41 protein-coding genes and 7 pseudogenes (1 of these 48 only partly in view) are annotated in these 51227 nt (G+C 59.4%); 23 read left to right on the top strand and 25 right to left on the bottom strand.

Going from position 1 to position 51227, the window contains the following annotated elements:
- Positions 1-110: 110 nt before the first annotated feature.
- From XI08_RS20825 to XI08_RS20810, 4 genes are read right to left on the bottom strand one after another with little or no spacing between them, the layout of a single operon-like run.
- On the bottom strand, positions 111-923 hold the full coding sequence (locus tag XI08_RS20825; protein WP_271575766.1) for a methyltransferase domain-containing protein: 813 nt from the start codon (positions 921-923) through the stop codon (positions 111-113).
- Between the two features lie 18 nt (positions 924-941).
- Positions 942-1754, bottom strand: coding sequence for an ABC transporter ATP-binding protein (locus XI08_RS20820; RefSeq protein ID WP_271575765.1), 813 nt, complete (start codon positions 1752-1754; stop codon positions 942-944).
- On the bottom strand, positions 1748-2722 hold the full coding sequence (locus XI08_RS20815) for an ABC transporter permease (protein ID WP_442869849.1): 975 nt from the start codon (positions 2720-2722) through the stop codon (positions 1748-1750). Before XI08_RS20815 ends, XI08_RS20820 begins: the two co-directional genes overlap by 7 nt.
- Before the next feature lie 58 nt (positions 2723-2780).
- On the bottom strand, positions 2781-3896 hold the full coding sequence (locus tag XI08_RS20810) for an ABC transporter substrate-binding protein (RefSeq protein WP_271575764.1): 1116 nt from the start codon (positions 3894-3896) through the stop codon (positions 2781-2783).
- A 200-nt stretch (positions 3897-4096) separates the two neighbouring features.
- On the opposite strand from XI08_RS20810, the gene XI08_RS20805 reads away from it, so the two are divergent.
- Positions 4097-5086 (top strand): LysR family transcriptional regulator, encoded by a 990-nt coding sequence (locus tag XI08_RS20805; RefSeq protein ID WP_271575763.1) that lies wholly within the window; start codon positions 4097-4099, stop codon positions 5084-5086.
- Between the two features lie 144 nt (positions 5087-5230).
- On the opposite strand, the gene XI08_RS20800 is transcribed toward XI08_RS20805, so the two are convergent.
- From XI08_RS20800 to XI08_RS20790, 3 genes are all read right to left on the bottom strand, one after another.
- Complete coding sequence (locus tag XI08_RS20800) at positions 5231-5512, bottom strand: hypothetical protein (RefSeq protein ID WP_271575762.1); 282 nt, start codon at positions 5510-5512, stop codon at positions 5231-5233.
- Between the two features lie 433 nt (positions 5513-5945).
- Positions 5946-6557 carry a protocatechuate 3,4-dioxygenase gene (locus tag XI08_RS20795; RefSeq protein WP_271575761.1) on the bottom strand — a complete coding sequence of 204 codons (612 nt, stop codon included), beginning with the start codon at positions 6555-6557 and terminating at the stop codon, positions 5946-5948.
- Positions 6557-7537 carry a Bug family tripartite tricarboxylate transporter substrate binding protein gene (locus XI08_RS20790; RefSeq protein ID WP_271575760.1) on the bottom strand — a complete coding sequence of 327 codons (981 nt, stop codon included), beginning with the start codon at positions 7535-7537 and terminating at the stop codon, positions 6557-6559. The genes XI08_RS20795 and XI08_RS20790 overlap by 1 nt, the downstream gene beginning before the upstream one ends.
- Before the next feature lie 113 nt (positions 7538-7650).
- Here XI08_RS20790 and XI08_RS20785 point away from each other — a divergent pair, with 113 nt between their 5' ends.
- Positions 7651-8610: a LysR family transcriptional regulator gene (locus XI08_RS20785; protein ID WP_271575759.1), complete on the top strand. Its 960-nt coding sequence runs from the start codon at positions 7651-7653 to the stop codon at positions 8608-8610.
- Between the two features lie 161 nt (positions 8611-8771).
- On the opposite strand, the gene XI08_RS20780 is transcribed toward XI08_RS20785, so the two are convergent.
- The gene (locus XI08_RS20780; RefSeq protein WP_271575758.1) at positions 8772-9839 is read right to left on the bottom strand and encodes an IS3 family transposase; all 1068 of its coding nucleotides are present in this window, start codon (positions 9837-9839) and stop codon (positions 8772-8774) included.
- Positions 9806-9958 (bottom strand): annotated as a pseudogene (locus XI08_RS20775) (transposase); the annotation flags it as partial. The gene XI08_RS20780 and the pseudogene XI08_RS20775, both read right to left, overlap by 34 nt.
- Before the next feature lie 1172 nt (positions 9959-11130).
- Between XI08_RS20775 and XI08_RS20770 the strand changes: the two are divergent.
- Both XI08_RS20770 and XI08_RS20765 read left to right on the top strand, forming a co-directional pair.
- A pseudogene (locus XI08_RS20770) lies at positions 11131-14139 on the top strand (tetratricopeptide repeat protein).
- A gap of 21 nt (positions 14140-14160) precedes the next feature.
- On the top strand, positions 14161-14841 hold the full coding sequence (locus XI08_RS20765; RefSeq protein WP_271575757.1) for a redoxin domain-containing protein: 681 nt from the start codon (positions 14161-14163) through the stop codon (positions 14839-14841).
- Between the two features lie 81 nt (positions 14842-14922).
- On the opposite strand, the pseudogene XI08_RS20760 reads toward XI08_RS20765, so the two are convergent.
- Both XI08_RS20760 and XI08_RS20755 read right to left on the bottom strand, forming a co-directional pair.
- Positions 14923-16150, bottom strand: a pseudogene (locus tag XI08_RS20760) (ISL3 family transposase); the annotation flags it as partial.
- Between the two features lie 138 nt (positions 16151-16288).
- Positions 16289-16768 (bottom strand): annotated as a pseudogene (locus XI08_RS20755) (IS110 family transposase); the annotation flags it as partial.
- 165 nt (positions 16769-16933) lie between these two features.
- On the opposite strand from XI08_RS20755, the gene XI08_RS20750 reads away from it, so the two are divergent.
- The 4 genes from XI08_RS20750 (at position 16934) to XI08_RS20735 (ending at position 22533) form a co-directional block, all read left to right on the top strand.
- Positions 16934-17854 (top strand): PAS domain S-box protein, encoded by a 921-nt coding sequence (locus tag XI08_RS20750; RefSeq protein WP_271575756.1) that lies wholly within the window; start codon positions 16934-16936, stop codon positions 17852-17854.
- Positions 17855-19096: 1242 nt separating this feature from the next.
- A complete protein-coding gene (locus XI08_RS20745; RefSeq protein ID WP_271575755.1) occupies positions 19097-20536 on the top strand; it encodes an FAD-binding oxidoreductase in 1440 nt (479 codons plus the stop codon).
- Positions 20537-20762: 226 nt separating this feature from the next.
- On the top strand, positions 20763-21995 hold the full coding sequence (locus XI08_RS20740) for an NAD(P)/FAD-dependent oxidoreductase (protein ID WP_271575754.1): 1233 nt from the start codon (positions 20763-20765) through the stop codon (positions 21993-21995).
- Positions 21996-22230: 235 nt separating this feature from the next.
- On the top strand, positions 22231-22533 hold the full coding sequence (locus XI08_RS20735; protein ID WP_271575753.1) for a plasmid stabilization protein: 303 nt from the start codon (positions 22231-22233) through the stop codon (positions 22531-22533).
- A gap of 1310 nt (positions 22534-23843) precedes the next feature.
- Here the strand turns inward: XI08_RS20735 and XI08_RS20730 are convergent.
- Positions 23844-24200: a GAF domain-containing protein gene (locus XI08_RS20730; RefSeq protein WP_271575752.1), complete on the bottom strand. Its 357-nt coding sequence runs from the start codon at positions 24198-24200 to the stop codon at positions 23844-23846.
- Between XI08_RS20730 and XI08_RS20725 the strand changes: the two genes are divergently transcribed.
- Positions 24159-24464, top strand: coding sequence for a DUF2254 family protein (locus tag XI08_RS20725; RefSeq protein WP_333927815.1), 306 nt, complete (start codon positions 24159-24161; stop codon positions 24462-24464). The genes XI08_RS20730 and XI08_RS20725 overlap by 42 nt on opposite strands.
- A gap of 395 nt (positions 24465-24859) precedes the next feature.
- Positions 24860-26953: a putative bifunctional diguanylate cyclase/phosphodiesterase gene (locus tag XI08_RS20720; RefSeq protein ID WP_271575750.1), complete on the top strand. Its 2094-nt coding sequence runs from the start codon at positions 24860-24862 to the stop codon at positions 26951-26953.
- A 340-nt stretch (positions 26954-27293) separates the two neighbouring features.
- Here XI08_RS20720 and XI08_RS20715 read toward each other — a convergent pair whose 3' ends face one another.
- A complete protein-coding gene (locus XI08_RS20715; protein ID WP_271575749.1) occupies positions 27294-27773 on the bottom strand; it encodes a YybH family protein in 480 nt (159 codons plus the stop codon).
- A gap of 96 nt (positions 27774-27869) precedes the next feature.
- Between XI08_RS20715 and XI08_RS20710 the strand changes: the two genes are divergently transcribed.
- Entirely contained in the window at positions 27870-28802 is a 933-nt protein-coding gene (locus XI08_RS20710) for a helix-turn-helix domain-containing protein (protein WP_271575748.1), read from the top strand.
- Between the two features lie 54 nt (positions 28803-28856).
- Here XI08_RS20710 and XI08_RS20705 read toward each other — a convergent pair whose 3' ends face one another.
- Positions 28857-29108 (bottom strand): hypothetical protein, encoded by a 252-nt coding sequence (locus tag XI08_RS20705; RefSeq protein ID WP_271575747.1) that lies wholly within the window; start codon positions 29106-29108, stop codon positions 28857-28859.
- Positions 29109-29125: 17 nt separating this feature from the next.
- Positions 29126-29668: a helix-turn-helix domain-containing protein gene (locus tag XI08_RS20700; protein ID WP_271575746.1), complete on the bottom strand. Its 543-nt coding sequence runs from the start codon at positions 29666-29668 to the stop codon at positions 29126-29128.
- A 151-nt stretch (positions 29669-29819) separates the two neighbouring features.
- On the opposite strand from XI08_RS20700, the gene XI08_RS20695 reads away from it, so the two are divergent.
- From XI08_RS20695 to XI08_RS20680, 4 genes are all read left to right on the top strand, one after another.
- The gene (locus tag XI08_RS20695; protein ID WP_271575745.1) at positions 29820-30809 is read left to right on the top strand and encodes a Bug family tripartite tricarboxylate transporter substrate binding protein; all 990 of its coding nucleotides are present in this window, start codon (positions 29820-29822) and stop codon (positions 30807-30809) included.
- Positions 30810-30811: 2 nt separating this feature from the next.
- Positions 30812-31702 (top strand): MBL fold metallo-hydrolase, encoded by an 891-nt coding sequence (locus XI08_RS20690; protein WP_333927811.1) that lies wholly within the window; start codon positions 30812-30814, stop codon positions 31700-31702.
- Between the two features lie 156 nt (positions 31703-31858).
- Entirely contained in the window at positions 31859-32623 is a 765-nt protein-coding gene (locus XI08_RS20685) for an IS5 family transposase (RefSeq protein WP_271575743.1), read from the top strand.
- A gap of 63 nt (positions 32624-32686) precedes the next feature.
- Positions 32687-33796, top strand: coding sequence for an IS630 family transposase (locus XI08_RS20680; RefSeq protein ID WP_271575742.1), 1110 nt, complete (start codon positions 32687-32689; stop codon positions 33794-33796).
- Between the two features lie 19 nt (positions 33797-33815).
- Here XI08_RS20680 and XI08_RS20675 read toward each other — a convergent pair.
- From XI08_RS20675 to XI08_RS20660, 4 genes and pseudogenes are all read right to left on the bottom strand, one after another.
- A pseudogene (locus tag XI08_RS20675) lies at positions 33816-34087 on the bottom strand (cation:proton antiporter domain-containing protein); the annotation flags it as partial.
- Positions 34088-34387: 300 nt separating this feature from the next.
- The gene (locus tag XI08_RS20670) at positions 34388-35200 is read right to left on the bottom strand and encodes a class I SAM-dependent methyltransferase (protein WP_271575741.1); all 813 of its coding nucleotides are present in this window, start codon (positions 35198-35200) and stop codon (positions 34388-34390) included.
- Between the two features lie 34 nt (positions 35201-35234).
- On the bottom strand, positions 35235-36872 hold the full coding sequence (locus XI08_RS20665; RefSeq protein WP_271575740.1) for a PAS domain-containing hybrid sensor histidine kinase/response regulator: 1638 nt from the start codon (positions 36870-36872) through the stop codon (positions 35235-35237).
- Between the two features lie 17 nt (positions 36873-36889).
- A complete protein-coding gene (locus tag XI08_RS20660; protein WP_271575739.1) occupies positions 36890-37693 on the bottom strand; it encodes an alpha/beta fold hydrolase in 804 nt (267 codons plus the stop codon).
- Between the two features lie 368 nt (positions 37694-38061).
- On the opposite strand from XI08_RS20660, the gene XI08_RS20655 reads away from it, so the two are divergent.
- The 7 genes from XI08_RS20655 to XI08_RS20625 all read left to right on the top strand — a co-directional run bounded on the left by XI08_RS20655 (position 38062) and on the right by XI08_RS20625 (position 45895).
- A complete protein-coding gene (locus XI08_RS20655) occupies positions 38062-40248 on the top strand; it encodes a PAS domain-containing sensor histidine kinase (RefSeq protein WP_271575738.1) in 2187 nt (728 codons plus the stop codon).
- Complete coding sequence (locus tag XI08_RS20650) at positions 40241-40624, top strand: response regulator (protein WP_271575737.1); 384 nt, start codon at positions 40241-40243, stop codon at positions 40622-40624. Before XI08_RS20655 ends, XI08_RS20650 begins: the two co-directional genes overlap by 8 nt.
- A gap of 46 nt (positions 40625-40670) precedes the next feature.
- A complete protein-coding gene (locus XI08_RS20645; RefSeq protein WP_271575736.1) occupies positions 40671-41072 on the top strand; it encodes a response regulator in 402 nt (133 codons plus the stop codon).
- Positions 41073-41121: 49 nt separating this feature from the next.
- Positions 41122-41775 (top strand): MEDS domain-containing protein, encoded by a 654-nt coding sequence (locus XI08_RS20640; RefSeq protein WP_271575735.1) that lies wholly within the window; start codon positions 41122-41124, stop codon positions 41773-41775.
- A 33-nt stretch (positions 41776-41808) separates the two neighbouring features.
- A complete protein-coding gene (locus XI08_RS20635; RefSeq protein WP_271575769.1) occupies positions 41809-45045 on the top strand; it encodes a GAF domain-containing protein in 3237 nt (1078 codons plus the stop codon).
- A gap of 240 nt (positions 45046-45285) precedes the next feature.
- Positions 45286-45444, top strand: a complete 159-nt coding sequence (locus XI08_RS20630; RefSeq protein WP_271575734.1) for a hypothetical protein — start codon at positions 45286-45288, stop codon at positions 45442-45444.
- Positions 45445-45694: 250 nt separating this feature from the next.
- Positions 45695-45895 (top strand): hypothetical protein, encoded by a 201-nt coding sequence (locus XI08_RS20625; RefSeq protein ID WP_271575733.1) that lies wholly within the window; start codon positions 45695-45697, stop codon positions 45893-45895.
- A gap of 174 nt (positions 45896-46069) precedes the next feature.
- Here the strand turns inward: XI08_RS20625 and XI08_RS46405 are convergent.
- From XI08_RS46405 to XI08_RS20610, 4 genes and pseudogenes are all read right to left on the bottom strand, one after another.
- A pseudogene (locus XI08_RS46405) lies at positions 46070-46354 on the bottom strand (PHB depolymerase family esterase); the annotation flags it as partial.
- Positions 46314-46682, bottom strand: a pseudogene (locus XI08_RS46400) (alpha/beta hydrolase family esterase); the annotation flags it as partial. The pseudogenes XI08_RS46400 and XI08_RS46405, both read right to left, overlap by 41 nt.
- An 82-nt stretch (positions 46683-46764) precedes the next feature.
- Positions 46765-47385: a general stress protein gene (locus XI08_RS20615; protein ID WP_271575732.1), complete on the bottom strand. Its 621-nt coding sequence runs from the start codon at positions 47383-47385 to the stop codon at positions 46765-46767.
- 12 nt (positions 47386-47397) lie between these two features.
- Complete coding sequence (locus XI08_RS20610; protein ID WP_271575731.1) at positions 47398-47715, bottom strand: hypothetical protein; 318 nt, start codon at positions 47713-47715, stop codon at positions 47398-47400.
- A gap of 303 nt (positions 47716-48018) precedes the next feature.
- Between XI08_RS20610 and XI08_RS20605 the strand changes: the two genes are divergently transcribed.
- Positions 48019-48525 (top strand): YciE/YciF ferroxidase family protein, encoded by a 507-nt coding sequence (locus tag XI08_RS20605; RefSeq protein WP_271575730.1) that lies wholly within the window; start codon positions 48019-48021, stop codon positions 48523-48525.
- A gap of 145 nt (positions 48526-48670) precedes the next feature.
- Here the strand turns inward: XI08_RS20605 and XI08_RS20600 are convergent, their stop codons facing one another.
- Positions 48671-49996, bottom strand: a complete 1326-nt coding sequence (locus XI08_RS20600; protein ID WP_271575729.1) for an MFS transporter — start codon at positions 49994-49996, stop codon at positions 48671-48673.
- A gap of 81 nt (positions 49997-50077) precedes the next feature.
- A protein-coding gene (locus XI08_RS20595) for a sensor histidine kinase (protein ID WP_271575728.1) crosses the window boundary here: on the bottom strand, positions 50078-51227 show its 3' portion. It continues 272 nt past the right edge of the window; only the last 1150 of its 1422 coding nucleotides appear in the window; the start codon falls outside the window, past its right edge; it ends in the stop codon at positions 50078-50080.

Genomic DNA, 51227 nt, shown 5'->3' with positions numbered 1-51227 from the left:
AGCTAACGACGGTGTCGACTTTTTTTGGTTGCTTGTTTCCCGAAATGGTCAGCTTTGGTCAAAAGCTGCGGTCGAATGCAACCGCGCAGCGACAATATCTGCTACAGGCGTCATGGAGCATCGTCAATCTTGCGCGCGGTGAGGCTTAGGAAGAGCATGGATCCGTAAAAGTTGCCGGTGGCAACGCGCCGCTGCGCTTCCCGGTCAAAGCCATCCACTAGTGCTTGCCCCATCTCGCCAGCCCGGGCGGCCGCGCTGGTTCCACGCGAAAGCAAAGTGAGCAGGTAGTCTGGGTGCGTCGTCTGGACGTAACCGTAGGGATCCAGCGATTCCACGCAGAAACCGGCGGCGGCGGCGAGAACAGGGAGCCGCCGCATAATGTAGGGTGCGTGCACCATATTGCGCAGCACCGCGCCCACTGCGGATTGCAACGGATCGCCATCGAACAGCGCGACGCCAAGCGTCGCGAAATCGCCGTCAAATATGACGAGTTGACCTCCTGGCTTAAGTACTCGCCAGGCTTCGGCTAAGGCACCCTTCGGGTCGAGTAGATGGGAATAGACGGTATGTGCGATGACAATATCGAAACCGGCGTCCGGCTGCCCAGTCGACGCAGCATCACCGCGCTGGAACGACACGCGTGGCTCGCCGTCGAATGCTTCGTTCGCCATCCTGATGAATGACGAGGATGGATCGATACCCAAAAGTCGTGTTGGGCGCAGGTGTTGCATGATGAGCTTCGTGACAGCACCGTTGCCGCAGCCGACCTCGAGCACGTGGGCGTCCGGTACACCGATTTTCCCCATATAGCATGCGCATATCGATTGCATGGCCGGTTCGGCTGCGCGGATGCACATCGATCTGGCGATGACATCCAGCACCTCGGGCGGCTGTTCTTCAATGCGCGTGAGTAGATCGGTCAAGCGGCGCTCCCTTGGCCCTCACCAGGTTTCGGCAAGCCCCAAATGGCCCATGATTTCACGCCGAAGCTCTGCCAGATGTGAATCGCCGCGATGACGAGGATAAGGCCGCGCATTCACGACCTCGGCCCTGATGCGTGCGGGGCGGTCACTCAGCACGATAACCCGAGTAGCAAGGAAGATGGCCTCTTCCACGTCGTGGGTGACCAGAAGCGCGGTGAAGCCCGCCCGCTGCCAGAGTGACACGAGCTCTTGCTGCATGGCGATGCGCGTCAGAGAATCGAGTTGGCCCAGCGGCTCATCGAGAATGAGAAGCTTTGGGTCGTTAACCAGTGCCCGCGCCAGAGCCGCGCGCTGCGCCATCCCGCCGGAAAGCTGGCGTGGATAAGCCGTGGGAAAACCAGCAAGGCCGACCAGTCGCAACGCCTCATCGACCCGTTCGCGATGGCTTCGAAGCAGCCCGCGCGCTTCCAGCCCAAGAGCAACGTTGCTCCAAACGGTGCGCCATGGATAGAGCGTTGGGTCCTGAAAAACGATGATGCGTGACGCATCAGGCCGGTCAATCGCCTGGCCATCCATGGATATTCTGCCAATCGTGGGAAAGTCGAGCCCTGCAACCAATCGCAACAAAGTCGACTTGCCGCAACCACTCGGACCCAAGATTGCGACGAACTCTCCGCGCTCGAGCCGCAAGCTGATACGCTCCAGCACCGGCAGCGGACGTCCCTCTAGCTCGAACCAATGGCTCACCCCGTGAATCGAAAGGGCGGCTCCCCGCTCCGATGGGATATCGACCTGAAGCGCAGGTTCTGATTCTGCCGTGTGGGCTACCATCGCACCAACCCCTTCTGCCATGCCAGAAGCCGATCACGCAGGCGGAATAGCAGGGTGATCAAACCGGAGAAGATGAACGCCATGATCAGCAGCGCGGCATACATGTTGGCATAAGCAGCCCACCCCTGCGCCCATTGAAGGTACCAACCAAGGCCGGCCTTGACGCCGAGCATCTCGGCGATAACGAGGACGGCAAACGAGTTGCCGAGGCCCATGAACAGTCCGACGAATACGTGCGGCATTGCCGCTGGAATGGTCACCTTGAGAATGAGGAAACTTTGGCTAGCGCCGAGCGTGCGCGCGATATCGTAGTAGGCCTTGCTCACGCCTGCGACGCCCGACCAGGTTAGGACGGTAACCGGAAATCCGGTCGCCAGCGCAATCAGAAACGTGCTCGCGCTGTGACTTGACGGGAAGACAAAGAACGCAAGCGGCAGCCAGGCCGTCGCGGGCAGCGGGCCGACGAGCCGCAAGACCGGTTGGATCCAATAGCCGATGGCGCTCGACCAGCCAATGGCGACGCCCGTGACGAAGCCGAGCACCGCGCCAAGAAAATAGCCACCTGCCAGCAGGCGTAACGAGGCGAGAACACCTTCCGCGAGGCGGACGCGATCATCAATCATAACTTCCAACAGAGCTTGAGGTGGTGGGAAGAATGGCATGGGAAGGAGGCCTAGCTTCGCCGTAACCGTCTCCCAAGCACCGAGAAGCATTGCGAGCGCAAGCATCCACGGTGCAAGGCGCTGCATGCGCGGCAAGCAGGCGAACCAAAGGTCGGCAATAGTTGCGAATGCGAGCACAGCGCCGAGCGCACCAAAGGCAGCGGCAAGGTCGCCTGTGTAGTCCCAATCCGTTCCGGGCTGGTCGGACCAGACGGCTGTGAGCATGGCGGCTCCGAGCCATGCCGCCGCTGCCATTCCAGGTATCCATGCCCGCCGCATCGGACTCTTGCGCCGGGCGACAGCCATCATTGACGGGCGGGTCCCTTGATCCATGGTAGAATTGATCGCCACGGCTATTGCCCACTCAGCTGAGGACGTCGACGTAGACCCGTTCTGCGAACTTTGTCGGGTCCGTGCTTCGCTTGAGGACGTTTACCTCTTTGAGCTCATCCGCGTACAACACGATCTGCCGTTTGAGCTCCGCCCCGATCGGGTGATTGTGGTGAGTGTGGCTTTCGAGCATAGCGCCGAGATCGTCTAGCGAGCCCGTGCCCCCATAGGCCGAGTACGCCGCCGCGGCATCGGCGGGATTGCGAGCGACCATGTCGCCAGCCTCGAGCACGGATCGTGTCAATGCGCCTGCCGCGGCCGGTTCGCCACGGATCAGGCTTCCGCGGATAGCGAGTACGCAGCAGATGCGATCGGCAAATCCGCCAGAGAGATTGGTCATAACCTCGTTGAGCTTGCCGCTCTTGAGCCAGAGATAGGTGCGCGGGTCATTGTCGGTGAGTGCATGGGCCTCGCCCTTTTCGACGGCAAGCGCAAGCAGATCGGCCGGATATTGGCGCCAGTCGACGTCCCTGACCGGATCGATCCCCTTCTTGGCGAACGCAATGGAGCAGAGGTTCTTCGCCGGGCTTGCCTGGTCACTGATGGCGATGGTCTTGTCGCGTAGCGATTCCAGGCTGGTGATGTTGGCAGCCTTGGACCCGAGCAGCCGAATGCAGCCGCCGTGCACACCGGCTGTGATACGAACATCGAATCCCTGCTCCAACGGCTTGAGCCAACGTAGAGCCATCCCGATGCCCGCATCCGCTTTGCCGGTCGCGATCGCTTCGAGCAGTTGTTCCGTCGAACCACCAAAATTGATGAAATTGACGTCAAGGTTATGTTTTGCGAAAACGCCCCGTTCCTTTGCGACAGGGGCCGCCGCCGTGCAAACCGACGTCGCATTCCAGGCAAGCGTGAGCGCTCGCGGCGGTCCCGATAACCCTTCCCTTGGCATAGCCGTGCGGCAAAGTTCATCAGGAAGAGGTGCGCTCTTCAGTGCTGTCAGCGCACGAGCCACAGTGACCGTCGCGAGTGGCGCTGCAACCCCGAAAGCCCCGGCAAGGCCGAGGACCGTCCGACGGGAGAGACAGGGTCGAGTCGGCTCGCGCGGCTCGGTCGTGAGGTTCCTGCGATTGTTATCGTTCTCCATGATCATCATCCCTGGTCAGGCGTTCATAGAGACGTGGCAGCAGAAGACCGTTGTATGGCCAGGATCTTCTTGGCCGCATTGCTCGGCGGAACGCCGGAGGCGACATTCCAAGCTTGCTGGCAAACATGCCGCCATAGTGGGCCCTCGTCCAATGCATAATTGTACTGTTATTCCATGCCGGGGAGGCATAGGTTTGAGCTATGGATCTAAGGCGCCTGAGAACCTTTGTTGCCGTCGCCGAACTGGGCACCGTATCGAAAGCCGCGGTTCGCCTGCGCATTGGACAGCCTGCACTTTCGCGACAAATCGGTGATCTTCAGCAGGAGTTGGGCCTTACGCTTTTTGAACGTGTTGGGCGGGGACTCGTTTTAACCGCAGAAGGCAAACAGCTTCTCGCGGATTGCCGCCGCGTAATGACCGATCTTGACGCTGTCCGCGAACACGCGGAGGTCCTTCGGCGCGGAGACAGGGGAGCGCTGAAAATCGCGGCGCCACCGCACACGATCGAAAGTGTGCTGGCGAGGTTTCTTCCTCAATACGCTGAGCGCTTTCCCAACGTAAATGTAGAGCTGATTGAAGCACTCGGTGCCGAACAGACAACGATGCTTGAACGCGGGGAAGTTCATGTGGGCATCAGACTTGAACAAGGGGGTCCCCACTTCGAGGGTCGCGTCCTTCCACCAGCTGACGCCTTGGCCGCTTGCGCCACATCCCTACAGCTAGGTCATGCAGGTTTCATAGATATCACCCGCCTTGCGGCTTATCCGTTGCTGCTACTGGACTCCGGCTATTCCATCCGAAGGCTGTTCGACGCAGCGTGCCGCCTCGCAGACGTCGAGCCCAATATCGTGCTCGAGAGTCGTGCACCGCACACCCTGCTCGCTATGGCGGAGGTTGGGCAGGGTGTGGCGATCATCCCCTCCCTTCAGCGAACGGACCGATACGCTTTGCGAATTGTTCGCGTAACGCATGGCCGCAAGCCAATTCGAGAAAGAGTTGCGATTCAATGGGACAAGCGCCGCCGACTTCCTTCTTATGCCGTCGCCTTTTGCGAAACGCTGGCCGAGTACATGCATACCATCCTCCCAATTACACATCCTACCAAAACCAATGAGGCAGGTGGGCGGAAAGCACTCGTCTCTCGAAGATTTCACGGCAATGAAAAGAGCCGGATACGTCGCAATGGCTGAGAGTGCCGATCCCGCGCACATTTCAGCGAGATGGCAAGGATCCTAGCCCAGCCCACCCAGGCTTGCGCATACCCAACAAGACCACTAAGCTTAGGAAATGCACGAAATTTGGTAATCGCGGGTAAGCGGCTCGTTGTCACGAAATCAGCCATTCGTTTGAGCTGAATGAAAGATTGGGTCCGCGTTGAACAGGAGGCCATCGGCGCGCCTGTGCGATATCGTAAGGTAGGCGTTTTCGAGGTCGGCCACTGTTTGCACTTCCAGCGGAAGAATTTGATGAGAAAGCGCTTTAGCGGAGGCTTCTGCCGCCCTAAGCGCCGGCAGGTGCGACGAATTGTTTGGATTCCAGAGCACAGCCAAATTGAAAAGCGTGGGGTAAATCTCCTTCAGCATCTCTACATGTTTAGCGCTCATCTCGACAATCATTCGGGTCGTTCGCGGCGCGGGCCTCGCCCAGAAGGCTGCGGAAACCGGAAGCTTGTGGCGCTAAGCAAACCCGTCTGCTCGGCACGCCCCGAACTGGATGAGGCCAAGTCCAATCTAGCGAACTGACGACTTGGCCTGATGGCGAGCGGGCCGGATCGGCACCGCTTACTGGCGCATGCGAAGGTTCTACAGCGGAAAACGCGGATACATGTCGTTTGTGGGTCAAGCTCGATAGTTGACCGCCAGATCAGAGTTGAGCAAGCAAAAAACCTGCGCTCGACTACATGGTAGCAACCCGATCGGGCGCTCGCCGAGGACATCCGCTACGCCGAAGACCTCATGCCATGGCGGTTCCGAAAAACGTCAACCAGCATAAGGGTTTGCGGCTAAGCGCGATCCAAATACGGGCTTGGAGCCACCTGAAACCGCCTTATCATCCGTTGGCCAGAACAATGTCAAAATGCGCGACCAACGTGTGCTTTTCCAGGTGCGATGGTGGATCTTGCAGAGCAACGATCAACCGTTCCGGATGCGGGGCCGCATTGAGCCAGCGATCGATCACGTTTTCTCCTTCGCCTGCGAAATACAGCTGGGTTACCAGGCAATCGAACCGCCCCTCGACGGCGAGGTGAATGTGCGGCGGCCTGACGTCGCCTTCTGCCGTCGGATAGCGGCCCGGTTTGACCGTACGAAAGCCGTAGGGCCCAGCCGCATCCGTTGTGAGACGCGCGAAGCCTTTGAAATTGGGATCGAGCGGGGCCGGGTTGATATCACTCGGATGACGGTATTTCCCCGCCGCATTGGCTTGCCAGATGTCAATGCGTGCATGCGGCACCGGCGCTCCTGAACGCGTGAGCACACGTCCGCTGACATGGATGAGCTGGCCCAGCGCCTCGGCGGTGCTGTCGCTGGGCCGCGCCAGATCGGTTGCCAGATCGGGGCGCTCTGAGACCGGATAGAACGGGCCGACAATCTGCGGCGGCGTGATCGCTAATGCTTCTGCATCGCGGCCACTCGTCTGGGTTTTGGATGTAGTCTGGCTCATCAAGGTAGCTTGATATCCGCATCCTTCACGACCTTGGCCCAGTGGGCGATGTCAGTCCGGATTCCCTCACCAAATTCCGCAGCGGTCCCACCCACGGCTACGGCTCCTATTTTGTCGAGCGAAGCGCGGATTTTCGGTTCGACAAGGACCTTGTTAATTGCCTTGTTGAGCTGCGACGTTATCTCTGCAGCCGTTCCGCGCTTGGCGGCAAAACCGATCCAATCGGCTGTCACCAGATCGGGAAGGCCTGCCTCGATCACCGTAGGAACTTCCCCCAGGGCAGCGATCCTCGTGGGGGCGGTGACGGCAAGCGCTCGCAACTTGCCGGTCGCAATGAGGTCAATAACCGGAAGCGTGGTGACAAACATGTATTGGACGTTGCCGCCGATCAGATCCGTGATTGCTTGGGAAAAGTGTTGGTAAGGCACGTGGGTGGCACGCACGCCTGCCTGCAAAGCAAACATTTCACCGATTAGATGCGAGGGGGTGCCGAAGCCGGCGGAAGAGAAGTTGAGCTTCCCCGGCTTGCTCTTGAGTAGCGCCACCAGATCGGACAGCGAATCGACCGGCAAGGAAGGTGTTGTAACGAGCACGGTGTAGGACTTCGATATCTTGATAACTGGATCGAAATCCACATCCGGCCGTATCTCCGTCTTCGGAAGCAGGGACGGAGTGACTGTCATCGGTAGGCTCATCGTCAGCAGTGTATAGCCGTCCGCCGGACGGCCGCTCACGTCGTTCATGGCAATGGTCTGCAGCGCACCTGGGCGATCTTCCACCACAAGCCGCCAGCCTTCATTGGCCGCGAGCCCGTCGGCGACCATGCGGCTAATAATGTCGGGCGGCGTGCCCGCCCCGGTGGGGACGACAATCCGTATGAGATTGGACGGATAAGGTTGCGCGGCGACCTTGCCGGGCAGCAACAATCCCGCGAGGCTTCCGAGCAGGAAGGTGCGACGGGGTACATAAATGTTTGACATGGCTGCTCCAAACCTTGGCGGTGGAGGTTAATGCGGATTGCAGCTTGTCCGGCGGACCTATATAAGAAAAGTTCTATTTTCCGATACTTCTATTCCATTTCAGAAAGGGTCGCATGCTCAATGCATCCCAAATTAGTCACCGGATCAAGCTGCGGCAGCTGAATGTGTTTATCGCCGTCGTGGAATACGGGAGCATGGCGAAAGCGGCCGAGCATCTCGCCATTTCTCAGCCTGTTATATCCAAGATGATCGCAAGCCTGGAGCAAACGATCGGCCTTCCGCTTCTGGAGCGCAGCCGGCTCGGGGTTGAGCCCACGCTTTATGGCAAGGCCTTACTCAAGCGTAGCATTGCGTTGTGCAACGATTTGCGGAGCGGCGTTGACGAGCTGCAATCGCTCGCTGATCCCGCGATGGGTGAATTGCGCATTGGCAGCACTGAGCCCGTGATGGCTGGATTACTGCCCGCCATTATTGACCGGCTATCCCGGCAATACCCCAGGCTCGCGCTTCACATCATCGAGGGCGAGCCGCCGGAGCTTCAGGATCGCCATCTGCGCAATCACGACATCGACCTGATGATAGGCCGCCTTCCGAGCTCGTCACCGGCTGCCGATACCGATGTTGAGGTGCTGTTGCACGAAAGCGGTGTCGTTGTTGCAGGCTTGCACAGTCTGTGGGTGCGGCGGCGCAAGATCCGCCTCGACGAGTTGGTCAACGAGCGTTGGTGCCTGCCGCCGCGCGAAAGTTTTCCGGGCGGCTGGATTGCCAACGCATTTCACGCCTCCGGACTGGAGGTGCCCCGTGCCAGCGTAACCGTTTATTCGATCCTTATGCAGTCGGCGTTGCTTTCGTCGGAACGATTCCTGAGTTTCCTTCCGGCATCGATGTTGCACTTCAGCGCGAAGCGGCTCTCGATGAAGGTCTTACCCGTCGAAATGCCTATTCAGATGTGGCCGATCGGGATCATTACGCTTAAGGGCAGAACGCCAAATCCTGCTCAGCGGCTGCTCGTCGAGTGCGCCCGAGAGGTAGCGAAGCCGCTCGCAGGTAAGCGAAACGCCTCGTCCAATTGACGAAATTGAAACTGATTGTTCTTCTGCCTCTGGAACATCGCGTCGTTCCGCTCCGACGCAGCGAGACATCGGCTACCGGGGCAAAGCGAACTCTGGCGCGGCGTCAGCCCGGCAGCTCATGGGTTCACGGCCTAGCTAGGACTTGACCTGCCACTGAATTTTCATCCAGCGGCAGTTAGAGTCTCGGAGTTTTGTACGCCAAGTGGCGCGGGTGGAGCAACGGACGATCGGCGGAGCTGGTCGGGGTTGCGCAGCCGATCGTCCGTTGCGGTGAGGTGGGCGGCGTAGGCCGCGGGGGGCAGGTATTTCAGCGACGAGTGGGGACGCTGGAGATTGTAGTCGGCGACCCAATTGGCGATCTTGGCGCGGGCGTCGTCGAGATCGAAGAACAGGGTCTCGTTGAGCAACTCGTCACGCATCCGTCCGTTGAAGCTTTCAGCGAAGCCGTTCTGCATCGGCTTTCCGGGAGCAATGAAGTGCCAGTCGATGGCAGCGTCCTTGCACCAGGCGAGCATGGCGTTGCAGGTAAACTCGGTGCCATGGTCGGACACGATCATTCCTGGCCTGCCGCGTCGCTCGACGATTGCCGTCAGTTCGCGGGCCACGCGCCGCCCCGAGATCGACGTGTCCGGAATGGCGCCCAGGCATTCCTTGGTGACGTCGTCGACGATGTTGAGGATGCGGAAGCGTCGGCCATTGGCGAACTGGTCGTGGACGAAGTCCAGCGACCAGCGTGCATTCGGCCTCGCCTCGACCAGGATCGGGGCACGGGTCCCCACGGCCTTGCGGCGAGCCCGCCGCTTGCGGACGGTGAGCCCTTCCTCGCGGTAAAGCCGGTAGATCCGATTGATCCCCGATAGCTCGCCCTCCCGACGCAGCAGGACGAACAGCCGGCGATAGCCAAAACGTCGCCGCTCGTTGGCGAGGTCACGCAGCCGGCCACGGAGGGCCGCGTCTGGAGCACGGCCGGAGCGATAGCGGATCATCTTCCGATCCGCGCCCACGATCGAACAGGCCCGCCGTTCCGACAGGCTCATGACGGCCTGCAGATGCGCGACCGCAGCGCGCTTGGCGGCGGGCCCTACCATTTTTTTGAAAGAAGCTCGCGAAGTGCGGCTGCATCGAGCATCTGCTCGGCGAGAAGCTTCTTCAGCTTCGCGTTCTCCTCCTCCAGGGCCCTCAACCGCTTCGCCTCGGAAACGTCCATGCCGCCGAATTTGGCTTTCCAATTGTAGATCGTCGCCTCGGAGATCCCGTGCTTGCGAGCTAGATCGGCCGTCTTCGCCCCGGCCTCATGCTCCTTCAGCACCGCAATAATCTGCTCTTCCGTGAACCGTGCTCGCTTCATCTGTCCGTCCTTCTTCGGGGCGGACTCTAACTCCTTCTGGAGGAAATACTCAGTGGCAGGTCAGACTGGACACGGGCTTAAAAGCGCACAGCACTTTCGCGGCCGTCCGCGCCGTCGCGAATGACCCGCCGCCGGATAGTCCGGGAACACGCTCGGTATCGCCGGCAGAGATCGGCGGTTCGCCGCCTGGCTGCCGTGATCGAATAGAGGTTGCACATGAGGAACGCGTTCGTCCTCATAGGGATCGACTTGCCGGCCGGCTTCGGTGATCCGTGTGAAGGTACCGCACTCGTGCATCTTTTCGAGCCTACTGTTTTTTTCGGCGTATTCCATGCCTGCCGTGTATTGCGCTGGCGTTGCCTTGTCTTTTGTCGAGGGACGTTGAACACTTCGACATAGATGCGGTCGTCCTGGATCGGCTTGAAGGCTTGCGCATACTTCATCAGTCGGCGGGCCGTCGTTTTCGGGATTCGACCAAAGGCGGTGTTCCTTCATCCTCATCGCGCGATTCCGTCGTACTTCTGTGCCACGTAGATGTACGGCGTGTGGATTTGGCTCTCGGCGGGCCGGTGGCTATCGAACGTCGCGCAGGGACAGCGCATCCGAGATGACGCGATCGGTGATGGCAGCTTCTCACCGCGCGCCCACTCGGGGGGATCTGCCATACGACAGGCGAGCGTTGCCGCATTGCTGAGCATTTGCGACACTTTGGTAGTGTCCGCATCACTTCCCTTCATCTCCCACCCAGCGACCAAGCAATGAACATCGCGCCACGATCGCTGTTCTTAACAGGCGAGGATCCAACGAACCGTCAGTTGCCAAAGCAATCTGCGTTCGGCGAGGACTTTCTGCAGATTTGCTTACTCACTGACTCACTGGAATGAGACAGAGCGGGAGTTTCAGTCCCTGCGCACCTATCGCATTGAAAAATAGGAAAAAACTGGTGCGCCCAACACATTCCGACGGTGGTGTCACCCCTGTAAACCCCGCCAATTTTGCAGCTATTTTCCACCGCTCGTAAGAAGCGGGCGCTCTGAGCCCTCGAACCCATCGACGCTTGCTAACCGTGGCTTGCTCTTCCGCTGCGACTAGCCCATTCTTGCTGAGATGCCGGATCCGCTCCGTAAACGTCCAGCAGATGCACCATCGCGGCTCCCGCGAGGTCTTGACCCATGAGCTGCTCTTGTTGCGGTTCCGAGGTTCAGAGCGGCTTTGCTTTTTGCCCGAAGTGCGGCACGAAGCAGCCGAACATATGCTCCGGCTGCGGCTATGCATGTGCACCCGATTTCGCGTATTGCCCGAAATGCGGCGCCGTCGTCAGTGAGGTCCCCAAAGCCGGCGGACAGGCGGCGATGCAGACGAGCCGGGTGACAGTGACCCTGAGCGGGCGGTCCGTGCCGCGCTCGACATGATCAGCCGAACGATGCGCCTTAGCGAACGTGCGAAAGCGTATGCAGGTTCACCGCTGCTGCTCCATGTCGGCATCAACACCGGACACGTCGTTGCGGGCGGATTGGGCGTAGGCGTTGCCAAATCCTATTCAGTGACCGGCGACACGGTGAATACAGCGCAACGGATTCAGTCGATGGCGCCTCCCGGCGACGTGTACGTGGGGCCGCTAACCTACCGTTTGACCCGGCACGCGTTCTCGTATGAATCCCTTGGCGAGGTTGCGCTCAAGGGCAAGATGGGCAGCGTGCTGGTCCACCGTTTGAAGGGACCGCTCGACACACCGCGTGCCGCCCGAGGCCTCGACATGCTTGGCCTGAGTGCACCGTTGATCGGGCGCGGCGCCGACCTTGCCCGTTTGATCGATAGCCTTGATCTCGCGTGCGCCGGCGCGGCGCAACTGGTGCGGTTGGTCGGCGAAGCGGGCATCGGCAAAACGCGTCTGGTGAATGAATTCGTTGCCAGAGCTCGCGATGAAGATCGCTTCACAGGCGTGGCGATCCGGCGCGTCGTCTGCTCGCCGTTGGGCGAACAATCCTACGGCACACTCGCCGCCGTGTTGCGCAGCGCCTACGGCATCGCCCAGAAGGCAACCATCGCAGAGGCCAAAGCCAAGTTCGCTGAAGCGCTGTCGGAGCTCGGCCTTGCGACCGAAGAGGCTGACCGCTTGATGCCGCTCTATCTCCACGTACTCGGTCTCGGCGACCCCGACGCCGCCCGAGCAGCTCCAGAGGCAGATATTCTTCGCGATCCGCACCGTCTTCGAACGGCGTCTCGCCCTGTCGCCACTTTTGATCATTGTCGAGGATCTGCACTGGGCCGACGCCGTGTCTCTTGAAGCGCTGCGCTTCCTGATGGACCGGCTGGAGCGTACGCGTCTGATGCTGCTGTTTACGCATCGGCCAATGCTGGAGCTGGATCAGTTCGGCTCGGGGCGGATTAGCCACACGACCCTTCGATTGCTTCCGCTTCGTGACGCTGACGGACGGAGGCTTCTCGAGGCCTATTTCAGTCACGGCTGGCGTGAGCCGCCGGGAAATCTGTTCGGTCGAATCCTCGAGCGCGCGAGCGGAAATCCGCTTTTCTTTGAGGAAATCATCCGTGGCCTCATCGAAGCCGGCACCTTGGAGCGTGACGGTTTACAGTGGCGGATCAAGTCGGACGAAGCCGCCACCGATATCCCGGCAAGCATTCAGGCACTGCTATTGGCGCGTCTGGACCGGCTGCCGCCTGAGGTGCGACGGTTGGCCCAGGAGGCTGCGGTGATCGGTCCGCGCTTTGATGCGGCCCTTCTCGGTGCGACGGCGACCGAGCGGGCGAAGGTCGAAGCAGGGCTCGAACTTCTGTGCGACGCCGAGATCGTCGAGGAGGTCGCGGGCGCGAACTCGATTGCGCTGCGATCCTACCGCTTTACGCAAACCATGCTTCAGGATGCGATCTATCAGAACCTGCTTTTGCAGCGCCGGATCGAGCTGCATGGACGGATTGGTGACGCTCTGGAGCGGCTCTATGGCAACGAGCCCGAGCGGCTCGAAGACCTCATCCTGCTCGGACACCATTTCAGCCGGAGCGCGAGCAAGCCAAAAGGCGCGCGCTATCTACGCGCCTCTGGCGATCGCGCACGAGCGACCTATGCCAATGACGATGCCATTCGTCTATTTCAGCAGGCCCTCGCCGTGTTGTTGACCAGCAGCGAACGGGAGCCGGAACGCCTAGTCCTGTACGAGCGGATTGCGGACCTCTGTGGCGTGGCCGGCCGCCGCAACATCGCCGAGGAGCACTATCAGAGCGCGCTGGAGGAGCATCGCGCTCAGGACGATCGCGTCGCCGAAGCGCGAATTCTTCGCAAGCTTGGCCGATTGCTGTGGGACGCCGGCAAGCGGAACAAGGCAGAGACGCATTACGCCGAGGCGGCCAACCTGCTTGGAGGGATCGACGCGCCCATCGAGTGGGCGCATCTCTTGCAGGAGCGCGGCCGGTTTGCGTTTCGCACGGGCGATCACGTGGCCGCCGCGAGATGGGCAGACGAGGCGCTCGGCTATGCCCGGTCCGTACCGGCGGACGCGGACGAGCAGGGCGGGCTCGAGGCGGCACGTGCCATCGCGGAGGCCCTCAACACCAAGGGCGTTGCACTCGCGCGGCTTGGACGGCACCAGGAGGCGGTGCACGAGGTGGAGCAAAGTGTCGCAGCCGCGGAAGCCGCCGGCCTTCTCAACGTGGCCTGCCGCGGCTACACCAATCTCGGTGTGCTCTACACGATTGTCGACCCGGCGAAAGCAGTGGAGGTTTGCCGGCGCGGACTCGATGTTGCGCATCGTATCGGCGATCTCGGTTTCCAGGCGCGTCTTCTCGCCAATTTTGCCGTTGCCTGTTGCACCTTCACGGACAGATGTACCGAGGAGGGGGTGCCGGCTGCCGAAAAGGCGATCGAAATCGACCGTGCGCTCGATCAGCGCGAGCATCTCTCCGTGCCCTTGATCGTGCTCGGGCAAATCCATCAATGCCACTTCCGGCCGGATCTGGCCGCCCGTTGCTACAATGAGGCTATCGAGGTGGCGAGCGAAACCGGTGAGCCGCAGCAGCTGTTTCCATGCTATGATGGTCTGGCGACGCTGAACCTTGATCGAGGCGACATGCCCGAGGCCGAGCGATATTTCGCGATGGCCGACGACATCTGCGCCCGCCACGGGCTTGATCCCGCCGGGCTGGTCGTACTGCCATTTCTTGACTAGGCAATTTGACGGAGTTCAATCATGTCAGAACATCAAGTCGATGGACCGCTTCAGCCGGGCGACCGTGCACCGAACATCGTGCTGGACGCCATCACACGCGACGGAAAGATCTCGCTCGAAGATTTTCGCGGGCATAGTCCGATATTGGTCGGCATGTATCGAGGCCTGCACTGCCCATTCTGCCGGCGCCATATCGCGGCACAGGCGCAACTTGACGTGGCTCTGCGCGTCAAGGGCGTCGAGAGCCTCACGGTCGTCAATACGCCGATCGAGCGCGCGCGGCTCTACTTCCGCTATCATCCATTGCCCAATCTGCTCGCCGCGTCCGATCCCGAGCGGCTCTCGCACCGCGCGTTCGGCCTGCCCAATATCGAGTTCACGGAGAAGGAAACCGAGTGGCCGCGCAAGGTCGGCATGGATGTGGTCATGAGCATGCAGGTTGACCTGCCCGGAGAATTGTCCGGACCGATGAATCGTTTGGCGGCTGCCGAGTACCTCAACAACAAGGACGGTTACGAGCTAACGGAGGCGGATCAGCGCATGGCAGCAACCGGCCAGGGCCAGCTATTCGGGCAGTTCCTGATCGATCGCGAGGGGATCGTCCGCTGGACCTTTACCGAGGTTCCTGAAGGTGGCCAGCGCATGTTCGCGGCGCCGAGCCCGCAGGAATTGATGTCGGCTGCCTCGCAGGTGGCCGGCTAACGCTCTGTAAATCGGCGAGCCGTTTGCCCCCAAATTCGGCGTCCAACGCAGGCTCTGACGCAATCTTGGTGCAGCTCCACTTTATTCTGCGCCGATTAGCCTGACCCGGAGCAGATCGATTTTGCCGCGGCCGTACATTTGCCGCCTGACGAGTTTGAGGCGGGTGATCTGCCCCTCCGTCTGTCCGTTGGACCGAGGTAAGGTGATCGCCGACCGAACCGCCGCTTCGTCATTCGTAACGCCGCGGACAAATGAGGCAACGAAACTGGCGCGAGCGCGCTCGATCCACGGTGACAACTCGGCGGCGGCTCTGCGCCCTGATCATCAAATGGAATTCAGCGATGATCTCGCGTGCCTCGATCAGGGTTGGCACGCCAGCTTCGATCGCCGCGACAGTGACCGTCTTCTGCCTTCGAGATATCACGTACAATCGTCATGAGACGACCGATCGTTCTGGCCGACGGGATCCGGTGAAAGTTTTGTGAGTCGGCCTTTTCGGCCCGCCGCCTGCGTGTTGCCCATTCTGCGACGACACGAAGAGAGCCTCGGAAGCCGCGCGCCTTTAGGCGCCGCCAAAGTTCAGCGCCGTTTCGGCGGCCGGCGGCCCATTGGTCGTCGAGCCATGGCAGGTGCTGATCGAGCGAACTCTGCCGGGTCCGGAAGACATCGTGGCGTTCGCCACGGATCACCTGACAAACCAGCTTCCTGCTATGACCAGTCTGGCGCACGATCTGCTTAATCGCCGTTCCGCTTTTCGACAGGGCCAAGATCGTCGCATTGGTCTCTTCGCGGCGAAGATATTCTTCATACTGCAGGCGCTCAGCCGCGCTGAACAGTTTGGGATCGATGGTCGTCGCCACGATTGCGCTGCGGATCTGGCGCATCGACGTCGAGGAAGGCCGACACGTTCTCCATCAAATGCCAACCATCTGCGACCTGTACCGCCTGCGGGAGAGCCGTTGCCGCAGCTTCTCCATATCCCCCGCCGCGATCGCGAGCGACGATAGCGATCGTGGGATGACCGGCGAGCCGGGCTTGGGCTGTCGCGGGCTCACGATCTGGTAGCAGAGTGACGATCCGGCGCCTTTCCAGGTTGCAGATGATGCTGGCGTACCCGCCGCGCCCAATCATCAATGCCGATAACCTTAAGCGGGTCAGCCGGGGGCCGGTGACGGCGTCCGACTACGCGCAGGAGAGTATCCTTACTCACTGGCAGCATCAGCCGCCTTGCGAAGTCTGCTGCCGGTCTACCGCCAAGCGCCAAGCCGAGGTGATGAACGATAGAGTCCAGCCTCGTCGTACGTCGCGCCGATGGATCCAGTACCCCTTCGGCGAAGCTTTCAATTACCCACATTTCCAGCCGCTCGATTTCGGCGCCGAGTTCGATATCGGTGAGTCTGGAAACTCCGCGCCAGATGACAACATTTCAGGGTGGCGGATCGGCGGCCCTGGCCAAGTAACCACCCAATCGTGCAGAGCCACGCAAAATCCCCCGAATACTTAATTCCACATCGATCAGCCGTCCGAGAAGCTGTTTGCGTGCGATCAGGAGTGCCCGGATCTCCTGTGCACCGGCCGACTTTGCGTGTACCGGCTGGAACCATCCCATCCGGATCAACTGGGCTATCCCGCGGGCATCCTTGCGATCCATCTTGACCGTCATCACCGATAGTGCAGCCTTCACGTGCCGCGTTTCCAGCAGCACCGTTTCGAAGCCTGCATCTTTCAGGCCCGCATGCAGCCATTGGAAAGCAGCCCAGCCTCCAGCCCGATCCGCTTCACTGCAAAGCCGAGCGTCTTAAAAAAATTCAACCAAGGCGTCCGGTTCGCTGGCGACCTTCGCCTCCTTCAGGATTTTACCCTGGGCATCCACAACGCAAACGCTCGACAGTTCCAATGACACATCGATTCCGGCATAGTTCTCCACGGCTGTCCTCCGTCTCCAGATGCTTGGGCCGACTCACGTCGTGACATCTATCGGGGGACAGCCACCATCATGCCCCCTTGCTCGGAGCAGGGACCATTACCGCATCTAGTCCATTACAATGCTATAGTGTCGCATTGAGTGGGTGGCGTCAGGGGTGGGTTCGCTGTGAGGCAGAAAAACAAGTTGGGAATTAGGCCCACACCGATCGAGATCGAAGCGGCGCTTCGCGAAAGCGAGCAACGATTGCGTTGGCTGGCTTCGATAATCGAGTCCAGCGACGACGCGATTGTTAGCAAAAATCTCGATGGCATCATTACAAGCTGGAATAGCGGTGCTGAGCGCATCTTCGGCTACTCTGCTGCCGAGGCAATTGGTCAGCCGATTACGCTTGTGATCCCTCAGGATCGGCAAAGCGAAGAACGAGAGATTTTAACCCGCATCCGACGAGGTGAGCGCATCGAACACTTTGAGACTGTTCGGCAACGCAAGAACGGCAGCTTGATTGTCGTGTCGCTGACCGTCTCTCCTGTCAAGGATGCGAACGGAAAAGTCGTCGGTGCATCAAAGATTGCGAGAGATATTACCGAGCAGAAGAAAAATCAGGAGTTGATCGTGGCTCTGGCACGCGAGGCAGAGCACCGCAGCAAGAACTTACTTGCGAACGCGATGGCAACGGTCAATCTTTCTCAGTCGAACTCGCCAAAAGGCCTCAAAGAGATAATCACTGGACGCATCCAGGCGCTTGCAAATGTTTGCTCGCTTTTCGCCGCAACGCGTTGGATCGGTGCGGAGATATCGGCGATTGCCACACAGGAGTTAGCTCCTTATTTCGATTGGAAGCGAACGATCACAGACGGTCCACAAACGCTGTTAGCGCCAGACGCTGCTCAGGCAGTTGCGATAACGTTACATGAGTTAGCGACCAACGCCGCGAAATATGGTGCTTTATCCACGTCCGACGGCCAAGTGCGCCTGGAATGGTCTCACGCTGACGGACTATTGCGACTACGCTGGATGGAAAGGGTGGCCCCGGCGCGCAGGAGCCTACGCAAAAGGGACTTGGTAGCCGCATCATCCAGCAAATGATCGTCCAGCAAAAGGGGGAAGTTCGTTTTGACTGGCGTAATGAAGGGCTTGTTTGCGAAATTACACTTCCGGTGTGAGGATGTTTGCTGTTGATCACCGGAGCATCGTCGAGCGTCCGCTTCTGCCTTGCTGAGGCGGGCTACTGCTTCTGGACCATGAAAACCTTGCGCTCCCAGGCAAATTTCGGTCGTCTGGATTTTCCATGACCTATATCAGCGGTAGAACCAACGTCGCTCGCATGAATTTTAAGAACGAGCGGCGCAGTGTTTGTGTCGTGGCCCCATGATCGTGCCGATCGCAGGCGTGAGAGCCGCTACCAACCGCGGCGATGATTTCAGCGACAGAAAGATTGGTCAGGCACGGTTGTGTATCGCGCTCGCAACATCACAATTGTTCCGTTAGGTCCAGCCCGCATTTCGACTCCACAACAGCGCCTCGCTGGTGCTTGATAGGCGCGGACCCGGGGCGGGATTTCACCTCCAAGAAATTTCAATCCGGGCCGGAAGAGGCCGCTGTCCAGCGCCAGCGGTCTCTTCGTGTTGCTTCATTTTTGCGAGCCGTAGCCTTCGATGTCGACGCGGGTATGGGCTATCGCCACGTCAGTCGGTTGGATCGTTGTTTTGGGCGGGATCCTGGTTTTCGGCGCTGTCTGGCTTGACGCAGGCTAATCCCGTTATCCGGCCAACCGCCCAGTCGCATGGGTCGATGGTACACGGAACGTGACGACCGAGTGTGGGTTGCCTCAGGCAATACCCATGCGATTGCTCCCGTGATCCCATTCGAATGAAACCGACGTCCCCGAAATGGAGCTGAGCGCCGCGAGCGTCGGTGAAGACAGCCGAGTGGGGCGTCTGCTCAAATCCCGGAAACAGACTCTCTTGTTTCGCGACTGACGTCGTTTCGTCCAGCAGATTGCCCCGTTCGTTGCCCGAGTACGGGTACTGTACGCGCACGTCACGGTTGCTGCTTCCGGTACTACTTTGAGGGGCTGATTGCGGTTCAATGCGAGAGCTAGCCGAAGTTCCATGCCAACCAGTCGTATTCAACCCCGCAACCTCCGTGAACCTTTCTGCCGGCACAGGGACTTACGTCCAAGCGGAAATTCCCGTTCGGTGGAACGATCGGCGAAGAGGCGAACTCTTCCTGCCGGCCTCACGAGCGACGATCGATTGCTGACGTCGTCGGAGCAGTGGAACTATCAACTACCGAAATTGACACAACCGTACCTTTTGGAGGAACGCCATGACGGAGATCCGGCTGGCCTCGCTGCAGGGCGGGGCAACTGTCGTTGGAAGTGACACCTTAGCCGCTTTCCGCGAAACGCTGCGAGGCAAGGTTTGCCTTCCTGGTGAAGCAGGCTACGATGAGGCCCGCACGATCTGGAATGCGATGATCGACCGCCAGCCCAGCGCAGTGGTCCGCTGCAGAGGCGCCGCCGACATCATGCGCGCCGTATCTTTTGCACGTGAGCACGGTGCTCTGCTTGCGGTGCGGGCAGGCGGCCACAACATTGCCGGGAATGCCGTATGCGAGGGAGGTCTCTTGATCGACCTCTCGCTGATGCGTGGCGTGCGGATCGATCCCGTTAGCTGCACCGCGCGCGTCGAACCCGGTGCTACCCTCGGCGATTTCGACAGAGAGGCACAGGCCTTCGGGCTGGCGACCCCGCTCGGCATCAATTCGACAACTGGCGTGGCGGGGCTGACACTTGGCGGTGGCTTCGGGTGGCTCAGCCGCAAGTTCGGGCTGGCAGTCGACAATCTCATCTCAGCCGACGTAGTGTCTGCCGACGGCAAGCTGGTGCAGGCGAGCGCCACCGAGAACCCCGACTTGTTCTGGGCCCTGCGCGGAGGCGGCGGCAATTTCGGCGTCGTGAGTTCGTTCGAATTCCGCCTGCACCCCGTCGGCCCCAACGTGCTGTCCGGTCTGATTGTCCATCCCTTTGCTCGGGCAAGAGAGCTTCTCGCCGGCTATCGCCAGGCCGCAGCCAATGCGCCCGACGAACTCACGCAGTGGGTGGTCCTCAGGAAGGCCCCACCGCTTCCCTTCCTGCCGGCTGACGTTCACGGCAAGGAAATCCTCGTCTTTGCGGTTTGCTACGTTGGCGATGAGCGCGGCGGCAACCAGGCATTGGAGCCGCTGCGCGGGCTCGGAACACCCATTGCCGACGTGGTCGGCATGCAACCCTTCATCGCATGGCAGAGTGCGTTCGACCCGTTGCTGACGCCGGGTGCCTGCAACTATTGGAAGTCGCATAACTTCGTCGAGCTCAGCGACGGCCTCCTGGATGTCCTCGTCAGCCAGGTTGCGCAACTTCCGACCGAAGAGTGCGAAATCTTCATCGGGCAGCTTGGCGGGGAGGCTGGCCGTGTAGCGCCTGACGCAACGGCTTATCCGCATCGCAACGCGAATTTTGCGATGAATGTCCATACGCGGTGGCGCGAGCCGGCGGACACGCAGCGCTCGATCGAATGGGCGCGGAAGCTCTTCACAGAAGCGGCACCTCATGCAACCGGCGGCGTCTACGTCAACTTCATGCCCGAGGACGAGGCCGATCGCGTGTCCAGTGCATACGGTACGAACTACGCGCATCTCATGGCGCTGAAGTCGAAATACGATCCTGGCAATTTATTCCGGTTGAACCAGAACGTCCGGCCGTCCGCACAGCGATCGGTGGCCTGAGGGAAAGAGGACGGACCGCCGCGGAGCCATCTCGTCTGACAGTTGATGGTCTCAAGATGATCAGAGCCCAGGCCGTCGGCCACCCGCGGAAGGTTCTTGACGTCGGCCACCTCGCGATCGATGCGGGAGCGGCTTGGCGCCAACATCGGCTCAGTGGAACGTTCTCTATTCACAATGCGCGTGGGGAAAATCAAACCGGGACATAACGGCTAAGAGGGTTGCAGAAATGGGCAAGGCATATCAAGCAATCGTCGTCGGAGCGCGCTGCGCCGGATCGCCAATGGCAATGCTTTTGGCGCGCAGAGGCTACCGTGTTCTGATGGTCGACCGCGCGAGCTTCCCCAGCGACACGCTTTCTACTCACGTCGTACAGCCCCTCGCCGTAGCCGCGCTCTCGAGATGGGGGCTGCTCGATCGCCTTCTCAAAACTGGGATCGCGCCGATCGATACATATGCCTTCAACTTCGGTCCATTCACGATCGCCGGCGCGCCCGGCACGCAGGATGCGCCGGTTGCGTACTGTCCCCGGCGTACTGTTCTCGACAAGCTGCTCGTGGATGCTGCGGCTGAAGCCGGCGTTGAAACCCGAGAGGATTTTACGGTCGAGGAGATCCTGATGGAAGACGGAGGCGCCATCGGGATCAAGGGCCGGTCGAAACGGGGCGACGTCATTACCGAACATGCCGACCTCGTCGTTGGGGCGGATGGGCGGAACTCAATCGTTGCAGAGACGGTCCGGCCGGAGAAGTACAACCAGAGGCCGCCACTGCTCGCTCCTTATTATGCCTACTGGAGCGGTCTTCCGATGAACGGCAGATTCGAAACCTATATCCGTCCCAACCGGGGTTTTGCGGCGGCGCAAACCCATGACGGCCTGACGATGGTCGTCGGAGGGTGGCCCTACGCTGAATATACGACCAACAAGACGAACATTGAAGCCAACTATCTCAAGCTGTTTGAGCTTGCGCCTGAGTTTGCGGATCGTCTGGGCAGTGCAAAGCGTGAGGGGCGGTTGGTCGGCGCCCCAACGCCTAACTTCTTCCGGAAGCCTTACGGCCGAGGTTGGGTGCTCATAGGTGACGCCAGTTACCTTAAGGACCCGATCACGGCACAAGGCATCAACGACGCCTTCCGCGATGCCGAACGATGTGCCGCTGCATTGGATGAATGCCTCACTGGGACTCGGTCGTTCGAGGCGGTGATGGGTGATTACCATCGGGCCCGCGACGCCGGGGTCTTGCCGATGTACGATTTCACCTGCCAACTCGCGACGCTGGAGCCGCCTCCGGTTGAGATGCAGCAGCTATTCGGCGCAATCTGCGGCAATCAGGGAGCCATGGACGGCTTTGCGCAGATGAATGCTGGGACCGTCTCACCTTCTGAGTTCTTCTCGAGGGAAAACGTCCGCGAAATCATGGCGGTTGCCGAGGAGCCCGGGCTACATGGACGGCCGACGTAAGGTCCAGCGAATATGGCCTGTTCGACCGCGACGCGGCTTGGCATGCCAACGGCGGCCATGAAAGCCGACCGTCATCCGTTGCAGTCCCTCTTCCTGCGCTGAAGCAGCGGGAGACTCCGATGCGGCGCCGCATCGGTGACGCCGCCTTTTCCCAAGGCTAGCCAAGGTGTCAGTGCGGGAACCGTGCATCCCGAATGTCGTTTCCGCTTTCAAGAGGAACGACAGGAGTGCTCTCATGCCTCGTGGTGACAAATCCAGCTATACGAACAAACAGAAACGACAAGCCGAACACATAGAGGAGGGCTACGAACGTCGCGGTGTGCCCGAAGATGAAGCTGAAAGGCGAGCCTGGGCAACCGTCAACAAGGAAACCCATGGCGGCAAGAAAAGCGGGTCAGGAAGGGGAAAGACGGAAGATCACTCCCCCTTCCGAAAGGGCGGAAAACTCGGCGGGCGGGCATCGGCGAGCCGGCCGGCGGCCGAACGATCGCGCTCCGCCAAAAAAGCCGCCCGTACCCGCAAGCGACATGCTGCATAGCAACCGACGCGGATATCTGCTGTCGCGCTGCAAGGTCAGGCCGTGAGGTTTCGGTCGGTACCAAGAGGAGGCGGATAGGAAAAACTCCAACGGGAAGGTCGACCCAGTCGGCCTATCCCGCCCGGCCGACGCTTGGCTGTCGGCGCCGCGCCGTACGCGTCTTGCTGACAAATCGATCATCGATGGTGCTGGACACGCGAAGGCGCCCGAAAGGAATTGATTGCTACTTGGGCCCAAAAGCGCTCAGGAACCCGATCGCTATGGGGATAAGAGCGACGCAGGTCCAGAAAGCGGGCGCGCTGGAGCTTAGGCCGGCAATAAGGATCCATGCGCCGACGCCGACGATTAAGGCTGAGATCGCATAGGCGGCCGCTTTGTCCATACTCGATCCAAACGCAAACGAGGATCGACATAGCTTTCAGGACTCGCCGCGGGCCAAAGTGTTCCTCGCGCGGGTGTCGGGATGGATCGCGACACCTCGGACATTGATCGATGCCGGCAAATGCCTGCGGTGGCACGGAGAATATGGACCTATGCGGCAGGCCTGCAAGCGAAGGCGATTCGTGCTGCGATGTTTGTCTCAGGAGTCCGTCGCAATAGGAGTTTCTGAAAGCGAAAGGGCCGCCCTGGGTGACCACAATCCGGAATGCTCGCCGCATACATGCGCGAGATCTTTCCGGTAAGTCAGCCAACCGAGCCGAAGCCTCCAACCGCCCAGTACAAGCACCCCGCCCAAGCACCCCGCACAGCAGGCGAAGCAGGCACAAAAGTCTCATCATTAACGGACCGGTGCACGCGCCTGTCCCGCTTGGCACCATCGCTCGCTTTCTGGCTTGGGGCAATCCCGCGATCTCCATTCCATCGCCGAGGCGGGACATAAAACTTGGGGTAAATGGCCACGCACGTCGGGCCTCGGAAACTGTCAAACCGGGGTCCTTTCGAATGAGCTGCCGCCCCATCCGGCGAGCTTCTGCCCGCGCTCCCGTCAAGGCAACCGCCGCTACTGCAATTCTCTGGGCCCAATGAGATTCCGGGTACGCCTCCACACCACCTTTGATCCACTTTGCCGACCGATCATACCGCTCGGCGGCAAAGTGAACGCAGCCCATTCCGATGCACGTGATGTGGCGCAGCGGCTCGAACGGCATCAGATGAAGTGCGATTCTCAGTTCGCGAATAGCGCCGTCGCCATCGGCGGCGGATCCACGCATATGCCAGCCACGGATCAAGTGCGAGCGCCTGCTCAAGCCGCCGGTCGGCTTCTTCCAGTCGATGCAGCAGCACGAGCGTGCCGCTGCTCAGTGTCAGGGTCAGGGCATGTTCCGTTCAAGACCGTGCGCCTGTTGCGCCAGTCGGACAGGCTTGTTCGCGATCCGCATTCGGGGTCGAACTGAAATTGTGGGCCGCACGCTGCGCCCAACACCAACCGGCAACCGCCTTGGGCACGCGATATCGGCGGCCATCGCTTCAAGCAATGCGACGCCATTTTCTCCCAACGTCCGGGGTTCGGAGTCGAGAACGCATAGTGCGCCGATTATCAGATCGTCGGCTGCGCGTAGCCGTGTGCCAGCACAGAAGCGCATGTTCCATTGCACGATCGTCTCGTTATCGGCAAAGCGCGGGTCGTGCTCAATATCCGAAACCACCAGCATTTGCTCGTTAGCCACAACGTAGTTGCAGATCGCGTGTTCGCGGTCTACGCGGGAGCTCAGTTTGCCGTCAGGCAGCTTGTTGAAGTCGCAGTCCGTGCGTCGTCGCCGGGCAAGAACGACCCCCTCACGGCGATCAGCGTCATCGATCGCCTCGGCGCGGCGCTCTGCGAGCTTGTCCCGTTGCATTTGCCTACGGGCGTAATGATCGATCGGGGCCGTCCGGTGCTGGTCGTCCCGAGCGTCGTTTGCGATGGACTCGTGGATGCGATGTTCACATGATCCGGCAGACCGGATCAAACAGCACTGCGGTGTTGATCCGGATCCTGGACGTGCTGACTGCCGTGGTCAGCCTCCAGCGCGACACGCTGCGTGTTGCAACGCTTCAGCGTCATGCCGCTCTCGTTGTTCGACGACGCCAGCCGTCGCATCACATCGCCCGCTCATTTGCACGACGTTCGGGACCGCCATCATGGCTTTGTAGCAATGAAAAATCGTGGTCCACTCGGTTATCTCGGGACAGCTGCGTTAGTATAAGGCCACAGGCAATCGACGTTGCACTCTTCGGCGTGAGCGTGCATCCGCCAGAACCAAATTAATAAAGCGTAAACTCTATCGCAAAGGTTGCGAGGGTCATTTAATCTAGTATCGAGAAGTCTTTGCGATGATCGGAAGAATTGAAGCATCTTCAACGGTTCGGTTCGCAAATGTCGCTCGCAGCGGCTCTGATTTATTGGCTCATCATATCGCTGTGGCTTGCGGTGCTTGCAACTGTCGCGATTGCCTATAAGCGGAATCCCTCCACATTCGGAGCAGTTCGGTTGCTCTTGGTGGTGCTGATTATCGATACAATCCGCAATATTGCGGAGAACCTTTACTTCGGGTTGTACTTCGGCGGACAGTATGGAATCTTCCCCGCATCGATCGTGGGCGTGCTTGGCAATCCGAGCTTGCTGATTATTCCGAAGATCGTCAATGTGATCGCCGCGTGCGCTGTCCTTGTCTTAATTGTCTTTCGATGGATTCCACGAGCATCGAAGGAGCGGCAGGAGGCAGAGGCAGAGATTAGGCAAAAGACAGAGGCGCTTGGCAAGGAATCTGAAGAGCGACGGCGACTATTCGAAACTTCGCTCGACCTTATTCTTTCCACCGACCGCCGCGGCGTCTTTACGCGAGTCAGTCCAAGCTCGCTCGCCACGATCGGCTACAGCCCTGAAGATATGATCGGACGCACTGGTCGGGACTTTATCGTTGCTGATGATCTCGACAACACGCGCCGCGAAATGAGGTTGGCACGGCAGGGCCAACAGACACGCAATTTTCAATGCCGATATATTCACAAAGACGGCCGACACGTTCCGATCGCCTGGTCGGGCGTCTGGTCCGAGCCCGAGCAGAGGCACTTCTTTGTCGGTCGGGATATGACCGAACAGAAGGCTGGTGAGGAGAAACTGTGGCGGCTCGCCCATTTTGACCAACTTACCGGGCTCCCGAATCGGATCAGTCTTGCGGCCGACCTGAAGGCGATGCTTGATGAATGTGCTGCGACAGGCTCAAGCCACGCAATCGCGGTGATCGGGCTGGATAGGTTCAAGGACATCAACGATACGCTCGGTCATTCGGTCGGTGACAAATTGTTACAGGAGGTTGCCGAACGGATCGCGGCCTCAGACGATGCAGAGCGGGTGTACCGGCTGGGGGGTGATCAATTCGCTTTGCTCATGTGCAATTGCGGCAATCCCATCTTTGCGAACGGGATCGCCGAGACAAAAATCAACAAGCTAGCGAGCCGCTTCGAAATTGAAGGACATGAACTATTCCTGGCCGCGAGTGTCGGAGTTGCCATTGCGCCTGCCGACGGCTCTGATGCCGACAGTCTGCTCGCGAATGCCGATCTCGCCCTGCACAGCGCAAAAAGTGCTGGTGGGCAGCGTATCAGGATGTTCGTTCCAACACTGCGGGCCAAGGCAGAGTCACGCCGCGTTCTTGATAATGAGCTCCGCCGCGCGTGGATCAACAATGAATTCATTCTGCACTTTCAACCCCAGGTTCGCACCACCGACGCTTCAATCGTCGGCGCAGAAGCGTTGCTTCGGTGGCAACATCCCACACGCGGCATGATAGCGCCCGCCGCATTTATCGAAGCGCTTGCCGAGAGTGCGATTTCCCTTGAGGTCGGACGGTGGATTTTGACGACGGCTTGCCGAAATGCTGTCTCTTGGCGTAGGAAGACATCACGTGATCTGAGGGTCGCGGTAAACCTCTTCGCCGTCCACTTTCGCCAAGGAACGCTGCTTCAGGACGTCAAGGATGCTCTGCGTCAGAGCGGATTGCCGCCGCAGGCATTGGAGCTGGAGATAACAGAGAACATTGCGCTTCTCCAGGACGAGACGTTGCTCTCGCCTTTGAGAGAACTCAAAACGATGGGAGTGAGCATTGCCTTCGATGATTTCGGTACCGGCTACGCCTCGTTGAGTTGTCTTACAAGTTATCCGTTGACGCGCATCAAGATTGATCGCAGCTTCGTACGAAAGGCGTCCGTCGATTCCGCGCCGGAAGATTCTGCGATCATACGATCGATCATGGCATTGGCTCGCAATCTGAACCTCGAGGTCACAGCCGAAGGCGTCGAGACACTTGCTCAAGCGACGTTTCTCCGCCTTGAGAATTGTCGGGAGTTACAAGGCTACTTGTTTTCGAAGCCGCTGCCTGCAGATGCGTTCGAGGCATTGCTGTTTACGCATCGCGAAGGGTACTTGCGAATGGCGTGAGTCATATGCGTCCTCCGCTCGATTCTGCGAGACGAATGGAAGGTAATCTTCTCGGTCGATATTCTAGCGCAGGACTGCCAGTGCACGAGCGTGACGATCGCGAATTCGCGACGAGAGTCTCGGCGTAGGATCGTCATTGAACACAAAGCCGCCGCCTGGGGACATCAGACGGCGGCTTGTAGGCCGTGTACCTATAAACCCGGCGGCATCATGTGACTGGTGACTACGTCCGCTTTGCTCCTATAGCGACCAAATTCGTGCGGCAGCGCAGTATGTCGTGATCAGCCATGAGCTGAAGTGCGCGGTCTGACAGGTCCGCCGCAGCGCACGTGTTGTTGCGCTATTGCGGAACTCGTGACGTGGTGTGCAACACCATGAACCAACGTCCATCCCGTTTTTCGTACATGTTGGTTGTGAAGGCCGTGAAGCTCACGGCATCCCCATTCTTGAACTTCCCTTCAGCACTCTCAATTCCGACAACCCATGCCACGTTCTGGGCGACATGAATTTGCGGCTCTTTCATCGATACTGAAATCTCGGCGAAGCGAGCAAAAGTCCCCTCCCAGCTCTTGCGAACCGCGTCCCATCCGACAATCAAAATTTTGCTGGATGGATGCACGGCAATGACGTAGGGCTCAGCCGCCCAAACCCTTTCCATCGCATTAATGTCGCGAGCTGAAAGGGCCGTATCGAAAGCTAGATTGGCCGCAGTGACAGCTTCGATGTCGGACTTTTGCTCTGCGTGGAGATTGACCGTTCCGAAAATGAAAATGAGAGCGGTGGCGATCACTAATTGCCGTAGGGAAAAGCTCCAGATCATCGCCTTCTCCTGAAAAAGATGCAGTTAGGCCCGGATTTCTGCGATCTACCATGCCTGCCCCCGTTGTGTCTCGACAGGTCAAGCTGATACCAATCGATGGTCAAAAACGGACATGCGTGCGCCGTGAAAGGTTTGTCGGAACAGTCGATATTCGGAGTCGAGTACAACAATCCCAAGTTTCCGAAGCTTGGCATCGAACCATTGCGCTTGTCTGACCTTTTGGGACGCGTATCGCCCAGTCACTTTGCCTCGCCACAGCGGCCCGGTTTCCATCTGTTGATACTATTTACTGCTGGCAGCGGAGATCACTTCCTCGATTTTCGCCGTGTGAGGTGCAAGGCAGGTACGCTTGTCCATGCTCGCCCAGGTCAAGTTCAGCAGTTCGTCCTTGGGCAAAAACTGGAGGCGGATATCCTGCTGTTCACGTCAGAATTCATCTTTCCCGGGTCTTCAGCGGCGGACGGAGCGGCTTTTGGAACCTTGATCGATGATATCGTCCCCGAAGACGTCACGGACCTACGGCCTGATGCGTTGGAGAGCGTCGTCAGCGTCATGTCGGCCATAAAGCGGGCATATCATAAAGCCGATGGCTCGAAGCTATCGGCCGCTATCCTCCAGCACCTCCTCTACGCGATGCTCCTGACGATCGCAGGCTATTACGGCAAGAGCGACGCGCCCTCCATGACGGATAGTCATCGCAGGACGTTCCGGAGATTCCGTCGAGCTGTCGACGCGAAGTTCGCACAAACGCGGATCGTTGAAGATTACGCGGAAGCTATTGGATGTTCAGCGAAGTCACTCCGCCGAGCTTGCACGATGGCGTGTGGTTCCTCACCCAAAGCTCTGATAGAGCAACGCCTGATCTTGGAAGCGAAACGCTTGCTGGCACACACCGGCCTCACGGTGGAAGCAATTGCCGCGGAGCTAGGCTTCAGCGAGCCAACGAACTTCGTGAAGTTTTTCAGACGGCACGGAGGGATGCGTCCGCTTGACTTTCGAGCAAAGTTCCCGGGCGCTCAATCAGGCTGATACCGTCTTCACTGCTCAACGGGTGAGAGAGCCGTTCTGAACCAAAAGCCGGCCTCAGCGCGCTCTGCGACCTCGCACCGAACTGACAATTTCCGCTGCAGCGTCCTGAAGCTCTTCGAGATGCCGGGCGGCGAAGACCTCCACCGAAAAGGCGGTCCTGAGCCAGACGATGTTGATCGACCCCAGAACGCGCGCGCCATCGCGCAGGGGAACAGCAATCGAGATCAGGCCGTCCGCATGCGGTGGCTTGCCATACCAGCCGCCGACATGGGTAGGGTCGCGCGTTGCGTAGCCGCGTGCTCGCACTTCCGCGAGAATCGTGTTCAGACGCGCGGGCTCTCCGCCAGACGATCTTCGGCCTTGTTCGAAGTCCGCAGCATCTCGATGATCTCCTGCCGTTCCTTAGCCGGACAATAGGCCAGATAGGCTCGTCCAACACCGGTCAGCAACCAGTTCACCTGCAGACCGACCCTTTCCTCTTGCAACAGGATCGGGCTGCGCGCACGGGTGGTCTCGCGGATTTCCATGTGGTCTCCCGCCGGCACCATGAGATCCGATGGCCACGAAACGCGCCGACACAGCCGCTCGAGCACCGGAGCGGCGGCTTCCGCGATCCGATCGCGACGCTCCCGGCGTGACGGCGCGCGCGAAAGCGTCGCGCCGATGCGATAACGCCCATCCGCAAGCCGCCGGGTGACCACGCCGGACCGCGCCAGCGTGTGAAGAATGCGGAGCAGGCTTGGCTTGGAGATACCAGTGAAGACGTAAAGCTGATGCAGCGAGGAATCGGGCTGCATCTGCAGAGCCTGCAGGACACGAAGGCCCCGCTCCAGGCTCTTGATGATTTTCGGACCCGCCACCGCCATTCTCCATTCCACAATGTGGAACGCATCATTCCACACTGTGAAACATAGGCCGATTTTTGTGGCAAATCCAGATAGCGCGTCAGAAGGTGGCGTGCCTGCAGGTTGCACTTTGGAATTGGCATCGAAATTTCAGCGTTTGATGGAGACTTCCATGAGACCCCACCTGTTCTTCCGCAGCGCCTCATTGTCCGTCGCGACCGTGGCCCTGCTCGCAGCCTCAGGATCAAAAGTATCAGCGCAGACCTCGTTCCCAACGGGCACGATTCGTTTCGTGGCGCCGTTCTCGGCCAGTACGCCGCCCGACATCATCAGCCGCATCGTCTCCAAGGAACTGACGGAAGCCGAAGGCTGGCGCGTCATCGTCGAGAACCGGCCCGGCGGCGTGACCACCATCGCGGCGACCGATGTCCTGACCCAGCCGGCGGACGGCAACAGCCTCTATGCGATGTCGGTGCCGTCGGTTGCAGCACCCTCGCTGGTCCCGAACATCTCGTTTAATTTGGACAAGGATTTCGACCCGGTCATCAAGGCGACAGTCTCTTACAACGTGCTGGTGGTGAACCCCTCGGTGCAGGCCAAGACGGTCGCGGACCTAGTGGCATTGCTGAAGAGCCAGCCCGACAAGCTGACGTTTTCGTCCGGCGGCTTCGGCACGCCCGCCCACTTGATCGGCGAGCAATTCAAACAGCAGACCGGCACGCGTGCCCAGCACGTTCCCTATGCGCAATTCCCGCAAGCGATCGGCGACCTGCTCAACGGCACCAACGCCTTCATGTTCATCACCATGTTGCCGGTCGTCGACCTGATCAAGACCGGTAAGCTGCGGGCGCTTGCGGTGACCGGACCGAAGCGTGTGCCACTTCTTCCTGATGTGCCGACCATCGTCGAAGCCGGCTATCCTTCACTGGTGGTCGAGGACTGGACCGGCTTCGCGGTCAAGCATGGCACGCCGAAGGAAACCGTCGAGCGGCTCAACGCTGCCATCAACAAGGTGCTGGAGAAGCCGTCGGCGCGCGAGGCGCTTGCAAAGATCGGCGCCGAACCGGCGGGCGGCACGCCCGAGCAATTTGGCCGGCTGGTCGGCGATCAGGTTTCGCACTGGCACAAAGTCGTCGCCGACGCCGGCATCAAGGTCCAGTAACGGTGACATCAGATTTTCGCGTGACGCTCCTCGGGACGGGGACGCCAATCCCCCGTCCTGATCGTTTTGGCCCGAGCACGCTGATCGAAGCGGGCAGTCACACTGTGCTGATCGATGCCGGCCGAGGCGCCGCTATGCGATTGTTTCAGCTCGGCGTTCCGATCGGCCGGATCGATGCGCTGTTGCTCACGCATTTTCATTCCGATCACACGGTCGGCATTCCAGATCTCTGGCTGACGGGCTGGCTAAGCTCGCATTTTGGCAACCGTCGGCGACCATTCAACGTGATCGGCCCGGTCGGCACAGCGAGGCTCATGCATCATCTGGAAGCGGCCTATGCGCACGACATCGAGATTCGTGTCGAGGACGAAAAGCTCGCCCGCGAGCATGTCGCAGTCACAGTAAAAGAATTTGGTGAGGACGGCGTCGTCTATCAAGCCGGCGACCTGCGCGTCATCGCCTTCACCGTCGATCATGGCGACGCGATCAAGCCGGCCTATGGCTTTCGCATCGAGTATCAAGGCCGGGTCGCGGTGATCTCCGGCGACACTCGCTACAATATGAACTTGCTCCGCTACGGCGAGGGCGCGGATCTGCTGGTGCACGAGGTTGCGATGGCTCCGGCGGAACTGCTGGGCCAAGCCGACATCCAGCGCATCATCAATCATCACACCTCGCCGCAGGAAGCCGGACACGTGTTTGCGCAGACACGGCCGAAGCTCGCCGCCTTCACCCACCTCGTCATGCTCGCCAGTCAGACTGTAATTGCCCCGACCATCGAAGCGCTGATCGCGGCAACCCGTGAAATCTATGAGGGGCCGCTCGTGGTCGGCGAGGACTTGATGAGCTTCGAGATCGGCGAGAGCGTTACGGTTCGAAAACCTGCAATCTAGCCTCTGAAAGTTCAGCTATGTCATTTTCGACGGTTTCAGCGGTGATTATCGGCTGGCCGATGTCCGCTTCTTCCCCGTAAGCGTCCAACCGGGTCCGGAAGCGTTGCGTCTGGCCAGACCGCTGTGATTCAAGCTTCCAAACTGGGGGCTCGAATCATGCGTTACGAACTCGCCGACTATGAATGGATTGCCATCAGGCCCATGCTGCCGAACAAGCCGCGTGGGGTTCCTCGGGTCAACGACCGTCGTGTCCTCAATGGCAACTTCTGGGTCTTGCGCTCTGGAGCACCTTGGCGTGATTTGCCCGAGATGTTTGGTCCGTACACCACATGTTACAACCGCTTCGTCCGTTGGCGGCGGGCTGGTGTCTGGGGCCGCATCATAGACGCACTTGCTGCTGCCCACGATGCCGCTGTCCAAATGATCGACACCTCGATTGTCCGCGTGCATCAGCATGGAGCCTGCATCACTAGGAATCGGCGCCAATCGATGGGAAGGTCACGCGGCGGCTTGACGAGTAAAATCCACGCGGTGGTCGATAGCAATGGTTTGCCGGTAAGGTTGGCGTTGAGCCCCGGCGAGACCCACGACGTTCGACTTGCCGGAAAACTGCTCTCCCGCCTGAAGCCCGGGTCAATGCTGCTTGCCGACCGTGGCTATGACGCCGACTGGATAAGAGAGCTGGTCATGAAAAAGGGGGCGTGGGCCAACATCCCCCCGAAAAGCAATCGTAGCGATCCGATCTGCTTCAGCCCGTACCTTTATCGCGCTCGCAACCAGGTCGAGCGGTTCTTCAACAGGATCAAACAATGTCGTCGTGTGGCGACGCGCTACGACAGGCTTGCGGGAAACTACCTTGCCTTCGTCCAACTCGCATCTATCCGGGTATGGCTGGCCGCGCGTTATGAGTCCACGCCCTAGTCATCTGGAACTCAAGTTCGTCACATAATATGATAGCTCGAATCTCTACAGAGGAGAGCGCTTGTGGCGAATGCAGGTGTGAAAGGCCGGCCGATCGCGCCGTTGGTTCTGAGTCCGCAGGAGCGGACGTACTTAGAGAGGCAAGTTCGTCGTCATCGTGTTGCGCGGTCGCTATCTGAGCGATGCCGCGCGATCCTGCGGTGCGCGGATGGATTGCCAAGCAAGTCTGTCGCTGCCGAACTCGGCCTCCACGAACACACCGTTGGCAAGTGGCGTCGCCGATTTTTAAAGGATCGCTGTGATGGCCTGCTTGACGAAGCCCGCCCTGGCCGCCCTCGAACCATCGACGACGATCAGGTTGCTGCCGTGATCGAGCGGACATTGCGGACGACGCCGGCCGATGCGACGCACTGGTCGATCCGCTCGATGGCTGCGGAAACTGGCTTTTCCCACACCACGATCCGCCGAATGTGGTCTGCGTTCGGCTTGCAGCCGCACCGTAGCCAGACATTTAAGTTGTCGAGCGATCCGCTATTCGTTGACAAGGTACGCGATATCGTCGGCCTTTATCTGTCCCCACCAAACCGAGCACTTGTCCTCAGCATCGATGAGAAAAGCCAAATCCAGGCACTCGATCGCGAGCAACCGGTCTTGCCGATGATGCCTGGCGTACCGGAACGGCGCACGCACAGCTATGTGCGGCATGGTACGACCTCGCTGTTTGCCGCGCTCGATGTCGCGTCGGGGTTTATCATCGGCAAATGTTACAAGCGCCACCGGGCAGTCGAGTTTTTGAAGTTTTTAAAAGAGATCGATGCTCAAGTTCCTGAAGGCCTCGATGTCCATATCGTCATGGATAACTACGCCACCCATAAGACACCCAAGATCAAAGCGTGGCTCACCCGCCGGCCTCACTACCACGTCCATTTTACGCCGACTTCCGCGTCATGGATTAATCAGGTCGAGCGCTGGTTCGCCGAACTCACCAGAAAGCAGATCCAGCGAGGTGTCCACACATCCGTCAGGCAGCTCGAGGCCGACATCCGCACCTTCATCGACGTGCACAACAGAAACCCGAAACCCTTCAAATGGACCAAGTCCGCAGACCAGATTTTGGCTTCCGTCAAACGCTTCTGCTACAAAGCCCAGCAGACTTTATGTGGCGAACTTTAGATTCACGTGACTAGAATTCCTATTTTGGCAGCACGGTCTGCTTGGCGACATAGCCGAGGGTCGATCCCTGGACGATGATGCTGAAAAGGACGACGGCGTAGGTTGCCGCCAAAATTGCCGGTCGGGCAGGGCTGTCGGGTACGGACAGGGCGAGCGCCACGGAAATGCCACCGCGGATGCCGGCCCACGCAAGAAACGGTAGGTTGCGAAAGGCCATCATCTGCTCGACCACGACGCGAGGGCGGGAAGTCCCACCGCGATGAATCGAGCAATAAGGACGATGGGAATGGCGGCTGGTGAGCGCGTCGAACAGATGTCTATCCGGTACGGCGGCATCGATCCCACGAGAATGAGCGACGCGGCGACGCTCATGATGAGAAGGCCGATCGTATGGGGGAAAGGGGAAAGGCAGGTATTTGTGATTGACCCAGCCGAGCACGGCGGACAGCGTCAACAGAACTGCCGATAGTTCGAAAAAGGACAGCGACTGCCGAGTCCTTATTGCATGATGTGGTCGTGCTCAATCGAGGTTCGATGTCGCAAAGACACGAGCATCGCGTTGGTCAAAGCCGCCAAAGGCTCAAAGGTCAATCAAAGGCCGGCAACGACGACATGCGCCTGAATCTTGCCGGAGACGGTGCCAATGCCGTAGGCCTTCGCGATCGCTTCCGTGGCGGATGTGGTCACGCTCTCCAGACTGGCCGCATCCCGTGCTTCGATTTCGTTGCGCAGCGGCGTGCCCTGGCAATAGGCGATAGAAGGGTGGCCTGGGCTCGGCGCGACGCTGTTTTTTGCTACCGTTTCGATTTGGATTGTCGCAAAGCCGGCGGCGCGCAAATCGGCCTCGATTGCTTCTACGTCATGATAGCCGTGCGGCGTCCGTGCCAGAAAGCGGGGCGGATCGGTCGGAAAAATATCGCTCACCGTCTCGGTTACGACCCGGGCAAAGTCGTTATCATCTATGCGATCCCAGACGTTGAAGAAGAAGCGGCCGCCAGGACGGAGTACGCGAAGAGCCTCCTTATAACCTGCAACACGATCCGGGAAGAACATGACGCCGAACTGACAGCACACGGCATCGAAGCTTTCATTATCGAAGGGCAGCCGCAGCGCGTCGGCTTGCTTCCACGCAATGCGCGGATCTGCCGCCTGCCGCGCAATGGCGCGGTCGAGCATTGGCTGGTTGAGGTCGGTGATCACATAGCGTGCTTCCGCGTTGAGCATGGAAGCCAGTGCGCGCGGGACGACACCGCTCCCGGCCGCCGTTTCGAGAACCGTCTTAGGACTAGATCCGCTGACGCGAGCGGCGAGATCGGCCGCATACGACTCGAAAATGAGAGGGACCAGATAGGCATCGTAGATGTCCGGTATCGAGCCGGCGAATACTTTGTCGGAGTTGGACATGAATGTTCTTCCTGACCATGGCGTGCCTTGTCGCTCATAATTTCGAATTAAGGAGTTTTCTCACTTTCGCTGCCAAGTGCTGCATCGAGGCCGGCTTCTGCAGCAGGTTCATGTCGGGATCGAGGATGCCGTTGTGAACAATGGCATTTCGCGCGTAGCCGGTGGTAAAAAGGATCTTCAGGTCAGGACGCAGTCGCCGAGCTTCGTCAGCGAGGGCGCGACCGTTCATGTCAGGCATGACCAGATCGGTGTAAAGAAGACAGATCTCGGGATGTGCGGAGAGCGCTTTCAATGCCTCCGCGGCGTTTGGCGTTTCGATGACTTCGTAGTCCAAGTCGCGGAGAGTCTGGGCTGTTAGTGACAGGACCTGCGCGTCATCCTCGACGAGGAGAACGACTTCGCGGCCAGAGGCGAGCGCCAGATGCTCATTGGTCTGCGACTTAGTGGCTTCGGGAGCGCCGTAAAAGCGTGGAAGATAGATCTTCATCGTCGTGCCTTGGCCGACTTCCGAATAGATCTTGATGTGTCCGCTCGACTGCTTGACGAAGCCGAACACCTGGCTCAATCCCAATCCGGTGCCCTTGCCTACGCCTTTGGTGGTGAAGAACGGCTCAAACGCCTTGGCCATGACATCGGGTGCCATGCCCGTGCCGGTATCGGTGACCGCGACCATGATGTATTGGCCTGAGGCGATCGCCTGCTCTGCCGCGTAAGCCTCATCCAGGTGGCAATTGGCAGTCTCAATCGTGAGACGTCCGCCATCAGGCATGGCATCGCGCGCGTTGATGGCGAGGTTCAAGATTGCGCTCTCAAGCAGGTTCCTGTCGGCGTGGGCCTGCCAGAGTCCGCCCGCGAGCACGGTTTCGAGTTGCACAGCTTCGCCCAGCGTCCGCCGCAGAAGTTCGGACATGTCGGCGACCATTTGATTTGCATTGATCGCTTCAGGAGCAAGGGTCTGTTGACGCGAGAACGAGAGAAGGCGCCGCGTCAAGTCCGCGGCGCGATTGGCGCCTTCTTTTGCCGCGGAAACAAAACGGGAAACGTCCTCGCCGTTTGCAAGCCGCCTCTCGAGCAGACCAAGCGACGACACGATAACGGAGAGCATGTTATTGAAGTCATGGGCGATGCCGCCGGTCAATTGGCCCACCGCTTCCATTTTCTGCGCCTGGTGAAGTGCCCGCTCGCTCTTCAGCCGCCCCTCGACTGCCTCGGCGACGCGACGTTCGAGTGTGTGATTGAGTTCGAGCAGGTCGGCGCTGGCCTGCTCTGCGGCCCGGCGCGCTTCGAGAAGTTCTCGCTCATAGCGGCGGCGATCGGAGGCATTGAAGACGGTAATGCGGATAAATCGCAGATTGCCCGATTCGTCGCGCCGCTCTGCGGCATTGACGAGGACAGGAAGTGTCGATCCGTCTGCACGCACCAGGTCCAGCGCGACCTCGTTGAAAAATCCCTGCATCCGCATTAGCGGAGCAAAGTGGGTTTCGTAGTAGATCTTTCCAGCGATGTTCAGGAAGTCCTGGAAACGATGGCCAATGAACGTGCTCTTCTCGCGGCCAAGCCATTTGCAGAACGTAGAGTTGACTTTGGTAATACGGCCGTCTGCTCCCGCAGCGAGATAGCCGCACGGAGCATTGTCGAACAAATCCTCAAGATCGTCGACTTCGCCGGCCATGATATCCAAAGACGCACTCAATCCGGCGGACCTTCCAGGAAAGCTTTCATCGCGGAAATGGTTTCCTCAGGCGCGCTGAGATTGGGACAGTGGCCTGTGGCATTGAGGATGGTGAACTGGCTATTGGGTAGCTGCTTGGCCACGTATTCGCCGACGCCTTTCGGCGCGATGACATCCTCTGAGCATTGCAGGACGAGAGAACGCGCCTTGACCGCCGGCAGGTCGCTGCGGTTGTCGGAAAGAAAAGTGACGCGTGCGAATTTTTTGGCGATCTCTGGATCCGTCATGCAGAAGGAATTGGTGAGTTCTTCTCCTAACTCCGGCCGGTCGGGATTGCCCATGATGACAGGGGCCATCGCCTGCGACCAGCCCATGTGGTTAGCGTCAAGAAAGTCGAGAAGCTCGTGGATTTGTTGCTCACTGAAGCCGCCGGTGTACTCCTCATCATTGATGTACCGGGGAGATGGACCAATCATGACGAGGTCATCGAAAATATCGGGTGCTTTGAGCGAAGCGATCGCGCCGATCATCGCGCTGACGGAATGTCCGACAAAGATGCCGTGGATGATTCCCAATTCGCGGCAGATGGCGACGACATCGTCGGCATATCCTTCCAGAGAGCCGTACTTCCCGGCATCGTAGGCTGAAAGATCGGAGCCGCCGCAGCCCACGTGATCAAACAGCACGATGCGATAGTCATCAGCGAAGGCAGGCCAGACGAAGCGCCACATGTTCTGATCGCAGCCAAAGCCATGGGCGAAGATCATCGCGCGACCGCCGGAGCCCACGACTTTAACGTTGTTGCGCTGCACAATAGCCAAGACATGTTCCTTCGTATGATCACAGGGCGCGCCGCCCTCGGCAGGGCGCCGAATACAATTTCGTGAGAGGCGGCCGCGATTTGCCGGGCTCCTCTCTACAGGCCCATCTGTGCCGAAATCTCGAAAGACCGTAGCAGCAACGTCCACCGTTGTGTATCCCGCTCAAGGCCGCTCGCCCCTCCGGTCAATTTTGGGTGCTTCAGGCGGATGAATCGCACATTGGAACCAATCTCGATGCGCTTCGTTTTCGGAGGCTTAGGCATGCCTGCAGGGCGGAGCGGGGAGGAATCCGAGTTTTTCACTGCGGCGCCGACCTTTTCAGGAGGAATGGGCGCGGTGGTCTCCATCGGCCATCGGAGCGGTCAAAGATGTCGAACGTCGAGGAATTCCCCATACAGCGCCAGCTCACCGAGTTCGAGGCGCTCGTCGCCGCCGCTCCGACGGCGCTGGAAGCCATCCCTGGCGCTGTCTATGTTTGCGACCATGAGGGCTGGCTGATCCGATACAATTCGGAGGCGGCTGCTCTCTGGGGCCGCACTCCGAACCTGGATAGTCGAAAAGAGCGCTTCTGCGGATCGCACCGCTTGTTTCTGCTCGATGGCACGCCGCTTCGAGCCGAAGACTGTCCCATGGCTGATGCGATCCGCGTAGGGACGACTACCCGCAATGCCGAAGTCATAATGGAGCGGCCCGACGGCGCTCGTTTTACTGCCTTGGTTAATATCCGTGCCTTGAAGGATCACCGGGGCAACATACAGGGTGCGATCAACTGCTTTCAGGACATATCCGCGCACAAGAAAATGGAGGAGGAGGTCCGGCGAAAAAGCAGCGATCTGGAAGACTTTTTTGAGAACAGCGCGGTCGGTCTTCACATTGTCAGTGGTGAAGGCATCATCTTGCGCGCCAACCAGGCTGAACTCGACCTTCTGGGATACCGAGCCGATGAATACGTGGGTCGCCACGTCGCAGAGTTCCACGTCGACGCGCCGGTCATCGGTGAGATTCTCCAGAAGTTATCGTGTGGCGAGCAGCTTGACCGCCACCCCGCCCGTCTGCGCGCGAAGGACGGCTCGATCAAGTACGTCCTTGTCACTTCGAACAGCCGGATCGACGACGGGAAATTTGTCAATACGCGCTGCTTTACATTGGACGTGACGCATCTACGTGAAGCCGAGCGCGCGCGTCGGGAAAGCGAGGAACGCCTAGCGGCAACCTATGAAGCTGCCACGGTCGGCATTGCAGAGGCCGACCAAACGGGCCGCCTGCTGCGCGTCAACGACGCCATCTGCAAAATGCTTGGTCGCTCACGCGATCAGCTTCTGAGCATGACTTTCTTCGATTACACACACCGGGACGATCAAGCTGAAGATGCTGCGAACTACACTCGTCAGGTCGAAGGTGAAATCGACAGCTATTCGGTGCGCAAGCGTGCTTGCCAACCCGACGGTACAATCGTCTATCTCGACGTCTACGCCTCAGCGGTTCGTGATGATGCAGGACGATTCCTTTATGGTGTCAGGGTCATTCAGGATGTTACCGACGCCAAGCGGATGGAGGATCGCATTCGCGAGAGCGAGCGTCATATGCGCGACCTCCTCGAAGGCTTGCCAGCTGCCGTCTACACCACCGATGCAAATGGCCGAATAACATTTTTCAACAAGGCCTGCATCGAGATGGCAGGCCGAACTCCCCAACTGGGGGATGAGTGGTGCGTAACGTGGCGGCTCTACACCGCTGACGGAGCGCCGCTACCCCACGATCAATGTCCTATGGCTGTCGCCCTGAAGGAGGATCGGCCGGTCCGCGGTGTCGAGGCCGTCGCGGAGCGTCCCGATGGCACACTGGTTCCGTTCATCCCCTATCCAACGCCTCTGCATGATGCCGATGGCAAGCTGATCGGGGCGATCAACATGCTCGTCGATATCACCGAGCGCAAGCAGGCGGAAAATCGGCAGAAGACGCTGATCGACGAATTGAACCACCGAGTGAAGAACACGCTAGCGACCGTGCAGTCTCTGGCCAAGCAGACGGCGCGGCATTCCGACAGCCTGCAGGACTTTAGCAAGGGATATGAAAAGAGGCTGCTCGGGCTGGCTCGTGCGCATGATTTGCTGACCAGGCGCCACTGGGAAGACGCGCCGCTGGATTATCTTGCCCAGGAAGTTCTCGCACCCATGGCCACAAGCTTTGGCGGACGGGTGAAAATTGAAGGGCCGTCGGTCACCCTCAACCCGCGGGCCGCGCTCAGTGTTACGATGGCGTTGACCGAACTCGCCACGAACGCAGCGAAATATGGCGCGCTGTCATCTGAAGCAGGAATGCTATCGCTCACTTGGCATGTGCGTGAGAGTGCCGGCCAGACGACGCTCGATCTCGTTTGGCAAGAAAGCGGGGGTCCACCGGTGCAGGCGCCGACGCGACGCGGCTTTGGTACGCGGCTTATGGAACGGTGTATCGAGCGCGATCTGAGTGGAGAGCTCGATCTTGTCTTTGATTCGAAAGGGTTGTGTTGTCGTACTACTTTTCCATTGCGGGGATCGGCGCCGAATGGCTGATCTTGCCGGTCTGCGCGTGCTTGTGGTCGAAGACGAGGGCGGCGTGGCGTTGCTCATAGAAAGCATGCTCGAAGAGCTGGGCTGTAACGTGACAGCGTCGGTCGCGACCCTGGCAAAGGCGTTGAACATGGCCCGTGCCGAGACATTCGATTTCGCGGTCCTCGATGTCAATTTGGACGGTGAGCTCGTCTTCCCCGTTGCAGAAATTCTGAAGGCAAGGAAGCTGCCGTTTGTGTTCAGCACGGGATACGGCCGCATCGGCGTGCCGGAAACATTTAAGGAGTGCGAAGTGTTGAACAAGCCATTCACGATAGAAGATTTCAAGACGAAGTTGCTTGCGATGCTCGGCAGCAGCAGGCCCTCGGGAGACGGGTGAGCCATCTCAAGAATATTGTGCAGCGATGTAGTGTCGGAGGTGCTTCATGGGATTGGAAGGGACGCGCGTTCTTCTTGTCGAGGATGATGCGCTGGTGGCTATGTCGATCGAGGACATGCTCGGCGACCTCGGCTGTACGGTTTCGGCGCAGGCGGGCAGTTTGGCGGAAGCGCTGGACAAGGCTCGTGCGGGAAGATTTGAGGTTGCGCTTCTGGACGTGAGCCTAAATGGCAAGCAGGTGTTTCCGGTCGCCGAGTATCTGTCACAACAAGGTATCCCGTTCGCCTTTGCGAGCGGATATGGGCGGGCAGGATTGCCGGAAGGCTTTCGCAACCGGCCTGTCGTACCCAAGCCATATAAGCTCGAGGAACTTTCGGCGGCGCTGACGGCCGCCTTGCTGGGTAGTAAGGGCGGTTTGACGACGTCGGCAGAACTCCACAAACAATGACGATGAAGAGACGCTGTGAGGTCGCTTCAGTTACAACGGAGATCTTTCTATGCCTAAGGTTCACGAAGCAGCGCCGCTCAGTCGGTCAGTTAAACTCGCGGGCTCGGAACTTACTTGTTCCTGCCATGCTTGTGCATTTTTCAACTCCGACGATGAGGAGCAGGCAATACTGGCGCCGTTCGCCAAGGATGGGCTGGCGGCTAATGACCGGCTCGTCCAGATCATCAACAATCAGCAACAGGACGACCGCGTTCGGAGGCTAAAGGCGGAGGGGATCGACGTCGACGCGGCCACGGCGCGGGGCCAACTGGAAATGAGACCCTGGGAACAGGCCTATTTGAGTGGCGGCAACGGCTTTGATCAGGATGCCATGCTCGCCCTTATCCAGGACGTCCTCAAAGAGGGCCGGAGCAGCGGATTTGGGATGACCCGCCTCTGGGCCAACATGGAATGGGCACTGGAAGACCTTCCGGGCGTCGAAAAGATTGTCGAATACGAGACAAGGCTAAATCACGTTCTCCCAAAATACGATGACGTGGTCGTTTGCACATACGACCTCAATAAGTTCAGTGCGGCTACGGTGATGGATATATTGCGCACCCACCCTCAGGTCATCGTCGGCGGGGTTCTTCAGCAAAATCCATTCTTCGTTCCCCCGGATCAGTTTCTGGCCGAGCTCCAGGCTCGAAGGACGCCCGCGTAACGGCGTAGACCTTGGGGATGGGTATTGAACAAGGTGGATCAACTTGACGACCGCGAACTGCGGGCATTGCGCCGCGCTCTCGGCGACATGGCGGCGCTGTCTTCTCTTCCGGCAATGTGGGTCAACGCCGATGAGGACCGGATAGCGGCGGACCTCGCCGATGCGCTGGTGCAGGTGCTTGATCTGGATGGCGTGCGGGTGTCCTTTCGCACCGAGCGGGGCGAAACCCGCGCGGTCAGCCGCTTTCCCAATGGTCAGCCTACGGATCTGGCTCATCTCCTCCAAACAACCTTCCCGGAGCCGGGGGCCGCGGCAACCGGCGAACTCGGCCCGGACGGAAGTCTCCGTGGATTTTGCACTGCTATTGGATTGACTGGCGCCGGCCGTCTCGACGCGGTGTGTGGTCGGCGGAGCTTTCCAACTCAAGCCGAGCACTTAGCGCTCACAATGGCTGCCAACCAAGTGGCCGTCGCTTGGCAGAGGGCGCGCGCGGAACGGGCGCTCCGCGCCGAGACCGGGGCGCTCAACCGGGAGCGGCACGCGGTGGAGGTGCTTAACCGGAAGCTCGGAAGCGAGCGGGACCGGCTGCAGAGGCTATTCGAGCAGGCTCCGGGCTTTATGGCGGTCACGCGCGCGGTTTTCCCGCATCCGGCTTTCCGACAGGTTTCGTCACAAGGCGCACGTCGGCGACACTTTGCGCACGCGGTTCAGCACGGTCCCCAGCACGTATTCGAACTCTGCAATCAAAGCTATTTTCGCTTGGTGGGGCAGCGCGACATCCTAGGTCGGTCTGTTCGCGAGGTATTCCCTGAGCTGGAAGGGCAAGGCTTTTTTGAGATCTTGGACAGGGCCTACGCGACCGGCGAGGCCTACGTTTCGACGGCTGCAGCAATCGACCTCCGACGAGAACCCGGCGGCCCACTGGAGCGGCGTTATCTCGACTTCATCTACCAACCGATTTCCGACGATAAAGGGGAAATCACGGGCATCTTCGCCGAAGGACACGATGTCACCAATCAGGTCCAAAGTCAGGCGCAGCTGGCCTTCAATGAAGAATCGTTTCGCCTGGCTACCTCGGCCGCCGAGGTAGGAATCTGGGACCTCGATTTAACCACTGATCACTTGACCTGGTGCGACCGTACCAAGGCGATGTTCGGAATCTCGCCAGGGAGGCCATGCAGCATGACGGACTTCTATGCTGGGCTGCATCCTGACGATCTCGACGCCACAAGCCAGGCCTTTGCCTCCGCTCTCGATTCTCAGCTTCGCGCCACTTATGACGTCGAATACCGGACGATCGGCAAGGAAGATGGCATCGTTCGGTGGGTTGCGGCCAAGGGCAAAGGCTTGTTCGACGGGGAACGCTGCATTCGTGCTATCGGAACGGCCCTCGACATCACGGCGCGGAAAGCGGCCGAGGAGGCCCTTCGCCAAACCGAGAACGAACTTCGTGCAGAAACCCGCGCGCTTCAAATACTCAATCGCGCCGGCGCTTCGGTTGCGGCGAACCTCGATTTGGCCGATGTCGTGCAGACCGTGACGGATGCGGGCGTCGAGCTCACTGGTGCTGCTTTCGGAGCCTTCTTCTACAATGTCGTCAACGAAGCCGGTGAAAGCTATACACTCTACACACTTTCCGGCGCGCCGAGAGAGGCTTTTTCCAGGTTTCCGATGCCGCGTAACACCGCCATCTTCGCCCCGACCTTCGATGGTGGAGGAACGGTGCGATCGGATGATATTTTGAAGGACCCCCGCTACGGGCACAACGCGCCGTACAAGGGCATGCCCGAAGGCCACCTACCGGTCAGGAGCTACCTCGCCGTTCCCGTTCGCTCGCGTTCGGGTGAGGTGCTCGGAGGGTTGTTTTTCGGTCATCCGGAGCCGGGGATGTTCAACGTGCGCTCGGAAGAACTCATGACCGGCCTAGCCGGCCAAGCAAGTGTCGCCATCGACAATGCACGGCTATTCCAGGCGTCGCAGAGGGAGATAGCGCAGCGAAGATCCGCTGAGGAGATGTTGCAGCAGCTGAACGCGACCCTTGAAGACCGCATTGCCGAAGAGATGGCCCAGCGTGGAAAGGCGGAAGAGGCTCTTCGGCAAGCGCAAAAGATGGAGGCCGTCGGGCAACTGACCGGCGGGGTCGCTCACGACTTCAACAACCTCCTGACCGTTGTAATCGGGGGTCTTGATACAATCCGGCGCAGCAAACCTGGCGACGAAATTCGCGTTCGCCGTGCGGTTGAAATGTCTTTGCAAGGTGCACAGCGGGCCGCAAGCCTCACGGCCCGTCTGCTCGCCTTTTCAAGACGGCAGCCGCTCACCCCGCAACCCTCCGATCTCAACCTCATTATTCGGAAGATGACGGATCTGTTCCACCGCACTCTCGGCGAGACCATTGAATTGGAGGGAGTGCTGGCGCCCCGGCTTTGGACGGTGGATGTCGATCCAAATCAGGTCGAGAGCGCAATTCTCAATCTTGGTATCAATTCCCGCGACGCGATGCCCGAGGGCGGCCGTCTAACGATTGAGACGGCTAATGTCGTTCTCGACGAGCAATACGCCGCCACCGACGCCGAAGTGGTCCCGGGCCAATATGTCATGGTGTCGGTAAGCGACACCGGCAGTGGCATGGACAAGGAGACTCTAAACCGGGTGTTTGAACCGTTCTTTACGACCAAGGAGGTCGGCAAGGGCACGGGCCTCGGTCTCAGCATGGTATATGGCTTCGTAAAACAGTCAGGCGGCCATGTCACCATCTATAGCGAGCCGGGCGCCGGCACGAGCGTGAAATTGTACTTCCCCCGGTATCATGGCGATGCGGCCTTGGGCACGGAAACTCAGGAGCACCTCGCGCCGCGCGGCCATTCGGAGGAGGTGATCCTGGTCGTCGAGGACAATGCGGACGTGCGCGCATATAGCGTCTCAGTGTTGGTCGAACTCGGCTATAACGTCCTGGAAGCCGAACACCCCGATGCCGCGCTGAGCATCCTGCGAACGTCGGACAGGATAGACCTGCTGTTCACTGACGTCGTGCTCCCGGGCAGAAGCGGGCGAGAGTTGGCGGAACTTGCCAAGCAAATGAGACCCGGGTTGCAGGTGCTGTTTACGACAGGGTATTCGCGAAATGCCATCGTTCACCATGGACGCCTGGATGCCGGCGTACAACTCATCAGCAAGCCGTTCACGTTTGAAGGTTTAGCGACTCGCGTCCGGGATATTCTGGACGCTATGCCTAGCACTGCGACAGATGCCGCGGATAACGGGCTGTGAGCCGATAAGTGTGTCGCCTCCTAATGGTGACATGCATGTCTAGCCGAGACGGAGGAGAGTTGCTCGGCCTCAGCGATTGCGACCCGCGGTACAAGGGCGCTGCCGAGAACGCGCTTCTTTCGAGTCATCGGACTGGGTGCTCTTTCGACGGCTCTTGCCTACATGCTGGTACTGGACATGTAGAGGGTGAGGAACTTTAGCGGTCCTCCAATGCTTGCTTCTTATTGAAAGCAGGACCGCATGTTCGTTCTCACTGAGTCACGCCTCCACCCCCGCCAGCAGATATTCAACGACAACGATCGTGAGGACGCCGCCATTGCAAAGCGAGCGGAGGATGAGCGCTGGATAGAGCACATCGTCGAAGCCTTGCTCGGAAAGCTCAAACGGATGTGGAAGTAAGTAGCCGCGCACAAACGAAAAAAAGCGCTAGCCCCGCGACGCCCCCAGGTGTCCCGGGGCTGGAGAGGAGCGGGACGTCGGGGCCGCGAGCGCGCTCGAATACGCCTAGCGCACTGCCGATATCAATCTGATCTTAAACGGCCCATGCCGCTAACAAATGTGAGGTATCCCGGATTAACCTTTGTCCGGGGGAACTAAATCTGGCTGACCCCGTTGCCGAGTCGTTTTTTAATTGCTTGAGGAGTGCGCCATGCGGGAGCGCCGCAGAGTGAAACAGACACGATCCCTCGAAGAACGGATGGCCGAGCAGGTGGCTAAACTCAAGGCGCAAGCCAGTCAGTTACCTGCCGGCGCTGAACGCGAGGCCCTGCTCAAGCGCGCGCGGATCGCGGAGACCGGAGCGCACCTGACTGATTGGTTGACTTCCTCCGAGATGCGGTCGCCAATTTAAGCGTCCGTGGTAGTGGCGCATTCTGCGTCCGCTCGCGTCGCTCAGGATCGTGCGGGTATAGGCGTGCCCTTCAGGAACCTGCCCGCGATGCAGCTTCTTTTGTGTGCTCATCGTTCTCACAGACTGCTCAAGAATCTGACCGCCGTTGTTGAGATGCACGGTCGTGTCGCGATCGCCGTGAAACACAATGGTTGGGACAGGGGACCGGTCACCTGAAATTACCTTGTGATCGGACCTGCCTTGTCGCATCGTGACGAGTGCAGAGGGAAGGTCTGTGGCAACCCCGCACGCGAGGCCAGAATGTATACCGATTGCCGCGTACAGATCGTTGTAGGTTGCTCCCATGATGGCCGCGGCGGCCTGCTCCGGCCGACAACCCGCCAACGTAGACGCGCTTTCGATCAACTGAATATTCGCGCATGATTTGGCAAGTGATGCCCGCGATAAGCGAGGGTTCACCTCTGCCTCGCTGCTGGTCGGCTGTACGAAACCAGTTCCAACATTTTGCCGGGTTTGCCTGGCTCGGCTGGGCTGGATAGACCACGAAGCAATTATGCTCCTCTGCGATAAAGTTCATCCTCGTGCCGGCGGCGAAATCATCCGGCGACTGGGTACAGCCGTGAAGCATGACGACCAAAGGAAGCGGTCGCTCCTGATAGCGGCTTGGGATGAAGAGCTTGTAGGCACGGCTTCCCGCGGGACTGCTGTACGTGCTTTCGATATCGGGCGCCCTCCGGCACGACGTTCGGCGTGGACAGTGGGGCGCGCGTCCGTGACGTCCTTTCAAGGGTGTGCCCCACGGCGAAGTGGGTTTTATTCGCGAGTAGCAAAAAGAAAAGGCCCGCCGGAGCGGGCCGTTTCAATGTTCCTTAGCGAAATGCGCCGCCGTATCGCTGCCGCTCCTTGCGAACCTCGTCCGCACCGTAGGGTTTGCTGGCGGGATCGAACGATTTCCACCCAGCCTTTTGCCAGGCAGCACTCCGGTCGCGCAGGTTGATGGCAGACTCGTTCAATATTGCATCGAGGCGGGACCGGTCCGCATCGGCCACTCGTGCCGACACCAGCGTGCCGCCACGACGGACGCCCTCGGCATAGGAGTGAGCATCCTGTTCCGAAACGCCAGCCTGCGTGAGAGCTCCGACAATACCGCCGGTAGCTGCTCCTGCGGCGGCGCCAACCGCCGTCGCGGCCAGCCAACCAGCTGCGACAACGGGTCCGAGGCCGGGGATCGCCAGCAAGCCGAGCCCGGCAAGAAGGCCGGCAGTGCCACCTACGCCCGCGCCAATGCCGGCGCCTTTCCCGGCACTTTCGGCGCGATCGTCGACGCCATCGCGATCGCGATCCAGCTTCTTGTCGGTGTTGAACCAGCTGTCTGAATTATTGGCGACGATGCTGATGTCCGAGTGCGGCACGCCGGCGGATTCGAGGCGCCGAACAGCCTGCTGAGCGTCATTGTGGTTGTCGTAAAGACGAGAAATTGTAACGGTCATGCTAAACCTTCCCTACTTGGCAGTATTGACGTTGCCTTGAAAATCGACGCTTATCGAAGCGGCTGACCCGCTCTTGCTGGCCTTGCCGCGCCAAACACCATTTTCGTCCTTTTTCAATTCGGTGACGTTGGTGTAGCCCGCGTCCTCGATCTTCGACTTGGCTTGTCCTTCAGTGAAACTGTTGCGACCCGCGACAGGTGCGTTGGAGTTGTTTTGACCGGGGCTGTTGACCGCGCTGTTGTTCGGTCCCGACTGCGCAGGCGGATTTTGCGCCGAAGCCGTGGTAGCCGCCAATAATCCAATGCAAATTAACAGAAGTGAGCGTTTCATAGGTATCTCCAGAGTTCAGGTGTGAGCCCAATCTCTCGTCGCCGCGTTAGTTCCTGGACCTGCGACGTTAAGTGGATTTCCAATCGCCAAATAATTCTTTGGCCCCAGCAGTCATCGACCACATCTGAGAGCCGCTAGTGTCGCTGGCGCGCATGTTCTCGGAGGCCGACGAATCCCTTCTGGAGCCCGCGGTGGCTACGGGCCGCTCGTGTGCGACGGCTCGTCAACTGACGCTTGAGTCGGAACTTAGCCGGACGCGCGGGATTGCCCCCATGCAATCCCCCCACATCGCGGAGATCCACCATGGCGAAAATGAAGAAGCTCGAGGACCTATTTCACGACACTCTCAAAGATGTCTATTTCGCTGAGAAGAAGGTTCTCGCGAGCCTGCCGAAAATGGCGAAGGCCGCGCAGCATGCCGACCTCAAGGCTGCTTTCGAGAAACACCTCGGCGAGACCGAAGGTCAGATCGATCGCTTAGAGCAAGTGTTTGCGGAAATCGACAAGAAACCTCAGGGCAAGACTTGTGACGCAATCGTGGGTATCGCAAAGGAAGGGCAGGAGATTATGGACCAGTACCAAGGCATGCCCGCCCACGATGCGGGGTTGCTCGCCGCAGCGCAGGCCGTCGAACACTACGAAATGACCCGCTACGGAACGCTTCGCACTTGGGCCGAAGAACTCGGTTACACCAAGTCGGAAAAGTTGCTCCAACAGACCCTTGACCAGGAACGTGCGACTGACGCCGCGCTGACCAAACTTGCGAAAGCCGTCATTAATCTGGACGCTGAAAAAGACGAAGCAGCGTAATTGGGTGGAGCGCCGCCCCACCAAATACGGCGGCGTCCGTATTGGCTGGCCAGCGCAGGGCTGGATGCGCACCTGTTCGGCACACATTCACCGTGCCGAACAAGGGCCCCTCATTTCACGGGCGTACTCGGACAATCATCACCTTCTAGTGCGCCATCGCGATTTCACCCGACAATTGCTCGCGCCTTGCATCGATCCGCAACATCACGACAACGATTGCGCCCGCCAGCGCGCACCCCGCCAGCAATAGAAGGCCCGCGGTAAAATTGCCGGTCAAATCCTTCAGATAACCCATCGCGTAGGGACCGGCGAAACCTGAAAGATTTCCGAGCGAGTTGATCGCGGCGATGCCGGCGGCGGCCGATGCTCCCGTCAGGAAACTTGCCGGCAGCGGCCAAAACATCGGGGGTACCGCAGAGACGCCGATCTGTGCAAAACAAAGCAGCGCCATGACGATGACGGAGTTGGAAACGAAACCTGCCAATCCGATCCCAATCGCGGCCATTATCAACGCCACGGCGACGTGACCTTTTCGTTCCATGGTCCGATCGGAATGACGACCGAGCAGCACCATGCCCACGGCGCCGAAGACAAAAGGCAGCGCCGCGAGCAATCCGGTCTGGATATCGCTTACGCCAAAACCCTTGATGATGGTCGGCAGAAAGAACGCCACTCCGTAACTTGCAGCATTCAGGCAGAAATACACCAATGCGCACATGAAAATGCGCGGATCCGTGAGCGCCTGTCCCAAGGACAGGTGCTCGATCTTCTCCTTGTTTAGCTTCTCGGTGGCCTGCACGTTCTCCAGCCACGCAATCTCGTCGTGTTGCAACCAGCGGGCCTGGCGCGGCAAATCGGTCAGATAGATCAGGACGCCGATGCCCACCAAAACCGATGGCAATGCCTCGAGAATGAACAGCCACTGCCAGCCTTCCAACCCCCAGCCTGTCAGGCCGAGCAGCATCCCGGAGATTGGTGATCCGATGATGGACGATATCGGGATCGCCAGCATGAACAGGCTGATGACCCTGGCGCGGTAGATCGCCGGGAACCACAGGGTGAGATAAAAGATGATGCCCGGAAAGAAGCCTGCCTCGCAGGCGCCGAGCAGCAGACGGAGAGAGTAGAAAACGCCCGCCGCCGGAATTCCGGTCGCCGCCGATATCGATGGGATGAATGCGAAAGCCGCCGAGACGATTCCCCACGTAATCATGATGCGGGCGATCCAAACACGCGCGCCGACTCTTTCCAGAAAGATGTTGGAAGGCACTTCAAACAGAAAATATCCGACGAAGAACAAGCCGGCGCCCAGTCCAAAGGCTGCTTCACTTAAACCGAGCGCTTGGTTCATGTGCAGCTTGGCAAAGCCGACATTGACCCGGTCGAGATAGGCCACGAAATAGCACAGGATCAGGAACGGAATAAGCCGCCACATAACCTTGCCAATGACACGTTTCTCCACGTCTTGCATGGCGCAGCCTTCCCGCATCGCAATTAGAGGCCCGTGTTCAAAAATCCGGGTAGCGTTGCGAGCCAACAAGACTGGCAACGCCTACGTTCCGAGCGCCCGATCGGCGCAACGAGGGACGGTTACTCTAACGCAATAACCGGCCGAACTGCGCCCTTTTGTGATCGTGGCGTCGATTTGGCGAGCGAACGCGTCGATCATTCGTGCGCCGATTCCAGACGGTTGCCTGTCGGCGTGCAGCGGAGTTCCGTTGCCTTCATCCGAGACACTGATTGAAAAACGGTCCGGTGCCGTCTTGAGCGCAATCTGCACGCGCCCGCCTCTGCTCGAATGTTGCGAATGCTGAATGGCGTTCGTGACCAGTTCGTTGACGATAAGGCCAAGCGGCACCGCAAGATCAGTGCGGATGACGAGCGGGTCGGCGTCGACTGCGATCGTCCAGGCTTGATCGGCGCTGCTCGATGCCGCTGTGATTTCCCGGCAAAGTTCGACGAGATACTGGTCAAGCGCGACCGTTCCGACGTCGTCAGACATATGAAGTTGTCGATGAACGGCTGCTATGGCCGCAACGCGCGCGGCTGCATCGTGGAATTGACCTGCAGCGGCCCCTGCCGTTGTGGCGTGCATATGCAACAGGCTCGACACAATCTGCAAGCTGTTCTTGATGCGGTGATCGACCTCCTTGATCAGCAAGTCTTTTTGCCGTCCGCTTCCTTCAAGGGCACGCTTTGCGTCTTCAAGCGTTTTTCGTTCGTTGAGTTCGCGTAGTGATGCCAGCTCCTCAAATAGCCGTGTTCCCATCTCACAGCGACCAGCTTCAGAATCTTCCAAAAGCAACTGGGCGAGTTGCTCATGCTCGCGCAGCAGCGCATTTAGGTCGTCTTCAAGGGGCAACTCCGGATGCATCAATGTCCAATAGTGAGCTGACCGGATAAACGTCAGAAACGCGACCAGCAACTCGAATTTTTCGCCGCCAAGGGCAATGCGCAGTGCCCGCTTCGCCCGGTTTGCGCGCGCGGGCTGAAGGAAGAGCACAGTGGCCGAAGTGAGCAGGTCCTCATCGTAGGCGGTCTCGGGTGAAGGCCAATTGATCGGTTCTGCGATGGCTTCCAAGCGGGCAAGCGCCGCCCCTATGTGTTCGTCAGAAGGGATAGGGCGCTGGAGCAGACGAACCACCTGTGGAACCGTCATCACCGGCGCATTTGGATCGCCGGCAGACCGACCGAGTCCCAAG

The sequence above is a fragment of the Bradyrhizobium sp. CCBAU 11361 genome (assembly GCF_028128935.1).
Lineage (GTDB): Bacteria > Pseudomonadota > Alphaproteobacteria > Rhizobiales > Xanthobacteraceae > Bradyrhizobium > Bradyrhizobium niftali.
This window is presented reverse-complemented; position numbering and strand designations above follow the sequence as displayed.

Bases quoted from the DNA above. Each gene is read 5' to 3' on its own strand.
- XI08_RS20820 (WP_271575765.1), bottom strand. From the start codon at position 1,754: ATGGTAGCCCACACGGCAGAATCAGAACCTGCGCTTCAGGTCGATATC.
- XI08_RS20815 (WP_442869849.1), bottom strand. From the start codon at position 2,722: ATGGCTGTCGCCCGGCGCAAGAGTCCGATGCGGCGGGCATGGATACCT.
- XI08_RS20810 (WP_271575764.1), bottom strand. From the start codon at position 3,896: ATGGAGAACGATAACAATCGCAGGAACCTCACGACCGAGCCGCGCGAG.
- XI08_RS20805 (WP_271575763.1), top strand. From the start codon at position 4,097: ATGGATCTAAGGCGCCTGAGAACCTTTGTTGCCGTCGCCGAACTGGGC.
- XI08_RS20800 (WP_271575762.1), bottom strand. From the start codon at position 5,512: ATGATTGTCGAGATGAGCGCTAAACATGTAGAGATGCTGAAGGAGATT.
- XI08_RS20795 (WP_271575761.1), bottom strand. From the start codon at position 6,557: ATGAGCCAGACTACATCCAAAACCCAGACGAGTGGCCGCGATGCAGAA.
- XI08_RS20790 (WP_271575760.1), bottom strand. From the start codon at position 7,537: ATGTCAAACATTTATGTACCCCGTCGCACCTTCCTGCTCGGAAGCCTC.
- XI08_RS20785 (WP_271575759.1), top strand. From the start codon at position 7,651: ATGCTCAATGCATCCCAAATTAGTCACCGGATCAAGCTGCGGCAGCTG.
- XI08_RS20765 (WP_271575757.1), top strand. From the start codon at position 14,161: ATGTCAGAACATCAAGTCGATGGACCGCTTCAGCCGGGCGACCGTGCA.
- XI08_RS20745 (WP_271575755.1), top strand. From the start codon at position 19,097: ATGACGGAGATCCGGCTGGCCTCGCTGCAGGGCGGGGCAACTGTCGTT.
- XI08_RS20740 (WP_271575754.1), top strand. From the start codon at position 20,763: ATGGGCAAGGCATATCAAGCAATCGTCGTCGGAGCGCGCTGCGCCGGA.
- XI08_RS20735 (WP_271575753.1), top strand. From the start codon at position 22,231: ATGCCTCGTGGTGACAAATCCAGCTATACGAACAAACAGAAACGACAA.
- XI08_RS20715 (WP_271575749.1), bottom strand. From the start codon at position 27,773: ATGATCTGGAGCTTTTCCCTACGGCAATTAGTGATCGCCACCGCTCTC.
- XI08_RS20710 (WP_271575748.1), top strand. From the start codon at position 27,870: ATGGTCAAAAACGGACATGCGTGCGCCGTGAAAGGTTTGTCGGAACAG.
- XI08_RS20700 (WP_271575746.1), bottom strand. From the start codon at position 29,668: ATGGCGGTGGCGGGTCCGAAAATCATCAAGAGCCTGGAGCGGGGCCTT.
- XI08_RS20695 (WP_271575745.1), top strand. From the start codon at position 29,820: ATGAGACCCCACCTGTTCTTCCGCAGCGCCTCATTGTCCGTCGCGACC.
- XI08_RS20685 (WP_271575743.1), top strand. From the start codon at position 31,859: ATGCGTTACGAACTCGCCGACTATGAATGGATTGCCATCAGGCCCATG.
- XI08_RS20670 (WP_271575741.1), bottom strand. From the start codon at position 35,200: ATGTCCAACTCCGACAAAGTATTCGCCGGCTCGATACCGGACATCTAC.
- XI08_RS20665 (WP_271575740.1), bottom strand. From the start codon at position 36,872: ATGGCCGGCGAAGTCGACGATCTTGAGGATTTGTTCGACAATGCTCCG.
- XI08_RS20655 (WP_271575738.1), top strand. From the start codon at position 38,062: ATGTCGAACGTCGAGGAATTCCCCATACAGCGCCAGCTCACCGAGTTC.
- XI08_RS20650 (WP_271575737.1), top strand. From the start codon at position 40,241: ATGGCTGATCTTGCCGGTCTGCGCGTGCTTGTGGTCGAAGACGAGGGC.
- XI08_RS20645 (WP_271575736.1), top strand. From the start codon at position 40,671: ATGGGATTGGAAGGGACGCGCGTTCTTCTTGTCGAGGATGATGCGCTG.
- XI08_RS20640 (WP_271575735.1), top strand. From the start codon at position 41,122: ATGCCTAAGGTTCACGAAGCAGCGCCGCTCAGTCGGTCAGTTAAACTC.
- XI08_RS20630 (WP_271575734.1), top strand. From the start codon at position 45,286: ATGTTCGTTCTCACTGAGTCACGCCTCCACCCCCGCCAGCAGATATTC.
- XI08_RS20625 (WP_271575733.1), top strand. From the start codon at position 45,695: ATGCGGGAGCGCCGCAGAGTGAAACAGACACGATCCCTCGAAGAACGG.
- XI08_RS20615 (WP_271575732.1), bottom strand. From the start codon at position 47,385: ATGACCGTTACAATTTCTCGTCTTTACGACAACCACAATGACGCTCAG.
- XI08_RS20610 (WP_271575731.1), bottom strand. From the start codon at position 47,715: ATGAAACGCTCACTTCTGTTAATTTGCATTGGATTATTGGCGGCTACC.
- XI08_RS20605 (WP_271575730.1), top strand. From the start codon at position 48,019: ATGGCGAAAATGAAGAAGCTCGAGGACCTATTTCACGACACTCTCAAA.
- XI08_RS20600 (WP_271575729.1), bottom strand. From the start codon at position 49,996: ATGCAAGACGTGGAGAAACGTGTCATTGGCAAGGTTATGTGGCGGCTT.